The organism is Allobacillus saliphilus, from assembly GCF_018138385.1.
In the GTDB taxonomy this organism is placed as follows: Bacteria; Bacillota; Bacilli; order Bacillales; family Alkalibacillaceae; genus Allobacillus; species Allobacillus saliphilus.
The window spans coordinates 1-47,099 of the sequence record NZ_JAGSIE010000030.1 but is presented as its reverse complement, the minus strand read 5'-3'; the positions used below and the strand labels follow the sequence as shown (position 1 = coordinate 47,099).

General features: G+C 37.5%; 43 protein-coding genes, 1 tRNA gene and 1 pseudogene. 9 read left to right on the top strand and 36 right to left on the bottom strand.

Annotated features, from left to right (window positions below):
* Nucleotides 1–602: 602 nt before the first annotated feature.
* Both KC820_RS10255 and KC820_RS10250 read left to right on the top strand, forming a co-directional pair.
* A complete protein-coding gene (locus KC820_RS10255; RefSeq protein WP_212370758.1) occupies nucleotides 603–1,649 on the top strand; it encodes a DUF1835 domain-containing protein in 1,047 nt (348 codons plus the stop codon).
* A gap of 390 nt (nucleotides 1,650–2,039) precedes the next feature.
* The gene (locus tag KC820_RS10250) at nucleotides 2,040–2,180 is read left to right on the top strand and encodes a hypothetical protein (protein ID WP_212370763.1); all 141 of its coding nucleotides are present in this window, start codon (nucleotides 2,040–2,042) and stop codon (nucleotides 2,178–2,180) included.
* A 362-nt stretch (nucleotides 2,181–2,542) separates the two neighbouring features.
* Here KC820_RS10250 and KC820_RS13545 read toward each other — a convergent pair whose 3' ends face one another.
* Together KC820_RS13545 and KC820_RS10240 are read right to left on the bottom strand one after the other, a co-directional pair.
* Nucleotides 2,543–4,372, bottom strand: a complete 1,830-nt coding sequence (locus KC820_RS13545; protein WP_212370756.1) for a GmrSD restriction endonuclease domain-containing protein — start codon at nucleotides 4,370–4,372, stop codon at nucleotides 2,543–2,545.
* Nucleotides 4,365–5,666, bottom strand: a complete 1,302-nt coding sequence (locus KC820_RS10240; RefSeq protein WP_212370754.1) for a DUF262 domain-containing protein — start codon at nucleotides 5,664–5,666, stop codon at nucleotides 4,365–4,367. Before KC820_RS10240 ends, KC820_RS13545 begins: the two co-directional genes overlap by 8 nt.
* Nucleotides 5,667–5,857: 191 nt before the next feature.
* On the opposite strand from KC820_RS10240, the gene KC820_RS13405 reads away from it, so the two are divergent.
* Nucleotides 5,858–6,583, top strand: coding sequence for a DUF2268 domain-containing putative Zn-dependent protease (locus KC820_RS13405; RefSeq protein ID WP_212370753.1), 726 nt, complete (start codon nucleotides 5,858–5,860; stop codon nucleotides 6,581–6,583).
* The gene (locus KC820_RS13400; RefSeq protein WP_212370751.1) at nucleotides 6,580–6,831 is read left to right on the top strand and encodes a DUF2268 domain-containing putative Zn-dependent protease; all 252 of its coding nucleotides are present in this window, start codon (nucleotides 6,580–6,582) and stop codon (nucleotides 6,829–6,831) included. Before KC820_RS13405 ends, KC820_RS13400 begins: the two co-directional genes overlap by 4 nt.
* A 1,119-nt stretch (nucleotides 6,832–7,950) precedes the next feature.
* On the opposite strand, the gene rlmH is transcribed toward KC820_RS13400, so the two are convergent.
* From rlmH to KC820_RS10185, 9 genes are all read right to left on the bottom strand, one after another.
* The gene (rlmH, locus tag KC820_RS10225) at nucleotides 7,951–8,430 is read right to left on the bottom strand and encodes a 23S rRNA (pseudouridine(1915)-N(3))-methyltransferase RlmH (RefSeq protein ID WP_212370749.1); all 480 of its coding nucleotides are present in this window, start codon (nucleotides 8,428–8,430) and stop codon (nucleotides 7,951–7,953) included.
* A gap of 495 nt (nucleotides 8,431–8,925) precedes the next feature.
* Nucleotides 8,926–10,146: a S1C family serine protease gene (locus tag KC820_RS10220; RefSeq protein ID WP_212370748.1), complete on the bottom strand. Its 1,221-nt coding sequence runs from the start codon at nucleotides 10,144–10,146 to the stop codon at nucleotides 8,926–8,928.
* Nucleotides 10,133–10,957, bottom strand: a complete 825-nt coding sequence (locus KC820_RS10215) for an MBL fold metallo-hydrolase (RefSeq protein WP_212370746.1) — start codon at nucleotides 10,955–10,957, stop codon at nucleotides 10,133–10,135. The genes KC820_RS10220 and KC820_RS10215 overlap by 14 nt, the downstream gene beginning before the upstream one ends.
* Nucleotides 10,954–11,832: a two-component system regulatory protein YycI gene (locus KC820_RS10210; protein WP_212370744.1), complete on the bottom strand. Its 879-nt coding sequence runs from the start codon at nucleotides 11,830–11,832 to the stop codon at nucleotides 10,954–10,956. The genes KC820_RS10215 and KC820_RS10210 overlap by 4 nt, the downstream gene beginning before the upstream one ends.
* On the bottom strand, nucleotides 11,832–13,160 hold the full coding sequence (locus KC820_RS10205; RefSeq protein WP_212370741.1) for a YycH family regulatory protein: 1,329 nt from the start codon (nucleotides 13,158–13,160) through the stop codon (nucleotides 11,832–11,834). The genes KC820_RS10210 and KC820_RS10205 overlap by 1 nt, the downstream gene beginning before the upstream one ends.
* Entirely contained in the window at nucleotides 13,157–15,001 is a 1,845-nt protein-coding gene (gene walK / locus KC820_RS10200) for a cell wall metabolism sensor histidine kinase WalK (protein ID WP_212370733.1), read from the bottom strand. The genes KC820_RS10205 and walK overlap by 4 nt, the downstream gene beginning before the upstream one ends.
* Nucleotides 15,002–15,006: 5 nt before the next feature.
* Nucleotides 15,007–15,711: a response regulator YycF gene (gene yycF, locus KC820_RS10195; protein WP_144089081.1), complete on the bottom strand. Its 705-nt coding sequence runs from the start codon at nucleotides 15,709–15,711 to the stop codon at nucleotides 15,007–15,009.
* 358 nt (nucleotides 15,712–16,069) lie between these two features.
* On the bottom strand, nucleotides 16,070–17,593 hold the full coding sequence (locus KC820_RS10190) for a peptidoglycan DD-metalloendopeptidase family protein (protein WP_212370731.1): 1,524 nt from the start codon (nucleotides 17,591–17,593) through the stop codon (nucleotides 16,070–16,072).
* A 703-nt stretch (nucleotides 17,594–18,296) separates the two neighbouring features.
* Nucleotides 18,297–18,369 (bottom strand) — tRNA-Phe (locus KC820_RS10185).
* Between the two features lie 256 nt (nucleotides 18,370–18,625).
* Between KC820_RS10185 and KC820_RS13270 the strand changes: the two genes are divergently transcribed.
* On the top strand, nucleotides 18,626–18,901 hold the full coding sequence (locus KC820_RS13270) for a hypothetical protein (RefSeq protein WP_236782621.1): 276 nt from the start codon (nucleotides 18,626–18,628) through the stop codon (nucleotides 18,899–18,901).
* Nucleotides 18,902–18,919: 18 nt separating this feature from the next.
* Nucleotides 18,920–19,468, top strand: a pseudogene (locus KC820_RS13265) (alpha/beta hydrolase); the annotation flags it as partial.
* A gap of 141 nt (nucleotides 19,469–19,609) precedes the next feature.
* Here the strand turns inward: KC820_RS13265 and KC820_RS10175 are convergent.
* From KC820_RS10175 to KC820_RS10110, 14 genes are all read right to left on the bottom strand, one after another.
* Nucleotides 19,610–20,893 (bottom strand): adenylosuccinate synthase, encoded by a 1,284-nt coding sequence (locus KC820_RS10175; protein WP_212370729.1) that lies wholly within the window; start codon nucleotides 20,891–20,893, stop codon nucleotides 19,610–19,612.
* A 340-nt stretch (nucleotides 20,894–21,233) separates the two neighbouring features.
* Nucleotides 21,234–21,926: an ABC transporter permease gene (locus tag KC820_RS10170; protein WP_212370721.1), complete on the bottom strand. Its 693-nt coding sequence runs from the start codon at nucleotides 21,924–21,926 to the stop codon at nucleotides 21,234–21,236.
* Nucleotides 21,926–22,774 (bottom strand): ABC transporter ATP-binding protein, encoded by an 849-nt coding sequence (locus KC820_RS10165; protein WP_144089085.1) that lies wholly within the window; start codon nucleotides 22,772–22,774, stop codon nucleotides 21,926–21,928. The genes KC820_RS10170 and KC820_RS10165 overlap by 1 nt, the downstream gene beginning before the upstream one ends.
* Nucleotides 22,775–22,937: 163 nt before the next feature.
* Nucleotides 22,938–23,900 carry a LytTR family transcriptional regulator DNA-binding domain-containing protein gene (locus tag KC820_RS13540; protein ID WP_212370719.1) on the bottom strand — a complete coding sequence of 321 codons (963 nt, stop codon included), beginning with the start codon at nucleotides 23,898–23,900 and terminating at the stop codon, nucleotides 22,938–22,940.
* 106 nt (nucleotides 23,901–24,006) lie between these two features.
* Nucleotides 24,007–25,368 carry a replicative DNA helicase gene (dnaB, locus tag KC820_RS10155; RefSeq protein WP_212370717.1) on the bottom strand — a complete coding sequence of 454 codons (1,362 nt, stop codon included), beginning with the start codon at nucleotides 25,366–25,368 and terminating at the stop codon, nucleotides 24,007–24,009.
* 29 nt (nucleotides 25,369–25,397) lie between these two features.
* Complete coding sequence (rplI, locus tag KC820_RS10150; RefSeq protein ID WP_212370715.1) at nucleotides 25,398–25,844, bottom strand: 50S ribosomal protein L9; 447 nt, start codon at nucleotides 25,842–25,844, stop codon at nucleotides 25,398–25,400.
* Nucleotides 25,841–27,814 carry a DHH family phosphoesterase gene (locus KC820_RS10145; protein WP_212370713.1) on the bottom strand — a complete coding sequence of 658 codons (1,974 nt, stop codon included), beginning with the start codon at nucleotides 27,812–27,814 and terminating at the stop codon, nucleotides 25,841–25,843. Before KC820_RS10145 ends, rplI begins: the two co-directional genes overlap by 4 nt.
* A 37-nt stretch (nucleotides 27,815–27,851) precedes the next feature.
* Complete coding sequence (locus tag KC820_RS10140) at nucleotides 27,852–28,799, bottom strand: YybS family protein (protein WP_212370711.1); 948 nt, start codon at nucleotides 28,797–28,799, stop codon at nucleotides 27,852–27,854.
* Nucleotides 28,800–29,088: 289 nt separating this feature from the next.
* On the bottom strand, nucleotides 29,089–29,316 hold the full coding sequence (rpsR, locus tag KC820_RS10135) for a 30S ribosomal protein S18 (RefSeq protein WP_236782619.1): 228 nt from the start codon (nucleotides 29,314–29,316) through the stop codon (nucleotides 29,089–29,091).
* Nucleotides 29,317–29,331: 15 nt separating this feature from the next.
* Nucleotides 29,332–29,814 (bottom strand): single-stranded DNA-binding protein, encoded by a 483-nt coding sequence (gene ssb, locus KC820_RS10130; protein WP_144089092.1) that lies wholly within the window; start codon nucleotides 29,812–29,814, stop codon nucleotides 29,332–29,334.
* A gap of 12 nt (nucleotides 29,815–29,826) precedes the next feature.
* Entirely contained in the window at nucleotides 29,827–30,117 is a 291-nt protein-coding gene (rpsF, locus tag KC820_RS10125; protein ID WP_212370709.1) for a 30S ribosomal protein S6, read from the bottom strand.
* Between the two features lie 136 nt (nucleotides 30,118–30,253).
* Nucleotides 30,254–31,354 carry a redox-regulated ATPase YchF gene (gene ychF, locus KC820_RS10120; protein ID WP_212370707.1) on the bottom strand — a complete coding sequence of 367 codons (1,101 nt, stop codon included), beginning with the start codon at nucleotides 31,352–31,354 and terminating at the stop codon, nucleotides 30,254–30,256.
* A gap of 198 nt (nucleotides 31,355–31,552) precedes the next feature.
* Nucleotides 31,553–31,750, bottom strand: coding sequence for a DUF951 domain-containing protein (locus tag KC820_RS10115; protein ID WP_144089095.1), 198 nt, complete (start codon nucleotides 31,748–31,750; stop codon nucleotides 31,553–31,555).
* Between the two features lie 100 nt (nucleotides 31,751–31,850).
* Complete coding sequence (locus KC820_RS10110; RefSeq protein WP_212370698.1) at nucleotides 31,851–32,876, bottom strand: YkvI family membrane protein; 1,026 nt, start codon at nucleotides 32,874–32,876, stop codon at nucleotides 31,851–31,853.
* A 72-nt stretch (nucleotides 32,877–32,948) separates the two neighbouring features.
* Between KC820_RS10110 and yyaC the strand changes: the two genes are divergently transcribed.
* Nucleotides 32,949–33,512, top strand: coding sequence for a spore protease YyaC (gene yyaC, locus KC820_RS10105; RefSeq protein ID WP_212370696.1), 564 nt, complete (start codon nucleotides 32,949–32,951; stop codon nucleotides 33,510–33,512).
* 101 nt (nucleotides 33,513–33,613) lie between these two features.
* Here the strand turns inward: yyaC and KC820_RS10100 are convergent, their stop codons facing one another.
* The 11 genes from KC820_RS10100 to rpmH all read right to left on the bottom strand — a co-directional run bounded on the left by KC820_RS10100 (nucleotide 33,614) and on the right by rpmH (nucleotide 43,618).
* A complete protein-coding gene (locus KC820_RS10100) occupies nucleotides 33,614–34,333 on the bottom strand; it encodes a DUF554 domain-containing protein (protein ID WP_212370762.1) in 720 nt (239 codons plus the stop codon).
* A 133-nt stretch (nucleotides 34,334–34,466) separates the two neighbouring features.
* Nucleotides 34,467–35,309: a ParB/RepB/Spo0J family partition protein gene (locus KC820_RS10095; protein ID WP_212370694.1), complete on the bottom strand. Its 843-nt coding sequence runs from the start codon at nucleotides 35,307–35,309 to the stop codon at nucleotides 34,467–34,469.
* On the bottom strand, nucleotides 35,290–36,063 hold the full coding sequence (locus tag KC820_RS10090; protein ID WP_212370692.1) for a ParA family protein: 774 nt from the start codon (nucleotides 36,061–36,063) through the stop codon (nucleotides 35,290–35,292). The genes KC820_RS10095 and KC820_RS10090 overlap by 20 nt, the downstream gene beginning before the upstream one ends.
* A 190-nt stretch (nucleotides 36,064–36,253) precedes the next feature.
* On the bottom strand, nucleotides 36,254–37,117 hold the full coding sequence (noc, locus tag KC820_RS10085) for a nucleoid occlusion protein (protein WP_212370690.1): 864 nt from the start codon (nucleotides 37,115–37,117) through the stop codon (nucleotides 36,254–36,256).
* A gap of 213 nt (nucleotides 37,118–37,330) precedes the next feature.
* Nucleotides 37,331–38,047 carry a 16S rRNA (guanine(527)-N(7))-methyltransferase RsmG gene (gene rsmG, locus KC820_RS10080; RefSeq protein ID WP_212370688.1) on the bottom strand — a complete coding sequence of 239 codons (717 nt, stop codon included), beginning with the start codon at nucleotides 38,045–38,047 and terminating at the stop codon, nucleotides 37,331–37,333.
* A gap of 11 nt (nucleotides 38,048–38,058) precedes the next feature.
* A complete protein-coding gene (gene mnmG / locus KC820_RS10075) occupies nucleotides 38,059–39,945 on the bottom strand; it encodes a tRNA uridine-5-carboxymethylaminomethyl(34) synthesis enzyme MnmG (RefSeq protein WP_212370686.1) in 1,887 nt (628 codons plus the stop codon).
* Between the two features lie 19 nt (nucleotides 39,946–39,964).
* Nucleotides 39,965–41,341 (bottom strand): tRNA uridine-5-carboxymethylaminomethyl(34) synthesis GTPase MnmE, encoded by a 1,377-nt coding sequence (mnmE, locus tag KC820_RS10070; protein WP_212370684.1) that lies wholly within the window; start codon nucleotides 41,339–41,341, stop codon nucleotides 39,965–39,967.
* Between the two features lie 197 nt (nucleotides 41,342–41,538).
* Nucleotides 41,539–42,156, bottom strand: coding sequence for an RNA-binding cell elongation regulator Jag/EloR (jag, locus tag KC820_RS10065; RefSeq protein ID WP_212370682.1), 618 nt, complete (start codon nucleotides 42,154–42,156; stop codon nucleotides 41,539–41,541).
* Nucleotides 42,153–42,926 (bottom strand): YidC family membrane integrase SpoIIIJ, encoded by a 774-nt coding sequence (spoIIIJ, locus tag KC820_RS10060; RefSeq protein WP_212370680.1) that lies wholly within the window; start codon nucleotides 42,924–42,926, stop codon nucleotides 42,153–42,155. Before spoIIIJ ends, jag begins: the two co-directional genes overlap by 4 nt.
* Nucleotides 42,927–43,014: 88 nt before the next feature.
* The gene (gene rnpA, locus KC820_RS10055) at nucleotides 43,015–43,356 is read right to left on the bottom strand and encodes a ribonuclease P protein component (RefSeq protein WP_212370760.1); all 342 of its coding nucleotides are present in this window, start codon (nucleotides 43,354–43,356) and stop codon (nucleotides 43,015–43,017) included.
* Between the two features lie 127 nt (nucleotides 43,357–43,483).
* Nucleotides 43,484–43,618: a 50S ribosomal protein L34 gene (rpmH, locus tag KC820_RS10050; RefSeq protein ID WP_144163239.1), complete on the bottom strand. Its 135-nt coding sequence runs from the start codon at nucleotides 43,616–43,618 to the stop codon at nucleotides 43,484–43,486.
* Nucleotides 43,619–44,323: 705 nt separating this feature from the next.
* Between rpmH and dnaA the strand changes: the two genes are divergently transcribed.
* On the top strand, nucleotides 44,324–45,673 hold the full coding sequence (gene dnaA / locus KC820_RS10045) for a chromosomal replication initiator protein DnaA (protein WP_212370678.1): 1,350 nt from the start codon (nucleotides 44,324–44,326) through the stop codon (nucleotides 45,671–45,673).
* 179 nt (nucleotides 45,674–45,852) lie between these two features.
* Entirely contained in the window at nucleotides 45,853–46,995 is a 1,143-nt protein-coding gene (dnaN, locus tag KC820_RS10040; RefSeq protein ID WP_212370676.1) for a DNA polymerase III subunit beta, read from the top strand.
* Nucleotides 46,996–47,099: the final 104 nt, after the last annotated feature.

Below are 47,099 nucleotides of genomic sequence, written 5' to 3'. Positions count from 1 at the left end.
GACTTTGGGGAGGTACTTCCTTTTTTGTGTTTTGAAACCCTTGCCCTGTAAGGGCTAAGATTTATGAAATTTATTCTCAAGAAGATAGATTTTAAATCTTTCAATTGATTGTGAAATTGTGACTGGAGCGGTGTTCATAATAATAATCCTCCCTGCTATGTTATACGACGAAATTAGTATTTGCTTAATTGGTGTTATGCGACAAGAAAACCAATGAATGTTATGTAGTATTGTCGTATAAACCATATTATGTGACAATCCTGTTGTTGCTCGTATTATAGCGCGTAAATTAGGATAAGGCAGCCATAGGTTAGTATAATTTTTTTAACCACAATGATTTTTCAATTTCCCACATCAGACTTATATAATTCCCATTTAATATGAAGGAACCTAATGAATATGCTTTTTTCTGGCATTTAAATGATGTAAGTTTTGGCAACGTCTTTATTAAATATTTTGAATTATTACTCTATGTGAAACTGTATTATTGCTAATATTTATACATAATTGTCAAGCAGTGCTTATTGTATTAACGGAGCAGTTCTGTTTAATAAGATATGCTGTATCTTTATGGTAATATTATCTGTAAAGGGAGCAATAAATTGATTGATGAACTAAAAAGAATCCTTAAAAATTCTCCTGATGATGAAGTGAAATCACTTTTATTTCAAATTCTTTTGCGAATCAATATGCTTGAAGAAACAGAAGAATATACTGAGGGGCAATTTGTGACAGACTTGAAAAAAACATACAATGATTTTCTGAATTATAAAAGAAACCAAACCGATTTAAAAAATAATAAAGACTATAAGGTTGTACATATTCTCTTTGGTGATTCAGCATCTGGTAGTTTAAAAAGAGCATTAAAAGAAATGGAATTGCAAGACGAAGAAAAGGTTATCTCATTTTCGGATATGTTCTCTATTGGTCCAGTTTGGCAATTGCACGATGAGGTAGGGCTTAACCAAAGGTATAAATGGATCAAAAATCATCTAATCTTTGATGACGATTATTTAGATGAATACCAACATAATTTCAACATTACAACCTCATTGATTAACTCTATTCCTAAAAATACAACAATTATAATCTGGGTTGGGGAAAACTCTCACGAACAGACTGCTTTAAGATATGTTCTGTATTTATTAAAAGATAAAAATTATGAGATTTTCTTACTGAATACAACTAAGCAATTTAAAAATCAATTCAATATTCCAGACACTGACTGTTACCCGTTACACACTGGAGAAATTATATCTGAAAAGTTAAGGATAATTTATGAAAAATGTAGAAATATCCCTCCGGTAAATCAAGAGCAACGAAAAAAATTTGAAGAGGAATGGAGAGAGTTAACTTCTACACAAGAGGTTCTAAGAGTATGGGAAAATAAAAAAGTAAAGAGTGTAGATGAATCTTATTATGATGACTATATAATCAATAAGGCTAAAAAACTACATAAAGAGCGAAAGAATAATGAATTTATGAAATCAGCACGCCTTATTGGTGAAGTTATTGGATATTTAGACCAATATATTGGTGACGTGTATTTTGAGTATAGGGTAAGACATTTAATCATGAATGGAGTTTTTGAAATAGAAGGTGTTCCAAAAGCAATGAGATTTTATAGTGTGAGACTCAAAAATGAATAACGCTATTGCACTAACGTGTGCGTTAACACAACAAGGAATAAAACTAAAGAGCCTAAAATATGCATGAATTTATACAATTCCTGTATATTTAGGCTCTTTTTCCATTCATAAAACTTACTGCCTCAAACAATATTGTTTGATTGCCGAATACATATCCTCTATCTTCTTATCCAATAAATATGAGAATTCCACCGAAGAACAAATAGTTAACCTTATATCGATATCCTTGAAATAATTGTTTATGGCATACTAAAAATGTAGTCTTTGGCAGTTAATTTATGTAGGGGCTGCGAAGCTGCTATATAAATTAAAAAAACCACTTGCCAACCTCTCCAAATAACTTTAAACTCCTCGTTGGACCAACAACGTTCGACAGGAGGATATTAGGAGATGTTAGCAGTGGCACAAATTGATTATATCAGACTTGAGGTAAACCAAAAAGGAGAAACATATGCCAGTGTGGGCAAAAGAATGGGTATTGACCCACGCACGGTTAATAAATATACGAATCAAGTAAAGAGTCTTTATTAAACCAATAAATTGAGGTGGCAAGTGGCATACATTTTTAAATGTCATTTCATACATTTTTTACTTGCCAAATACACAAGTTCGTACTAATTTTCGAGTTTTTAAGCGCTGAAGTTAATCGATCGATATCGGAATTCCAAGAACAAAAATAATAGGTGCAACATAAACGATAAAAACAAGGAATGTAAAAATGAGAAGATCGGAAAGAAACGCGATAAGACTTGTTTCCATGTTGTCATAATTAAATAAAACAAAGATGAAACCAACGTTTATTGAGGTTATTAATGCTACAAGCATTTTCTTTCTAAAGACTTCCATTTTCATTCCGCCCTATATAATAAATTATACTTATTGAGTATGATAAATCAGTTTTCTACTAATTTTGGGGCTGGTTTTTTTAAATCTTGTTCTAAAATTTCATACATCTTCATACCGTGTTCTTTTATAACTTCTTCATTCCAATATTTGTTATTAGCAATAGAAGCCATAATACGAAGTTTCTGTGAGCTTTTGATAGTATTTTTTTTAGTTAATTTTGCTTTAGGATCAAGGTTTGAAAACTTTGAGTTAGCAGGGCTAGTAATTAAACAAAGATTACCAAAATGATTTAAATCAGTAACATCCATTTTCCTATATCCTTCATTTCCATCAGGATTTTGAGGGTAAAAGTGTTCAATAGAATTTCTAAATGTAAATTCATAATCCTCCATTTGCTTAATTTCATGTTCATAACCATCTCGCCACAGAACATAGTCTAAGTATGTGAATACTATCCTTTCGATATTAAATCCATCACGCATTTTATATCCGCTTTCTCTAACTTTTTGGCGAGCATAATCTTCTAATAACTCAAGATATTTTTTCGAAATACTCTTTTTATCTATATTCTCCATTAAAAATCGTAATGAATCGGTTATCCAGTGCATCATTTTTGGCGATGTATACGTTATTCTAAGTGCTGATTGTATCATGCGGATCTTTTTATGAATGTCATCTTCATTCTTTCCAGATGCATGGTTAGAAAAAGTCCGAACATAATCAACTTTATTATTGTTGTCTGTTTGATAATATTTTAATTTACTTAATGACCACGTACCTTCTTCGCTGTGTCTTCCATAATATTCTCTCTTTATAATAAATTGATCAAATAAATATCTAGCTTGTAATAATTGAATAATAAACTTTTCTGGGTTTATTTCATCACTCATAATATCTAACAATCTTTTATCATCTAATGCACCATCATCAGTAGCATCAGTTCCCTTGTATAGCCTCATAACATGCAGTAGAAAATTCGGAAAGGTTATAATCGATTCAAAACGTTGGTCCTCTTCATCTTCATTCTCTTTATCTTCAATTTTTTCATCTTTACTGTACTCCTCAATTGCATCTATCACAGAAAATGTAGTAAAAATCATACCTTTCTTTTCAACCCTTTCTGGATAGAGACTCTGGAAAATCTGATCAAAATTACTACATTTTAATTCCTCATATTTTGTACCAAACAACTTTTTCCTATTTTCAACAGCAAAAGACATCTGAACATACTTTTCCATACGAGAACAAGCATCCCAAATCTTAGAGAATACACTTCTTCTTTCAAGTGCCTTTTCTCCAGTGATGTTTGACATTAGTCTTGCTTTAACTATTTCGTGAGCCTCTAATTGTTCACCACGAGTATTCATAACCTCGAAGTAATGATTTAAATCTGTATCCTTAGGTACAATAATTCTTAGTAACTTAGTTTTTTCAAGCTTGTTTATTATTCCGCTGTCTTGGGTGACTTCATTTTTGAAGTAATTTAGGGCTTCTAAAAATTCTTTGGTATAAAATTCTTCATCTAAGTCTTTAAGTCCATTAGAGATCTTTTCTAACGTTCGATTTGATTTTTTTCTTGCTTCAAACATTAAGCTCTTATAAGGAGGATTGCGCTTTAATGAAGCTAACAATATAAATAAAGTTGTTAGACGTTGTTGACCGTCGATGACCTCGTATACTGCATCATCTCGTTCATACACAACAAGACTCCCTAAAAAATACTCTTGATCAGCGTCGCGAATGTCCTCGAGTAATTGCTCCCTCTCAATATTACTCCAAGCATAATTTCGTTGGTAAATTGGAATGATATACCGAACATTCTCATGAAATAATTCATTTACGGAGAGCTCTACTAACTTTCTAGACTTATCAGCCACCTTCTATCACCCCAATTGCTTGTCTTAAATCATCAAAGCTATTTTTCTTATATTTACTCGCAATATCATCTTTTTTAATATCATCGAGTACAGTCATTTCTAAATCCTTTGGACTTCTTGCATCTCTTATAGCAGTAAATAAGTTTAGTCTATAGTTTAAAGATTCATTTTTTCCTAAAGCATATTTGTTTATTGACTTTTCATATACAGCTTGATTAATACAGCGTAATTGGTAACAATACTTGAAAAATAGTTGCTCAATATTAGGATTCCTTTGGTTTATTCCAAATCGATCGTAATAATAAAGTAGTAAACACTGAAATAATTCTCTAATATATTTCGTTCCAACCTGTTCATTTCCATGATTAGGAGAGATGGATTTAGGCAGCATTTCTATAGCTATCTTTTCTACTTCTTTCTTTAAAGCCGTATAGTGAAGTGTAATTTCAAAAAACCTTCTTCCAGCTAAAAGTGGTTGATCGATCTGAAATGGGATCAGAGCTTCTATTCCTAATAACTCTTGGTGGTTTTCTTTATTAAATTGTTCAATAAACAAGTAGGCGGCTTTGTGGTATTGAATAAAGTTAAATTGTTGATCTAGAGTCACACCTTTAAACACTTCTATACCGTCTCTATTAAAGAAATGTGCACTTCCTTGGTTTGACCATGTTTTAATTTTGTATAAGTAACCTTTGAATAAGTTCGCTAACTCATTTGTGCTCTGGGCTTCCCATTTTTCTATCAGCTTCAACTTCATTTCCTCGTTATCTGCTGGCATTTCCCGCAAATGGTAGGCTTTCAATAGGTCATGTGCTTCCAGAGCTTTACCGCGGGCATTTTGTGAATCAAAAAATTGAAATGCTTCCATTTCATTATCAATCTCAATGATAATTATATGGCACTTTTCTTTCATATAATCGTATAACCTGCTTTTATCATTTGAAGATAAATTACTACATAATCGTTTAATTTCATTATAATTTTTGCTAATATTACTTTTATTTTTAGGTATAGATAGTTTAGGAGAATCTTGCAGTACATCATTTATTAAATGTAATGAAATTGTTCGCTGTTGACCATCTACAATATCTCTTCTGTCATTATCGTGTTTATGTATAACGATCGTACCAATACGATATTCTGATAAATTTTTCCGATATGCCTCTAGTATGTCATTGAACAATTGGTTGATACTTCGCACAGTCCACTTATAAGGTCTTTGATAATCAGGAATTGAAAAATTTAACTCGAGTAATTCTTCGACACTAATTATTTTTTTATTACTAATAGACATTGCGATCCCCATCTTTTATATTTTTATTAAGTATAGTATACCAAATTTATCCTATTTAACATTTAATACTTTCATTTAGAACGGAGAAAATTGATTAAGACTATTAAGTTTACATAGTTTACAAGTTTCAAGATAAATTTTGAATAAACTAGGAGGCGTTAAATATTAGGTATGCAGTAAAAAGTCTATTATTGATACTAATATTATTCACTGGTTGTAGTGAGACGGAAACTCATGGACCAAACAATTCAAAAAAAATAAGTGAATCCTTAAATAAAAATACAACAGAAAATGAATATTCAATTAACTATTCTGGTCCAATCAGTTTTGAAGTTAATGAACAAGAATTCCAAATCATTCCGGTTTTAAATCCAATACTTGAATATATTCAAGAAGTTGAAAAATCGGATGAAGATTATAAAGGCTTATTCCGATCTATGGTTGTGGAGCCTTTTCGTGAAGAAGCTTTTGGTAAAGATGGTGGGCTTTGGTTGAGAGACCGATATAGTTTTGAGGCACCAAGAAATAGTGAACAACTGCAGGAATCTATTAAAACTTTAGATCAGGACTTTGAGCATCTTTCCTTATTAATAAAAGAAACAATAGAGAAGTCAGCAAATTTACTTCCTGGTGGTAATACAAAGATTTATATATTCCCATTTAATCCGGATCAATTTAATTCAATACGTCAGATGAGCGGAGTTACAGCATTTGGAACCTCCAATCAAATCATTGTCATGCATATTGCACCACATCATTATGATGAAGATATGCTTAAGTACGCTACGGCACACGAGTATCATCATATAGTCCACTTCGAAAAAAATGAGAATAGGGATTTATTTGATTATGTTTTATCAGAAGGGAAAGCAGATTCATTTGCAAACATAATGATCCCCCATTTTGAGGCACCATGACAAAACCATTGTCTTTGGATGAAGCAGCAAGCATATGGGAGTGGACGAAAGAGAGAAGAGATACTTTTAATGAAACTGACTTGGCTGAATTGCGTAATGGAAATCGTGACATTCCTTCATGGTCAGACTACAGAATAGGATTTCATATTATGCAAGAATTTTTAAAGAATAACCCTAATGTCTCCATTGAAGAATGGACTTTTATGGACTCTGATGAAATTATTAAGAAGAGTAGATTTGTTGATTAAACGTTTTAACATTTGGAAGTGTTAACTATGCAAAGTAATGCAAGTTTCTTTTAAGAATAAGTAAAATCTTCTGATACCTACTCATCAACTTACACGGTTCACCGCAACGTTGATTTGAGTGAATTCATGGAGAGAAGATTTCAACCGGAATAAGTTCATCGTAATTAAAAAAAGGGACCAGCGACCGTCCATATGATTGGACAGTACCTGGTCTCTCTTTATAGTCACTTCTCTAGTTATCTAATTACCAACCGGCTTTGTCTTTTTATATCGTTAAGTGTTTTTCTCGATCGTGAAATATAAAAAAATCTGGACACGTGTTATCCTTACACATTGGTACTTTTCAATTTTATAAGGCAGTCTATGAGCCAAAAACATGTACTAGGATAAATACTTACAAAGACTAAATTGGCTATATCAGAGGTACTTAATAATATGGGTGAAGTACCTGATATAAACATAATTAGCGTGATCATACTTAATCCAGAAATAACGTACAACGGAAATTGAATCAACATCCTAATTTTTGAGTTTTTAAGCGTTGAAGTTAATCGATCAATACCCATAGATATCGGGATTCCAAGAACAATAATAATAGGTGCAACATAAACGATAGAAACAAGGAATGTAAAAATGAGAAGATCGGAAAGAAATGGGATAAGACTTGTTTCCATGTTTTCATAATTAAATAAAACAAAAATGAAACCAACGTTTATTGAGGTTATTAAAGCTACAAGCATTTTCTTTCTAAAGACTGTCATTTTTATTCCGCCCTAATTATAATCAATCGCACTTATTTAGTATGATATATTAAATGCTTGCTGACTCGTAGTATAGACAAGGTAAAAGACTTGCCAGCCCAATCATAACTCTACTGTTATTGGTGTCTAATCAAATCGCAGTGGAGGTTGAAAGGAATGCTAGCAATGTCTGAAGTTAATTGTATCAAACTTTTAAAATCAAAACTCTAAATCTACAATTCAATTGCACATTACCCTTGGTGTTGGTATTAAGTGGAGTACAGTCAATCCACGATATTTGAACTACTTACTCAGGAACGATAGTACCTTTCTCATAAACATATCATTTACTTGTAGCATTCTATTGATCTGTTTAACCTCACTTGTGGTACGGTTCCCCCCGATTAATCCGAAATCCCCGATAAATCTGCTCTAACAAAATCAACCGCATTAACTGATGTGGAAACGTCATCTTTGAGAATGAGATGGCATAATCACTTCGCTTCTGGACCGCTTCACTAATCCCCAATGATCCGCCGATTACGAAAGCAACTTTGCTCTTCCCGTATGTCGCAAGCTCGTCCATTTTCTTTGCGAGTTGTTCAGACGATAGCATCTTCCCTTCAATTTCTAATGTAATGACATATGTATCTGGTGAGATTGCTTGTAGAATCCGCTCTCCCTCTTTATCTTTCACTTGTTTTTCTCCGGCTTCACTTAGATTTTCGGGTGCTTTTTCATCCGCAACTTCAATAATATCTACTTTGGCATAGCTACTCAGCCGCTTCAGGTATTCCTGAATTCCTTGCTTTAAATATTTTTCTTTTAACTTTCCAACAGAAACAATCGTTATTTTCATTTGACCACCTAATTCATTATTTTTAACATGTGTATAACTTAAGATAGAGAATTCTATATTCTTTTATTATTTTACAACTTGTTGATAATCCGAACAATCACCTATTTTATCGGTGATTCAAGCTTGCGGTTTATTCACATGTAGATTTGGGTATATGGCGACAGTTCAGTTATTCACACTTATTCACATGGTTTTGTGGATACTCGTGCATCGAGTTGTGGTTATCTGTATAAGTCTGTGGAATAGTCGAGTTATCCACAGGTTTATCAACATATTAACATATGTTCGTACGTTATTTAGTTAGTTTCGTAAAATTTCACTCAATATATGCACATCGGTTATTTTTTTATGCACACTTTGTGGATAAGTAGATTGATTTTGTGCATAAGCGTTAAAGCTGAACATTGAGTGCTTTTTCACCGTTCGTTGTTTGTCTTTCTATAAAAAGAAGTCCCTGCAAGGATGTATTCCTCAACAGGGACTTCTGCTATTTCATTAAAACTCTTGTGCGGTTAGTGTTGCTTTTGTCGTTTGTTTTTCTCCATCGCGGTAGAATGTGATTTCGATTTGTTCGCCTGCTTCTGTCTCATTGTATAGATATTTTCGTAAGTCTAATGAGTTATTGATCGGTTCACCATCGAATTCGACGATGACGTCATATTGCTCGAGCCCTGCTTGTGCTGCTGGTGTTCCATTTTCCACTTGTGCGACGACGACACCTGCTTCAACATCTTTCGGTAAGTTCAATGTGTTCTGCCAGTGATATGTCGCAATATCGCTTAAGGAATATGGTGAAATTCCGAGGAAAGCACGTGTGACTGCCCCGTCTTCTTCGAGCTGTTCGATAATTGGTGTTGCGTGATCAATTGGAATCGCGAATCCTAATCCTTCCACATTCGGGTTGGAAATTTTCATGGAGTTGATTCCGATTAATTGGCCTTCTAAGTTGACGAGCGCACCACCTGAATTTCCTGGGTTAATGGCTGCGTCGGTTTGAATGGCTTCTGCTTGCCAGTCGACGACACCATTTTGGTCAAAATCAACCGGGATGAGTCGTTCTTTCCCACTAATGATTCCTTGGGTGACGGAGCCTGCGAATTGCAGACCGAGCGGATTCCCGATGGCAATAACGGGCTCTCCAACCTGCAAGCTTTCAGAGCTACCAAATTCGATGGCATTAGGCACTTTATCTGCTGGAACTCGTAATACGGCCAAGTCTGTATACATGTCGCTTCCTAGCAGTTCCGCTTCAATTTGTTCCTCATTGTTTAAGACGATTTCTACATTACTGGCTCCTTGGATGACGTGGTGGTTCGTCACGACATAGGCATAGTCACCTTCTTTTTTGTAGATGACACCAGATCCTGTACCGCCTTGTGTCCGTTGATTGCCGAATATGTTTTGATTTTGAATATTGACGACACCGACGACTGTGTTTTGTACATTGCTAACGACTTCGGTTACTTGTGATGTTACATCGACGTTGACCGTTTTGCCGCTACTGTTTTCGTTCGTACTGTTACTGCCTTCTGAATTTTGTTCTTCTGTCGTGTTTTCGGAGTCATCACCAGAGCTAGCCGCGTCATTCCCACCTGAGCCGAATTCCGCGATTAATAGCCAGGCAATCAATACACCGATAATAATTCCAATTGCGGCAGGCATCACTACACTTTTTTTGCGCCGCTTATTGTCTACATGCGAGTTATAATACCCCATCTGTCTTCACCTCTTCTACGATATAATCGATTGGTGTTGGCTTGGTCGGACTGGTATCTTTTAATAGTAAGTCGTCGCCAATCCGATGACCATGACTTGTAAGTACTTCTTCTACACTTATCCGGGCCAAATCAACCATATTGTTATCTTGGCTCAAATGTCCTAAATAAATCCGCTTTGTACGATTTCCGATGACATCACACATGGCAATCGCTGCGTCTTCGTTCGACACGTGACCAAGATCGCTCAGTATCCGGCGCTTAACGTTCCACGGATACCTTCCCATTTGTAACATTCCCACATCGTGGTTCGCTTCAAACAAGAAAGCATCTGAATTTTCGATTGTTTTTTTCATATGCTCGGATACATAGCCTGTGTCCGTAATCATCGCCACTTTGTTGTCTTGATGGCGAAAGACGAAGAACATCGGATCTGCGGCATCATGAGACACACCGTAACTTTCAATATCAAGGTCACCGATTTGCCGGACGGAATGAATTGGAAAGTCGAACTTTTGATCAAGTGTAATTTTTCCGATGGCGTTTTCCATCGCTTTCCACGTTTTTTCATTCGCGTAAATCGGCAAGTCGTATTTTCGCGCAGCAATACCGAGCCCTTTAATGTGGTCACTATGTTCATGGGTGACAAGAATTCCATCTAATTCTGTTGGGTCAACACCGACTTCTTCTAAGCTACTCGTCAATTTTTTTCCGCTTAAACCAGCGTCGACTAATAACTTCGTCTGATCGGTTCCTATATAAAAAGCATTTCCCGTACTCCCGGACGCCAGGACACTAAAATGTAAACTCATTCTTCCTCATCACTCCGTATGTGTGTTTCTAGTTGTTGTTCCAAAGTTGTTTCGATCTCTTCCATATACACTTCTTCATCTGTTGAAATCGTTTGTCCTTCCATCGCATTCACAAAGGCATAGCGCTCTCCGTCATTAATTTCAATCATCCATGTCGGTGTAAAGACTTGTTCTTCTTGTTCTTCGCCTTTAAGGGCTAAAAGGGAATGGTATGCGAGCTTCATGTCTGAGATATGATCTTCTGGACGTAACACTTCATTTGAGTTAAAAACAGATTCAATAGCATTCATTGGGTCGACGACGGTCTGAGGATCGCCCTGCACTCTCACTTCATTCAACAAGGTTTGATAGTAAGAGACTGCTTCTTGTTTTTCATTCAGCTTAACGTATAAGACGCCTGCTTTATTGAATAAAACGGTTCGATCATTTTGCTTTTGGAAAAATAATAACACATTTTTATCTTCATCATACTTCCAAAGCTCATACACATCGTCGTAAATGACATACTCGGCTAATGTTTCCATTACTGTTGTTGATTCATCATCCAAACCAACTGGAACTGGATCGATGAATTCACTAACGATTGTTTGATTATTGATAATCGCAATGTTTTGATTCGCTAACGACCCTTCAAGTGTTTCTTTGTCATCCTCTGACAATAGGTAGCGCTCAGCAGATATATAGGATGCTTCCATTCCGCTTTCAGGCAATTCACCAATCGTAATATCTTCTGCAGCTAATCCGTCTTCAAAGGTTGTCTGTGACAGTGTTTCCAAATTCGTTTCATCAATTTTTTCAAGCAACTGTTGAGCTAAGAAGAAATTTAGAATCAAGAAGGCGATGATGAACAACGTTTTGACAGAACCCCATTTCATTATTCATCACCCCTTGTTTGTAACATGTTTTCAAAGTAACTCATCGGTTGCCAATCACCTTTATATTTAATAAACCAACTCGGTTTTAAGTACATCGCATTGGATGTGTCACTGATGGTGTTTACTTCATATCCGATGCGCATGTCCGAGATAGCATTTAAAGAAAATGTATCTGAATACTGCTTCAAAAATTGATAAACAGATAAGCCAGAACGGACGGATTCCATTTCTTCACTTTGAAAATTTGTGCTTGTAAAGAATAATGGTCGCTCAAACTGATAAATACGATTATCACGCCATGTTTGTCGAATCATCGTATGGCCTTCCGTATCAAATATTGGCAAACCGTCATAATACATCCGAAAAGCAATTTCATTACGATGTTCATTCAAAGAGTCCAAGTAGAATGTATCTGTCCACCCATCATAATCGTTCGTAAATGCGATACTACGATTCATCAGGTCATAATTTGTCATCCTTGGTGCATCTGTCGAAAACGGATTGACGAATTCCATCGCTTTTTCGTTTTGTAGTACACGTTTAATGGTCAGCGCCCGCGAACCATCCGTATAATAACTTTCTTCATTGGAGTTCCCATTTGGCAGTTGTCTTCGCACCATTGTCGGGTTGCTAAATAAATTATTGATCAACGGCTGTATATCATAAATTTCTTCCGTCAATATCGTATAGCCTGGCAGATTGATGCGTTCGACAGGAAGATAGAGAGTCGTCTCTTCATTCATGTCATACGAGCCTAATGCAATATTGTTTTCATTATGAATGAGCTCATCGATTTCATTATAAACGGATGTCGAATGGATCTCTGCATTTAAATAACCATCATATTCATCCGAAGCGAATGTCACTCGGACAATTTCTTTATTGTTTTGGGAAAGTTGGAAGTAAACTTGATTAAACGTTTGATTCCAGAGATTTTCCATATCATTGATGTTCATTAACTGGACGATATAAGCCAGCGGAATTTCTTCCGGGAATATGACTTCCATATTTCTTGACCAGATTGATACGTCCTCACTCACAAAAGGTTCGACTTCCGCAAATGGCCATTCTTTAATTTTTTCATATAATTGCTCCATGCCTCGATAATCCGGTAGCTGGCTATGCTCATGGAAGTTATGAAAAAGAATTTTTTTTGGATAGACAACATCCGCTATTTGTCTTTTATCGCCTTTTAACCGCGTTTCATCTAAGTACGTTGGTTCACCGAGCTCCTCGTATGCCGGCTGATAGTTCCATAAAGCCAATGTCAGCAGTAAGCTCGATGCGACCAGAATGAATAAAATGACTGATTTAATATTTTCGATCATGATTGCCGCCCCCGTTTCTTTCTCATTAACGGCAAACTAAAATGAATGGTCGTTCCCTTTCCTTCGACACTTGAGGCCCAAATTTGTCCATCATGTGCTTCCAGTAGTTCTCGAGAAATGGCTAGACCAAGTCCTGTGCCCCCTAATTTTCTCGTTCTTGCTTTATCGACTCGATAGAAACGCTCAAATATTTGTTCCAAGTTATCTTGTGGAATTCCCATACCTTGGTCAGAAATTTTCGTGATGACTTGGTTTTTCTCTTGAAGAACTTCGACTTTAATCGTTCCACCCTCTGGTGAGTATTTAATGGCATTGGAAATAATATTATCGATGACTTGTGTTAATTTATCGGTATCAATCCATACCTCAAGCCGTTTGTTTGGCAGTACGCGTTTGAGTTCCAATTCTTCTCTTAAGTTTAATTCGAATCGGTCGACGATCGCATTAATAAACTCAATGAATTCCACACGTTTTTTGTGAACGTGGTAATCTTTGTTATCCATTTTCGATAATTGCAGTAAGTCATTGACGAGACGAATCATCCGCTCAGTCTCATTTTGTGTGACATTCAGAAACTTAGGCGCAATTTCTTCATTTTTCAATGTCGACTCATCGCTTAACGCTTCAAGATAGCTGCGCATTGTCGTTAGTGGTGTACGAAGCTCATGAGAGACGTTTGCGACAAATTCACGTCGCTCCCGTTCAATCTTCTCTTGTTCGGTTACGTCACTTAAGACGGTTAAGAAACCATTCATTTCACCATTTTCATCTTCAATGACTGAGAAGTTTGCTTTTAATAATAAATCTTGGTCCCCTTCAGAAAAATCAATGATTAGACTGTTCTCGTCTTTGATTTCAAAGAGGTCAGAATAATGTTGGTCCATTCCTAACACCATCAATAGAGGCTTGCCGTGTAATTCGTTATAGTCTTTTCGCATTAATTTCATCGCGGGTTCGTTCAATAACGTAACGTCGCCTTTTTTGTCCGTTGCAATGACTCCGTCTGTCATGTTTCGCAGAACAGAAGAAAGCTTCTTGCGTTCGCCTTCCGTTGCTGCGTATGAAAGCCTTAACTTATCATTCAAGTCATTGAATGTAACAGCAAGCTGACCGATCTCATCCGTTCCATATACATTAACTTTTTGTGAGAAGTTTCCGGTAGCCATCACTTGTGCCTGTCGTTTCATCTCAGAGATTGGTCTTGTAATTGTCTGTGCGACTAAAATTCCAAGTAAAGCAGAAACGGTAATAGCTAGTATGGTTCCATTGGCGAAGATTCGGTTAATATCTTCCATTTGATCATAAACGCCTTCAATTGAAGCTTGAAGGTATAATGCACCGACGATCTCTGAATCCGTATTCGAATAGATCGGCTTTGATATGACCAACGTTCGGTGACCCGTTTCCTTATTAAACAGAATGTTCTCTTCTCGGTTCCCTGCAGATAACGCACGTAAAATCCGTAGCTCTGTCGTCCGCTTCCCGACATTCGATCGGTCGAACTGAGCTGTCGTTCCAAGTACACGGCTATTATTATCCACGACTCTTACTTCTGTAAAATCATCAGAATCAAAGGAATCAAAGTCATAGATAATTGCACCAATATCGCTGGAGAGCGATGTATCATTTTCCGACCTTTCCTCCGCAAAGGCTTGTTCGAGGTTAAAGGTCAGTAGCTGTACCCGATCATTCACGGATTCCGTAAAGTTTTCTAGTAGCTGTGTTTCCAATTGACGGGCAAAGTAAGCTCCGATAATTTGAATCGCAATTAAAATTAACAAAATATAAATTAAAATAAATTTTAGTCGGATTGATTTGAAGACTCCTAAAAACTTACTCATCCAATCTACTCCTGCTCAGGATTTCTCAAGTAATAACCTACTCCTCTCCTTGTCACAATCCAGTTAGGGTTACTTGGATTTTCTTCAATTTTCTCCCGTAGACGACGTACGGTTACATCGACCGTTCGGACATCTCCAAAGTAATCATAGCCCCATACGGTTTCCAACAAGTGTTCACGCGTCATTACTTGTTCGATATGTTTTGCTAAATAGAGAAGTAGTTCAAATTCACGATGTGTCAAATCGACGGGCTCTCCGTTTCTCGTAACCGAGTAGTTTTCCCGGTTGATTTCAAGGCCGCCAATTTTAATATTGGATAAGCCAGAGCTTGTCCCATTATCTTCGCTTGTCGAACGTCGCAAGTTCGCTTTCACTCGTGCGATTAATTCGCGGTTACTAAATGGCTTTGTGACGTAATCATCCGCTCCGAGCTCTAAGCCTAATACTTTGTCGATCTCGGAATCTTTTGCTGTCAACATAATAATCGGCATCTGATAATCTTTTCGAATCTCACGGCACACTTCCATCCCGTCTTTCTCTGGAAGCATAATGTCAAGAAGCACCAAGTCTGGCTCCTCCGTTCGAACGAGATCGATTGCTTCATTTCCGTCGTAAGCGACGAATACATCATAACCTTCTTTATCTAAGTTGAATTCTAGTATATCTGCAATTGGTTTTTCATCATCTACTACTAAAATTTTTGTCTTCATTGCTTTTACACCATCCTCTTTCATTTCTTTCTTTGTTTTAATTCTGAGGTGTATTTCTTTTTTCATTTACTGTCTAATTGTTTTAATAACTTATACTTGTTTACATTTTAACGCACATTGAAGGAAAAGTCTTTTTATAGAAGTGTTCTTCATAGAATTGACAGAATCCTCTTTATAATTGGCTGGTGAGTTATTATTGGATGTTCTATCCATAAGAATAAGGTGCTATCATTACATCTTCCCTCAATCAGATGACTTAACCGTAAATGCCCAATAGATATGAAAAAAGTAGTTCAATTAGCGTACAAAATGGTCCTTTGTACTTCTAAACTGAACTACTTTATCAGTTGAATTTTTATTAGCGTCCTACGTAATTAAGCGGATTGACGAGTGCACCATTGCGGTATACTTCAAAATGCAAATGTACACCTGTTGATCTGCCTGTCGTTCCCATTTGGCCGATGGACTGGCCTTTTTTAACGGTTTGTCCAGGACTAACGCTCATACTGCTAAGATGAGAATAAGTTGTCTTGAATCCGTTGTTATGGTTAATGACGACGCGGTTTCCGTAAGCACCATCCCAGCTCGCTTGTACAACTGTTCCGTTGTCTGCGGACTTAATCGTGCGGTTACCTACACCTGCAATGTCAATTCCTTTATGATAAGAACCCCAACGTGGACCCATTTTACTTGTGATCCGTCCACCAACTGCTGGCCAACCAAGCTGACCAGAACCACGGTTGGAAATTTGCTTCGTTCCTTTTAAGATAATTTTATCTTTTGGTTCTTTAACGACTTCTTCAATTACTTTTTCTTCGTTAATGACTTTGCCGTTTTTCGTCGTCACTTTAAATGTGAGGACTTTCTTTCCTTTTTCACCTTGTTGTTTAACTTTCTCATTTCCTTTGTAGATCTCATTCGAGTTTTTCGTGACTGTCTCATAATCGATTGATTCTTCTTCTGTTTTCTCTACTGTATAGACAACATCGATAAAATTCTTCTCTTGTGTTACTTTGATCGTCTCACCTGCTTGAATGATTTCGACATCATCTAAACCAGGATTCAAGTCGATTAACTCATCCGTTGAAAGGTTGTTCGTCTTAGCTATCGTCTCGATGTCACTTTCATTTTCAACTGGTTTTTCTTTTGCGATGGAGATTCCACGCTTAATCAATTTCGTTAATTGCTCAACCTCTAACAACTTCGTCGGGTTGACACGATCCTTTGTAACTACGACGTTTTCTGTAAAGCTGACATCAATTTCAGCAGAATCTTGCTTTACTGTAACGGTTTTCGGAAGAACGATTGTTTTTTCCTCTTCGTTCGATTGTTCGATTTCTTCCTTAGTCATATCTTCTAACATCGGCTTCGGTAAAATCAATTTGTTTTCTTTTTGTTTGATAAAAGTAAACGAATTCGATTGTAAATCTTTAGGTAATGATTCATTAATTACACCGTTCAAAGCTTTATTCGCCATTTCGATGTCTTTGACATAACCGATGGACTGGTCGTTGACTAACAACTCAACCGCTTCCGTTGCGAACGTTAAGTTTTCATCCAAGTTAGTCATCACTTTTTCAGATTCGACATCTGAATTAAATACAAGCTCACGAACATAATTAATCTCTTCACCCGTTACAAGCTCAATGTCATTATGACGCGCTTGCGCTGCATTTTTTTGTTCTTCTATATATTCATCGATTTCATCTGGATCCTCGACAGAACCAATATGATTTTCTCCGTAATAAACATGATAGATTTCATCCAAGCCTAGGCTTTCGGCATTCGTATTCGATGCTGCAAAAGCAACACCCGTAGTCGTACCGGCAACAGCTACTGTCATACCAACAGCAAGCTTACTCGTCTTCTTTATATGTATCATTTGGTTAGATATGTATCCTACAAGATCTCGTAAATTCCCGAATATATTCCTCAAAATCTACATCCTCCATATATTAGAACCTTTTATTTTATCTATCTCTCTCTAGTTAGTTAGCAATCTATTTCTCACGATAACAAATCTACCATAAGTCCTACTTGGAAATAAACCCTTTTAATCGTTTTGTAACGAACTTGTATCATTCCTACAAAAATATGGTAATTAAGTCATGAGCAATATTACGTCTATACCGTTAACTATTAAATGTCTGAGTTTCATTGAATCTCTCATTAATAAAATCGTTTGGAGATTAACTTTAGTGATAAAATGAATTCTTTTCAAACGAATGAACTGTAATAAAGTTCGTTTGGGTGTTGAGATGAATTCTCGATGACTGTTTGAGCAAGTTGCGTGTGCGTTTTCGTATTGAGACAGGTGCTCGACGACAATTCGAGCGGGTTGAATGATCATTTCGGTATCGAGAGGCGACCTCGATGACAATTTGAGCGGATTGAATGATCATTTCGGTATCGAGACGCACTCTCGATGACAATTCTAATGGATTGAATAATCATTTCGGTATCGAGACGCACTCTCGATGACAATTCGAGTGTGTTACGAACCCATTCGGGAGTCGACACCTGACAAAGTTAGACATCAACAAATAAAAAAAGTGACTTCAATTTGTAGAAGTCACTTTTTGGGATGGCTTGGGACGGAATCGAACCGCCGACACAAGGATTTTCAGTCCTTTGCTCTACCGACTGAGCTACCAAGCCGTTATTCGTATTTAATGAATCGGACAGCGTTTATCTTAGCATATAACTTTATAAATTGGAAGTGTTTTTTCTATTAGACGAAAACTTTAGAATTAACATAATTTTCTTGACCATCTACATACAATTAAAGTACGTTTAATGGAGCCGGATTATTCGGTTTAGGATTAATCCTATTCCTGATCAATCTTTTTGTTCATGTTCGAGAGGCAGATGCAGTCAATAAAATATAACCGATATACTTACGGGAGATCAAGCAATGTGGAAACAAACACTAATTGAAACAGACCGCGGAAACTTCGAAATATTTGAAGCTGGTAACGGTGAACCGTTATGTGTCACGCATCTATATAGCGAATTTAATGAGCGTGGCTATTATTTTGCCGATATGTTTAAAGATTATTTTAAAGTTTATCTAGTGAATCTAAAGGAAACAGGAAATTCTTCCAGAGTTTCTGATGAAGATGAGTTAAGTATGGATGAAACAACTAATGATTTAGAGGCAATCCGAACTGCTCTAGAGCTTGAACAATAGAATTTTGCCGGTCACTCTACTGGAGGTATGTTAGGTTTAGTCTATGCTTATAAACATCCGAATTCTCTAAAACGATTAATTGTAGGTGGAGCTTCGGCTACAAATGATTATATGGAACATAAAGACAGCATCTACAGTCATAATAACCCTTCTAACAAAAAGCTTAAAGAAATATTTTCAATTCTAAAATCTAACAAGGCAACCAAACAGGAGCGAATGCAAGCAGGTAGAGAATGGACAGAAATGTCATTATATTATCCAAGTAAATTTGAAGAATACTTTTCTAAGCCTAGTAGTGGAAGAGTGGTTCAAAAACGACTTGATTATTATTCCTATCAAGAGTTACCCAATTTTGATATTAGAAATGATATTTCAAAAATAAAGTCACCTACAATAGTTTTCTGTGGTAGGTATGACGCACAGTGCCCTTTCGTCTATTCAAAGGAAATCCATTTGCTTATTCCAAACTCAAAATTATTTATTTTTGAGGAAAGTAACCATTCCCCTTTCTTAGAAGAAAAAAATAAGTTTAATGAAATGATTAAGGATTTCGTAAAATTAGCCTGATTTTCTATACAAATACGTAGACTTTAGGTAAAAACACCCCTGAAAGTTAGATCTCTAACATTCAGGGGTGGTATGATTCATAATGTTTTTATATTGCTACTTAACATGCCATATCACATATTCCTTCGCAACGCTCTAATATTATATAATCGTCTCTCTAATAATCGTCTGTTCCCGATCTGGACCGACAGAAAAAATAGCTACTTTCGTTTTCGTCAATTGCTCAATTCGCTCAAGGTAAGCTTGTGCGTTTTGTGGAAGTTCTTCGAAAGAAGCCACGTTCGTAATATCTTCCTTCCAACCTGGTAGCTCTTCATAAACCGGTTGGCATTTTTCAAGCTGACGTAAGTTTGCTGGGTAATAGTTGATTCTTTCTCCTTCATAATCGTAACCAACACAAATCTTCAATGTGTCGATACCTGTTAGGACGTCTAGACAGTTCAATGAAATCGCAGTCATACCACTTGTTCTACGTGAATGATTAACAACAACAGCATCAAACCAGCCGACTCTACGTGGACGTCCTGTTGTCGTGCCGTACTCGCGACCGACTTCACGAATTTGATGAGCGATATCTCCGCTCAATTCCGTTGGAAATGGACCGTCTCCTACGCGTGTCGTATAAGCTTTTGAAACGCCGATGACGTTTTCAATCATGTTTGGACCAATACCGCTACCTGTTGCAACACCTGCAGCTGAAGTGCTAGAAGAAGTGACATACGGATACGTACCATGATCGATGTCTAACATGACACCCTGAGCACCTTCAAATAATATTTTATTCCCCTTCTCCACTTCTTCTTCTAAAATAATTGAAGTGTCTGTTACATAAGGGGCAAGTGTTTCGCCGTATGCTTTGTATTCTTCATAGATTGCATCAATGTCTAATGGCTCTCCGCCAAAATGTTTCATCCAATGATTTTTTTCTTCAACAATATCTTCTAATTTTTCTTTTAACGTTTCAGGATCGATCAATTCAGCCATACGGATTCCGATACGGTTAACTTTATCCGCATAAGCAGGACCGATTCCTTTCTTCGTCGTTCCGATTTGTTTATCGGACCCTTTGCTCTCTTCTTGCAAGCGATCAAGTTCCATATGATATGGCAATATGACATGCGCTCGGTTACTAATTTTTAAATGTGAAAGGTCGGCACCGTGGCTTTTAACATAATCCATTTCTTTAAAGAGTGATTTCGGATTAATCACCATGCCGTTTCCTAGAATACAAATCTTATCATCATTAAAAATCCCTGAAGGAATTAAGTGTAGTTTATATGTTTGGCCTTCAAATTGAATTGTATGACCAGCATTGTCGCCTCCTTGGAATCGAGCAACCACATCAGATTGCTGCGCAAGAAAGTCCGTAATTTTTCCTTTTCCTTCGTCTCCCCATTGAGTACCTACTACAACAGTCGTTGCCATATAGACAACCTCCTAAAGTTAAGATATTAAACAACCATTGATTATTCTAGCAGTATTTATCAATTAAAACAATGATAATACGAATATTATTATGTATTACTGTTTAAATGTACGCTTTTTGACACTTTTCCGTAATTTGTTAAGCTTATCCTTATATAATGCAATATTTCCTGGGAAATAACGAAATTTGTCGAAGGAAATAATCATCATTCACGATTAATAGTGAGTAGAATTATTTTAACCAATAACAACAGTATTATGACTAATTGAAAAAGCCCCTAAGGAAGAACGCTTTTCAGGCACGATTCTTCTCTAGGGACTTTCATATTATTTGATGAAATTAATTATCTGTACTTACCTTTTTCAAGCAGATGAATGTAAATATAGCAGCAGCTATTACCCATATCGTAACAATACCGATCGCTGTCCATGAATTGGTTTCATGCATATCAATCAATTGCATGATCGGAAAGTAATCGGCAATCTTGATGAAGATACTATCCTCTCCCAGATTCAGAAATTCGATCATCGGTGTGAAACCAAATAAAAACATAACCGGCATAATATATGCTGAAGTGTTGGCAACTGATTTCGTAAACAATCCTATGCCGATTCCCAATAGCAGGAAGAAAAGAAACAAAAGAATTAGTCCAACAATCGGTTGAAAAGCTAAAAATTCGTCATTGCCTAAAATAGCTAAAGATATAACTAACGAGATGAAGGTGAATAGCCCGACGACTAAACTCTTTCCAATGAGAATATCAGCGAGAGAAGCAGGTGACTGGATGAGTCCACGTAATGTTTTCTTTTCATTTTCTTCAGCCATCATCGTCATCATCCCACTCGTCGTTACGGCAGAATAGGTTGCCCCGACAATGAGATATAGTAAAAAGACAGGTAGCTCCCCTTCACCCATTCGACTATACATAATGGCAAGAAAAATCGGAATGACCGGCATCATCAATAACATCATATTCTTTCTAAATTCCTTAAGATCTTTTTCAAAAATAGCACCAATCCGTTGTGTATTCATTAGACGAGCTCCTTTCCGGTAAGCTGTAAAAATACATCTCCAAGTGTCGGTTTATCTGATTGTATGGATTTGACCTTCCCAGCAGCAATTAAATCTCTAATTTGATCCGCATTTTTGGAATCATTTTCTAAGACTAACTTTTCATTCATCGTTGTTTCGATATGAAAATCATGGGTTGAATATTTAAATCGAAGCTCATCTGGATTGCCTAACTCTTGTATTTTACCGTTATCCAAGAAAGCTACGCGGTCACATAATTTCGTTGCTTCTTCCATATCATGAGTCGTTAGAAAAATTGTCGTACCCGCTTCGTTTAATTTTTGTAGGCCCCGATGAATATGTATGACATTCCCAGGATCCAATGCGGATGTCGGTTCATCTAAAAATACAAGCTCCGGTTGATGAACTAACGCTTTCGCAAGCAATATTCGCTGCTTCATTCCTTTTGATAGTTTAGATACGACTTTGTTGCGATCATTCTTTAAGTTCACTTCTTCTAAAATGACATCAATCCGCTCTAATGGTGCATCATATAATTTACAAAATAATTTCAAGTTATCATAGACGGTTAAACGCTCATAAAGTGAACTGTTATCTGATAAAATTCCAATTTTTGATTTAAACTGAGTAGAGTCAAACGACGATGCATCTGTATCTAGTACATGGACATCACCAGTTGTTTGTTTGAGCTCACCCGTTAAAATTTTAATTGTTGTTGTTTTGCCTGAACCACTCGGACCCAACAGACCGAATATTTCTCCTTTTTTTACGTTAAAACTAACGTCTTCAATGGCAACTTGTTGGCCAAATGTCTTTCTTAGGCCAGAAACTTGTATTGCGTTTTCCAATTTAACCCCTCCTTTGGCGATCTACTCATATCATATATGGCATCCGGTATGAATGCAGTAGTTCTAAGGTGAAATGTACTTACCGATACGTAAATCGTACCTTTCACTTATTAAAATGACTGCTGAAAAGAGGTTCATATCTTATACATTTGTTAAACGGTACTTATTTGAGGTTGAATGTATCCTGAATATGCTGGATTTTTGTGCGTGACAATGGAATGGTAGACTTCGGTTTATTATTGATGCGAAGTGAGTATGTATTTTTTGACCACGTAATGATTTCTCTCACTTTCTGCAAGTTGACGATGTACGACCGATGACACCGATAAAATCCATACGGTTCGATTTTTTTCTCGATTTCAGTTAACGTCGAATCCAATGCAAAAGATTCATAGTTTACAACAATCTGTGCCTTCCCATCCTGGCTTTCAATATAATCGATTTCCGTCGGGTCGAATAAGATAATTTTATCTTCTACTTTAGCCGGGACTTTATATAATTTAGATGTCGTTAATGAAGTTGTTGAGATTTGTTCAGCTTCGGATGTACGTTCACTCAATTCCTCTTGAGCAACTTCAATTTCTTGGAGACCATTTTCTTTTAGTTTATACGTTAGATCACTAAGAAGTAGTGCATGTTCGAGGTTGGAAACTAGGATGAGCACTGGTGTTTTGTTCTCTTTCAGTTTTTGCAGCATATTCATGAACGTATTCGTTGTATGTAAATCTACACCATGGATTGGCTCATGAAAGACCACAGGATAATGATCCATCATAAAATATTTTGCATAATAAACGCGAGCGAGTTCAGATGGTGTACATTTACTCAACGGTTTGTCAGCACATGTTTGTAAGCCAAACATCACAAGAATCTCGGCAAAAGGAAATGAACACCCAAACCACTTATGGAAAAATTTAGCATTATCGGCTACGGTTAAACGGTCGTAAAGGCCCTCTTTTCGATCGAAAACGCTCATCTTCCCCTCACGCAGAATCGCTTCAATTAACTCTGCTTGCAAATCCGTGTCGCTGTATATTGCTGTCGCGGTTGATTCATTTAGATTGAGAGAAACCGATGGAAGTTTTTCATCTTTCGCAGCTTCATAGTTTAATGTGTAATCTGACACCTTACAACCTCCCTTTTGTTCGGATTATTCTATTTATTGACCATATTATAATACTATCAAAAAAACCGCCGTATAACCGGCGGTTCATCAATATTCGTTCATAAAGTTATGCGGGCGGTATTTCCGCTTCAGAATACCTGCGATCGAGATCGACGAATTTATTATATTCTTTGACGAATGCGAGCTCCACGGTTCCGACAGGACCATTTCTTTGCTTCGCGATAATGATTTCGATAATATTTTCTTTTTCTGATTCTTGATCATAATAATCGTCTCTGTATAAGAAACCAACGATATCCGCATCTTGCTCAATACTTCCCGATTCACGAATGTCAGACATAATCGGGCGCTTATCTTGTCGCTGTTCAACTCCACGAGAAAGCTGAGACAGAGCGATGACAGGCACTTCCAATTCCCGGGCCAATGCTTTAAGTTGACGGGAGATTTCGGAAACTTCTTGTTGCCTGCTTTCCCGACTATTCGCACTTCCTTGGATCAACTGCAAGTAGTCAATGAGAACCATTCCAAGACCACTCTCTTGTTTCAGACGACGACATTTGGAGCGAATCTCGTTTACTTTAATACCTGGTGTGTCATCAATATAAATTCCTGCGTTGGACAAGCTACCCATCGCCATCGTTAGCTTTCTCCAGTCTTCTTCTTGAAGCTTACCCGTACGTAAGCGTTGGGCATCGATATTCCCCTCCGCACAAAGCATACGCATGACAAGCTGGTCAGCTCCCATCTCCAAACTGAAGATCGCAACGTTTTCATCCGAGTTCACTGCAACGTTTTGCGCAATATTCAATGCGAAGGCCGTCTTACCTACAGAAGGACGTGCAGCGACAATGATCAGATCGTTCTTCTGAAAACCCGATGTAATATAATCTAAATCGCGAAATCCAGTAGCGATGCCGGTCACTTCTTCATCCATATTATGCAGCTGTTCGATGTTATCATAAACTCCGACTAATACGTCTTGGATGTTTTGAAAACGTCCGGATGATTTATTTTGGGAAATATCGAGAATCGTTTTCTCCGCGTGATCAAGCAAATCGGTTACTTCATCACCTTCATCGTACGTTTTGGTGACGATATCGGTTGCTGCATGAATAATTTTCCGTAATGTTGATTTCTCTTCAACAATCCGAGCATAGTATTCAATATTGGCAGCTGTCGGAACAGAATTAGCGATATCCGTTAAATACGATACACCGCCGACTTCATCCAACATTTTTAAATCGTTTAGCTCTGTTGTGATGGTTACCAGATCGATGGGTTCTCCTTTATCGGTCAGACGAATCATCATCGAAAAAATACGTTGATGACTAACACGGTAGAAGTCCTCTGGCTCTAATATTTCAGTTGCCGTCACAATTGTATCTGGAACAAGAAAAATCGCACCTAGTACGGCTTGTTCCGCTTCAATATTATGAGGCAATGTTCGATCTTGTGTAATGTCTGACACTTCGTTCCCCCCTTTCCACCTGGATCATATTACTGTTCAACGACATGCACTCGAAGTGTTGCTGTCACATCTTGGTGCAGTTTCACCGGTACATTCGTATAACCAAGCGAACGAATTGGATCGTCCAATTCAATCTTCCGTTTATCTACTTTGATTTGATGTGTCTTTTTCAATTCTTCAGCAATTTGCTTACTCGTAATCGATCCGAATAAGCGGCCAGCGTCACCAGATTTAGCTGATAGTTCAACAGTAAGGTTTTCAACCGTTTCTTTAAGTTTCTTTGCATCTTCTAATTCTTGTTGTGCTTGCTCTTTCTGTTTCTCTTTTTTCGCCTCAAGCTGTTTCAGATTCCCTGGTGTCGCTTCAACAGCTAGGTTGTTTTTCAATAAATAGTTATTCGCATATCCGATTGCTACGTCTTTTACTTCACCTTTTTTTCCTTTACCTTTAACGTCTTTTGTAAAAATTACTTTCATTCGTTCTCATCCTCCCCTAAGTATTCATCGATGATCCCTTGTAATTGCTCAACCACTTGGTCAATTGTTGTATCTTCCAATTGAGTAGCCGCGTTCGTCAAGTGACCACCACCATTCATACTCTCCATAATGACTTGCACATTCACTTCACCAAGTGACCGGGCGCTGACTCCGACTTTTCCATCAGAGCGCTCAGACACGACAAAAGCTGCACGTACATCTGTCATCGTCAGCAAGGTGTCTGCTGCTTGAGCAATAATTACTGCACTATATGGTTCGCCTTCTTCAGCACGAGAAATGGCGATTCCTTGCTTATAAATCTCAGCATTTTTAATCAATTCACTCCGTTTGATATACACATCAATATCTTCTTTCAACAGCTCTTGAACAAATACAGTGTCTGCCCCTTTTGAACGTAAATAGGATGCTGCATCGAACGTTCTTGAACCTGTACGCAGAGCAAACGATTTCGTATCGACGATTATTCCAGAAAGTAATGATGAAGCTTCTAGAACATTGAATTTCAACGGACCGTCTTGGTATTGAAGTAACTCTGTCACCAATTCAGCCGTAGAAGACGCATATGGTTCCATATAAACCAATGTTGGGTCTTCGATAAACTCTTGTGCACGGCGGTGATGATCGATAACTACGACATGATCTGTCCGGTTAAGCAGTTTCTCTTCCATAACCATGGATGGTTTATGCGTATCCACGACAATGACGAGCGTATCTTTCGTTAGCATTTCCAAAGAATCCTCTGGTGTAACGAACCAACGAGAGAGTTCTTCGTCTTTGTTAATTCTGTCTATCAATCGATTGACACCTGTATTGTTACCGTCTGGGTCAAACACGACATAACCGTTTTTATTATTTTGTTGTGCTAATTTTAAAATCCCAATACATGAGCCTATGGAGTCCATGTCTGGCATTTGGTGGCCCATAACGAGTACTTGGTCACTGGCCTTCACTAATTCACGCAATGCGTGGGAAATAACTCGCGCACGAACACGTGTACGCTTTTCCATCGGGTTCGTTTTTCCCCCGAAGAATTTTACTTTTCCAGACTCATCTTTCACCGCAACTTGGTCACCACCACGCCCGAGAGCTAAGTCTAAACTCGATTGAGCGAGCGTACCGAGCTCAGGTAAGCTGTTTGCATTCTTTCCGACTCCGATACTTAAAGTCAAGCTTACATTTTGATCGGAAATCAATTCACGTACCTCATCCAAAACTTCAAATTTCGTCTTTTCAAGTTGTGATAAAATTTCTTGGTTCATGACAGCAAGGAAACGATCGGAAGACGTCCGTTTTAAAAAGATGCCATGGTCTTTTGACCAATTATTCAACAAGGATGTCACTTGTGAATTCAGCTGACTTTTCGACGTGTCATCCATTGCTTGTGTCAATTCATCATAGTTATCCAAGTAAATAATCGCCAGGACAGACTCTTCATCCTGATGTTTCTTCTCAATTTCAATTTGTTCTGTGCGGTCGAACAAATAAATCAAACGGTGATCTCTTTTATGGATTAAATGGAATTTCCGATCATGGATGGCTACCCACTCTTCATCCGTCTCACTGTTTGCCATAGATAAAAGTGTTTCGGAAACATGAGATAGTGATTGCCCAATAATCGATTGATCCTTATCAATGAAGTCATTTAAATATGGATTCGCCCATTCAATTTCCCGATCTTCGCTATACAATATAATTCCCACTGGCATTTCCAGTAAAGCTTCTTCGCCGACCTTTTTCACTCGATAAGATAATGTCGAGACATATTGCTCCGTTCGCCTTCTTAACCGGTCTTCTGCACGCAAAGATAGAATGATAATAATGATGAGAACCGCTGTTAACGCAATTCCAATAAACCACTCATAAAAAATGGTCACAATGGCTAACGCCGTAGCTACGACGTATAAAAACCAAATATATTTATTGATAATCAGTTTCTTTATATCTTTCATAATAACGTCATCTCCTAATGGACTGACATCAGTTTTATTATTGGTCCCCTTGATTCGATAAACGACTACGTAATTGGAAACCTAAGTCAATTATACCTAAAATCCGTAAAGGATACAGGAGTAAAAAAGGAAATAACACTAAACCAGCAACAATAGCAAAAGGAATGAACTTTGGCCATTTTTTATGATGGACGTAAAAAACAATAAACGAAATTCCTTGAACGACTAATAACAGACCAATCATGGCGTATAAATTCACACCGGCTAAATAGAGCGTGTCACTCGGATCGGTGTTCATCCAGGTCAAAACAATGGCAACTAAGTAATACCAAATCAATGATGTTGGAAAGGTTAAATAGCGGAACTTCGGAAATCGGTACGATGTATCTTCTTTCCGATTGATCCAACGATAACTCACCCATTGTGCAAGTAAAGCCATTACGATTGAGATAATCATCATAAAAGTTGGAATGAGACTCACAAGACTTTTTGCTTGTTCCCTTGCCAGTTCCAACGTTTCTTCATCAAAGTTGATTTGCATTGTCTGAATGAATTCCTCAGAGGTTGAGAAAGAATCTTCAATCCCTTGGTTAATAGCATCCATCCAATTAACTTGGAACACAAACTGTGTTACTAAAAACAACAATCCAAAACCTACTGCAAAGCCAGCTGCTCCTGCCGCCCATGTTTCATATGGGCTGCTTTCTGCTCTTATGGAAGCTCCAATGGCAATACCTCCGATCGCCACCAAAAGAACAAGTGGAACGGAAATATAGGTTAGCAGGAATGCACTAATGATACCTACAATCACGAATAGGATCGCTCCTGCCTTCCAACCATATTTTCTCGTCATTAAGACGAACGGTACTGGCAATAAGAATACGGTAATAAAATTTATGATAGGGAAGAAAATCGTGATTAGCATAAGTAATAAAAATACAAGGCCATTAATGGCCCCATCTTTGACTATATTTGATTGATTCATAAACGATCTTACACCTCTTTTATTAACGCTTGGCGATATTCGTGATCACCAAGAATGACAAACACCTACTCTCATTATTTTAGCAGGGAATCTATATCATTGAAAGACTTCATACTTGGTAACTAAATGAATTGGATTATTCGCATTCTTCGTAAGTATATAATAGCTTATGTATGTATTTATGCATGTTATCTGAATAAGTACTTGCGATGGACCAAAAACAGTTTTTTTCGTTTCCATAAAGTGAAAAAAGCGACTTACCCTTTTCGATAGATAAGTCGCTTCTTTATTATTCACCAGAAACGAATGGTAGTAATGCCATTTGTCTAGCGCGCTTAATTGCTTTAGTCAATTTACGTTGATATTTTGCAGATGTTCCCGTTACACGACGAGGTAAAATTTTACCACGCTCAGAAACGAAACGTCTTAGCAAGTCAACATCTTTATAGTCGATGTGTGTAATTCCGTTTGCTTTGAAATAACACACTTTTCTACGCTTACGTCCACGACGTGCCATGCAAATCCCTCCTCATTAAAATGGTAAATCGTCATCCGAAAGATCGACTGGTTCGCCGTCTCCTTCAAATGGATTATTACTTTTCGGAGCAGACTGTTCTTGAGTCTGTCTCTGGAAATTTTGATTGTTATTCGATGAGTTTGCCATGGTTGAACCTTGCCCACTTTGGCCAGAATTTCCTTTTGTTTCAAGGAATTGAATACTCTCAGCCATAACTTCTGTTATATATACACGTTTCCCGTCTTGTCCTTCAAAATTTCTCGTTTGAATTCGACCATCGACACCAATCATACTACCTTTTTTCATGTAGTTCGCTAGGTTTTCAGCTTGTCTACGCCAAGCGACACAGTTTACAAAGTCCGCTTCACGCTCTCCTTGCTGATTCGAAAATGGTCTATTTACGGCAATATTGAAGTTTGCTACCGCTACACCGTTTGGGGTATAACGCAAGTCTGGGTCCCGTGTTAGTCTTCCTACTAATACGACTCGATTCAACACATACAACACTCCTTATTGGTCATCTTCACGAATAGCCATATGACGAATAATGTTGTCTGAGAACTTCGCTAAACGATCAAATTCGTTAATAGCTTCTGGTTCAGCTTGGAAATTCAACAAGACATAGTAACCTTCACGGTAGTCGTTGATTTCATAAGCTAAACGTTTCATACCCATTTCGTCAACGTTTTCAAGCTCCGCGCCATTGTCAGTAAGCACTTTGCTGAAGTATTCGACTACTTCTTTACGTGCTTCCTCTTCTAGATCTGGGCGGATGATGTACATGATTTCATATTTATTCATCCGTCTGCACCTCCTTTTGGACTTAGCGGCTCTATTGCATCATGAATAGAGCAAGGAGTAATTTGATTAGATTAATTACTCACATCAACGTATTATACCAAACAAATCTCATCGAAACAACCAAAAATCATTGGATTTACACATTAAAACGGAAATGGATGACGTCACCATCTTGGACGATATATTCTTTACCTTCCAGACGTACTTGACCTCGTTCTTTTGCAACAGCCATGGACCCAGCATCAGCCAAATCTTCGTAAGAAACAATCTCAGCACGGATAAAACCTCTTTGGAAATCCGTATGGATAATTCCAGCCGCTTCTGGAGCTGTCATCCCCGTACGGAATGTCCACGCACGAACTTCTTGCTCTCCCGCTGTAAAGTATGTTGCTAAACCTAACATATTATAAGAAGCTTTGATTAATTGATCTAATCCTGATTCCTCAATACCTAGTTCTTGTAAAAACTCTGTTTTTTCTTCGCCTTCTAGCTCAGCGATCTCTGCTTCGACTTTAGCACAAATGACAATCACTTCTGCATCTTCAGCCGCTGCAAACTCCTTTACACGTTGGACATGCTCATTTCCTTCAATATCCAACAGCTCGTCTTCCCCAACGTTTGCTACATATAGCGTCGGTTTCACTGTCAGTAAATGAAGTTGTTTTACATACTTTTGTTGTTCTTTCGTAAATTCAACCGCTCTAGCTGGTGTTTCATTTTCAAATGCTTCTCGCAATTTCTTTAGTACTTCAAATTCGTACATTGATTCTTTATCTTTTTGCTTTGCCATCTTTTCCACTTTGTCGTAGCGCTTCATGACTGTTTCCAAGTCAGCAAGGATCAATTCCAAATTGATCGTCTCGATGTCTTCAATCGGATCGACTTTTCCAGATACGTGCGTGACATTATCGTCGTCAAAGCAACGAACGACCTGACAAATAGCATCCACTTGCCGAATATGGGACAAAAACTGGTTACCTAGCCCTTCTCCTTTACTCGCACCTTTAACAATTCCTGCAATATCTGTAAATTCAAAGGCTGTTGGTATTGTTTTTTTCGGTTTTACCAACTCAGTCAATTTATTCAAACGATCGTCTGGAACCTCCACAATTCCTACGTTCGGATCGATGGTTGCAAATGGATAGTTTGCTGATAAAGCTCCTGCTTGTGTAATGGCATTAAATAATGTCGATTTACCGACGTTCGGCAAGCCGACAATTCCTGCTGTTAAAGACATGTAACGTCCACTCCTTCAATTGATCTACTACCGAATCCTACGTTCAAGATTAGTCATAACAATTATAGTGATTCAAAGGTAAAAACACAAGTAACAGAAAATAAAAAAACAAGAGCAATCAAGCCCTTGTTTGGCATATATTCCGTTCAAAAAAGACATTTCATTTAAGATAATTTAATTTTGTTTCACGTGAAACAATTATTCCTCTGCTTTGACGAGTACTTTTTTCAATTTCTTTTCAAACTGTTTTCTTGGAATCATAACACTATGACCGCATCCCTGACACTTAATGCGGATATCCATACCCATACGGACAATTTTCCATTCATTCGTCCCGCATGGATGTTGTTTTTTCATTTCGACGACATCATTTAACCCAAATTCCTTATCTGCCATCTGAGTATCTTCCTTTCTATGTCCATTGCCAAATGTTTACGTTGTGACCATTGTGGGAAACTGATAAGCACTCAACGTGCACAATCTACTGTTTATTTTATCAAATTTTATAGGTTGTTGCTCGTTTAACAATCGGAAATAATAAAATAGCACCTAATACGTATAAGTTCAGTACACCGTAAAGAGGATATAAATAACTAACTAGATTGGAAAAAGAGAAAAATGAAAATGGTAGTGCAATTAATAAGACACATAGACCGATCTTACCTGTTGAGTGTTGTTTAAATAATTCCTGAAGTCGCGCTATGATTCCGAACAAGCTCGTCAAAGCAGTTGTATAAATCGCAAACCATAATAACACAGCCATGAGGAGAAACATTTCAAACGGATAACCATTCAAAATGGCGAACAACGGAATTTCATAAAAATAAAGTTGTTCGGCGACTGAGATCAGACTCATATTATAAACCATTGATATCGTCCCTAATATTAATCCACTACCGATACTCGCAACGTATATCTCTTTTTTAGTTTTGATTTCCTTTCCTACTGCACTTAATACAGCAATTAATGGCAACACATTGAGTGACGTAAATGGAATAGCTTGTACCCAATTTGATTGGTCACTAATGCCGTATAAGAAGGAAACGCGTTCTTGAAAAACAAAAATCATTAATACGAGAAACAACCCGATAATTAATAACGGTAATAAAAATCGATTAATGGATAGTACACCGTCCATTCCCCTTGGAATAATAACTAGCAATAAAGTAACCATTAATAAAATACCAACGACATTAGACCATTCAAAAATTGTTACTGTAGCCCCACTGCCGGCAATCATGACAAAGAGTGTTGTGAACAAATAAACCATCACTAAATAATCATACACTTTTGCAGACTTAACACCTAAGAATTGTTCCAACACCGGCTTATAATGTTCAGACTTTTTGAGATAGCTAACTTCTAAGATCACCTGACAGCTAACGATGAACATAATGGTAAACAATACAATAGCCAAACTACTCCCTAGTCCGAAAAATTCCCAAATCTCTCTGCCTGATGCATAGCCTGCACCTACCATCGTTGCAATTATTAGTCCAATCCATTTGAATCCATTAATCATAGTCGGCCTCCAAGGTATAAATGAATCGTAAAATCCGTATACTAATAGAAATATGTACAAGGAGTAAAAACTATGTCTAAATCAATGATATTGAAAAAATCTACTTACCATATGAATGATTCATTCGTTAGTCTAAAATTATCGAGGTTTTTATCGAATCATTTACCGACGGATCAACCAATCATTCTACTATGTATAGGAACAGATCGTTCGACGGGTGATAGCCTCGGCCCTCTCGTTGGTACGTTTTTAAAAGAATCACTCATTAAAAATATTCATGTATTCGGAACATTGGATGAACCCGTACATGCAAAGAATCTTCCAGAAACGATACAAAAAGTAGAGGATACTTTCGAAAACCCTTATATCATTGCTGTCGATGCTGCGTTAGGCTCTATTAGAAAGGTCAAGACGATGGATATCGGACTTGGGTCCCTCCAACCAGGAGCAGCGATGAAAAAGAAAATCTCTTCGATCGGGGACCTTTATATTAAAGGCTATGTAAATGTCGGTGGATTCTTGGAATACACTGTATTGCAATGTACGCGTCTGAGTGATGTGATGAGCATGGCTCAGATCATTACGAAGGCCATACAGTATGCAGATTCGAGACTATCTGTGAATTGTGCAGATTAAGCTCTACAGGTCGGATGATGGTTTTGACCTATAAAACTAGATATAAATAAAAAAGAGTTGTCCGTAGTCTTTGAAAGACCGCGACAACTCTTTTTAACTAACTAAGAAAACCATTGTAGAACCTGTAAATAGATAAACAATACCACCCCGACAATTACCAAGCTCGGAAGTAAATTAGCAACTCGAATACGTGTAACATTTAATAAGTTCAACCCAATAGCGACAATTAATAATCCACCCGTCGCTGTCATATCTTCAATGAATAGATTAAAAAATGACTTTGGGAAAAACTGATCGATTTGAGTGGCAAATAATGCAATAACACCTTCGTAAAGGACTACTGGTACGATAGAGAATATTACTCCAAAGCCTAATGTAGTCGTTAATACAAGTGCTGTAAAACCATCGAGAATTGACTTCGTATAAAGAATCTCGTGGTTTCCATGAATCCCACTATCCAGGGGCCCAATAACCGCCAAAGCTCCTACACAAAAGATTAATGATGCTGTCACGAATCCCTCAGCAATATTGGACTCTTTGCCTTCTTTTTTAAAACGCACTTCCAGATGGGCTCCAATTCTATTCAGTTTTTCATCAAGATCAATTCCTTCTCCAATCAATGCACCAAATAACAAACTGAGGAGAATGACGATTGTCCTGTCTGATTCTAAACCCATCGAAAATCCTAAAACAATTACCGTCAGACCGATGCCTGCCATAATCGTTTCTTTAATTCTTTCATTGATCTTATTAAAAAACAGACCAAACAATGTTCCTAGAGCGATTCCAAATCCATTAACGATAACCCCTGCTAGCTCTATTTCAACCACCTACTCCCTTTTGTTTCACGTGAAACAATAGAAAAAGAAATGTCCTATTCGGATGAAATGAACATTGACCATATCATCCGGTTAGACATTTCTTTCATATTGATTCTTTTATCAATGGTTCGTTTTATTTTCCTTGGCTCATTAAATCAAGTATTCTTTCAAGATCTTCTTTGCTGAAATACTCGATTTCAATTTTACCTTTTCTTTTACCTTGTTGAATAGTAACGGAAGTACCGAATAGATCTCTAAGTTCGGTTTCCTTCGATGCAATGAATATATCTTTTTTAGCTGTTTTCTTTTTTGTCTTTTGATTATTTTCATTTAAGCGAGTAATTAATTGCTCTACTTGCCTTACATTCAGGCCTTCTTTTCGAATTTTATCAGCAATCATCAAAATTTCTTCTTCTTTTTTTAATGCTAATAACGCTCTTCCATGGCCCATAGTGAGTTCTTTACTGTTAATCATTGCCCTTACTTTTGTCGGCAAAGAAAGCAAGCGAATCATATTGGCAATATGTGGACGACTTTTACCAAGACGCTTCGCTAATTCATCGTGCGTCAAAGATAGCTCATTAATCAACCGATCATAAGCTTCGGCTTCTTCCATCGGATTAAGATCTTCCCTCTGCAAGTTCTCAAGAAGCGCCAATTCCATCATCTCTTGGTCGTCTAAATCACGGATGACGGCTGGTATGGTCTCAAGACCGGCCTCTTTAGATGCTCGAAATCTACGCTCTCCTACAACGATTTCGTATCCTTTTATTGATTGACGAACGATGATGGGCTGCAAGACTCCAAATTGAAGGATCGAGTCCTTCAATTCTTCAATGGCATCTGCTTCGAAAACCTTACGTGGTTGATAAGGGTTTGCCCGAATTTCATTAATCGCTACTTCTCGTACCGTTTCTTCATCGAAATTGACATCTTGAAATAAAGCATTCACACCTTTACCCAACCCTCTGGCCATTTTCCATCACTTCCTTCGCTAAATCACTATATACTTCAGCACCTTTTGAACGGGGGTCATATTTAATAATCGGCTCCCCATGACTCGGTGCTTCGCCTAAGCGAACGTTTCTAGGAATAATTGATTGAAATACTTTATCTTGGAAATACTTTTTAACTTCTTCAATAACTTGAATACCAAGATTCGTTCTTGCATCTAGCATTGTAAGTAATACACCTTCGATTGCTAGATTGTGATTCAATCTTTTTTGAACAAGTCGAATCGTATTCAACAATTGACTTAAACCTTCCAGTGCATAATATTCGCACTGGACTGGTATAAGAACGCTGTCTGATGCTGTTAAAGCATTTAACGTTAATAAACCAAGAGATGGTGGACAATCGATAATAACGTAATCATAGTTGTCACGTGTGTCTTCTAACGCTCTTCGCAATCTTAATTCTCTAGAGATGGTAGGAACCAATTCTATTTCAGAACCAGCTAATTGAATTGTCGCTGGTATCGCATCAAGATTAGGAATATTCGAAGGCATGAGTGCATGATTGATATTTTCTTCTTCAATTAATACGTCGTAAATACATGTATTCGTTTCACCTTTATTAATTCCGATTCCACTTGTGGCATTTCCTTGTGGATCGATATCAATTAAAAGGACTTTATTTCCCATATCAGCTAAACAAGCACTCAAATTCACTGCTGTTGTTGTTTTGCCAACGCCACCTTTCTGGTTTGCAATGGCAATTACTTTACCCATCTATGTCACCTGCCTACATCTTTCTCAATTTACTTTACCAATTTGATAGCTATAAATTATATTTTATCATGAACGAACAGGTTATGTTAGTTAAATATGTAGTTTCATAGAACCATTTTAAAAAAAGAAAAGAAAAAAAAGCCTATTCATGATGCGAATGATAGGCTTTAAAGGTGTTTCAGTAATATATTTATTTGTTTTTCGGGATTTTAATCGTAATTTTATAGTGATCGTCTTCTTCAGTTTCTTCTGATTCTACGTTTAATCCTGATTCAGAGACCATGCTCAATGATTGGCGAATTGTATTTAAAGCTATTCGAAGGTCTCTACTGACGCCTTTCATCTTCGGTTTTCGCTTTGTTTTTTCTTCGGGTGATTCTTCTGGATGGAGAAGCGCATCGATTTGTTCTTCCGTTTGTTTAACATTGAGGTGATTTTCGATAATGATGCCTAATAATTCTTCTTGAAGTGTTTCATCCTTCAATGAAATTAACGCTCTTGCATGTCTTTCTGTAATCTCTTTATTCAATATAGCTTGTTGAACAACGCTAGGAAGCTTTAACAGTCGCAGCTTATTTGCAATCGTTGACTGACTTTTACCTAAACGTTGTGCTAACGCTTCTTGTGTCAATCCGTGTTGGGACAGCAGCTGTTCATAGGCAATCGCTTCTTCAATAACTGTTAGCTCTTCTCGTTGAAGGTTCTCGATTAATGCAACGGATGCTGTTTCTGTATCCGTCATATTTTTGACGATTGCTGGAATCGTTTCCCACTCGAGCGATTGAACTGCTCGCCATCTTCTTTCACCGGCAATTAATTCATATCGATCTTCCTCTTCAATTTTCCGGATAACGATTGGTTGAATCATTCCATGTGTATGAATCGTTTGTGCGAGTTCATTAATTTTTTCTTCATCAAAAATCGAACGAGGCTGATATTGATTCGGGCTTATTTTATCCACTTCAATTTGCACAACTTCATTACTTACTTCTGACGAGACATCCTTGTCGGAATTGGAAGCATTTTTACCGAACAACTTACTTATTGTACCCATTCTTATGGCACCTTCCTTATCAAGAATACGAACTCTGTTATGTAAATAAAACTCGTCAAACGACGAGCTTTTGACAACATCATAAAAAATTGTGTAACGATCTTGTAGTTAGTTTCAGTTATAAACCGTTCAATGTTTCACGTGAAACAGCGGAAACTTTCTCTACTGCTATCTTACCACATCTTGCTTAGATGGAGAAGGTTTAATTATGACTCATTCGATTGGTTCCTTATTTGGAAGTCCAGCTTTCCGTGGATATTTTCTTGGCGTCTTACGGTTTTTATGAATAACAGCGATGTTTCTCTCGCTATTTTCAATTGGCAATAGAAACTCGTGAATATCACGCCATTCGCCTCCAAGGACTTGCACAGCCGCTTCACTGGTCTTCTTCTCTTCATGGAAGTTAGCGCCTTTCATCATGATTAAGTCGCCTCCAACCTTCACTAACGGGAGGCATAATTCACTTAAGACAGAACTTCTCGCAACTGCACGGGATACGACGACATCGAAGCTCTCTCTGAACTTCTTGTTTTTACCGAAGTTCTCAGCACGATCGTGATAGAATGCAATTTCCGTAAGGTTTAACTTGTCCGCTAAGTGATTTAAGAAAGAGACGCGTTTTTTGAGTGAATCAACGATGGTCATTTGTAAATGGGGGTATACAATCTTTAAAGGAATCGAAGGAAACCCAGCTCCTGCACCCACATCACAAACAGTTAATGGTTGTGAAAAATCATAATGGAAAGAAGCAGTCAATGAATCAAAGAAGTGCTTTAAATAAACTTCTTCTTGGTCCGTAATTGCCGTCAAATTCATTTTTTCATTCCATTCGACCAATAGCTCATAATACAACTTGAACTGAGCGAGCTGATGCTCACTCAGTTCTATGCCATGTTCAATTAAGTTTGCTTGAAATAACGTTTCATCCATTGCTTAACCCTCTATTCATTGGATACTTTTGAACGAACGCCTTGTTCAATATAGACGAGCAAAATTGATATATCAGATGGATTAACTCCTGAAATCCGTGATGCTTGCCCAACTGACAATGGTCGGACTTGTTTTAATTTCTCTTTAGCTTCTGAAGCTATACCGGAAATTTGATCATAGTCAATGTGCTCAGGGATATATTTGTTGTCCATCTTTCTCATTTTTTCAACTTGTTGATTGGATTTCTTAATATACCCTTCATATTTCACATGAATTTCAACTTGTTCTTCTACCTCAGGTGGTAGTTCTGTTTCACGTGAAACAAATGGCTTTAAATGTTCATATTTCATTTCAGGGCGACGCAATAGATCTGTTGCTCGAACTGCTTCTTTTAGCGGGGTACCATTTTGTTCTTCAATCACTTTTTGAATGTCATCATCTGGTTTAATGATTATTTTTTCAAGACGTTTAATTTCATCTTGAATTTGTTGTTTTTTATGAGTGAAACGTTCATAGCGTTCATCAGAAATTAATCCATATTCATATGCAACGTCGATTAAACGTAGATCAGCGTTATCATGACGCAATAATAGACGATATTCTGCTCTTGAAGTCAACAAACGGTATGGTTCATCGGTACCTTTTGTTACTAAATCATCAATTAGCACACCGATATATGCTTGAGAGCGATCTAATATTAACGACTCTTTATTCAAAGCCTTCCCAGCAGCGTTAATTCCTGCCATTACACCTTGAGCTGCTGCTTCTTCATACCCGGATGTCCCGTTAATTTGGCCAGCTGTAAATAATCCATTAATCGTTTTCAGTTCTAATGTTGGCCATAATTGAGTTGGAACGACAGCATCGTATTCGATCGCATATCCAGCACGCATCATTTCTGCTTTTTCTAGGCCTGGAATTGTTTCTAGCAATTTCTTTTGAATGTCTTCAGGAAGTGAAGTTGATAATCCTTGAACATACACTTCTTCCGTATTTCGCCCTTCAGGTTCCAAAAAGATTTGGTGGCGTGGTTTGTCAGAGAAACGAACGATTTTGTCTTCTACAGAAGGACAATAACGTGGCCCTGTTCCTCTTTCAGCTCCTGAATACATTGCTGATTTGGATAAGTTATCCATGATGATTTCATGGGTCACTTCCCCTGTATACGTTAACCAACACGGAATCTGGTCAGTGATGAATTCTGTCGTTTCGTAGGAGAAGGCACGTGGCTCTTCATCTCCTGGCTGGATTTCTGTTTGCGAGTAATCAATCGTATGGCTATTTACTCGTGGTGGTGTACCTGTTTTAAAACGAACGAGTTCTATACCAAGTTCTTCCAATTGTTTTGATAGTTTAATCGTCGGACGTTGGTTATTCGGACCACTTTCATATTCAATATCTCCGATTAATACTTTGCCTCGCATAAATGTTCCTGTCGTAACGATGACCTGATCTGCGTAGTAACAAGCTTTCGTTTCTGTAACGACACCTTTTACTTGATCGTTTTCAATCAATAAGCGGTCAACCATACCTTGTCTTAACGTTAAATTCTCTTGATTTTCAATAACGTGCTTCATTTCTTGTTGGTAAAGAACTTTATCTGCTTGTGCACGTAAAGCGCGAACAGCAGGTCCTTTGCTTGTATTTAATAAACGCATTTGAATATGCGTTTTATCAATCACTTTTGCCATCGCACCACCAAGCGCGTCAATTTCCCGTACGACGACACCTTTAGCGGGACCACCGAGTGATGGGTTACACGGCATAAATGCGATTAAGTCGAGGTTGAGCGTCAGCATCAACGTTTTCGCGCCTCTTCTTGCTGAAGCTAAACCTGCTTCGACACCCGCATGGCCGGCACCGATGACAATGACGTCATAATGTCCTGCATCATACATACATAAAGACCTCCTTTTTTTATTTTCCTAAACAGAATTGGGAGAATAACTGATCGATGAGTGATTCATGAACGTTATCACCAATGATTTCGCCGAGTAGCTCCCACGTTCGTGTAATATCTATTTGAACTAAATCAAGCGGTATACCGTCTTCCACCGCTTGAAGTGCTTCGTCTAATGCTTGTTCTGATTGCTCAAGCAACTGGATGTGACGTACATTAGATACATACGTCAAGTCACCAGAATCTAATTCCCCTTCGAAAAAGGTTTCTGCAATTGCCGTTTCAAGTTGATCGATTCCTTTTTCCTCCACCAAAGAGGTTGAAATAATCGGCACGTCTCCTGCGACTGCTCTCACTTCATCTAAATCGATCCGTTGTTCCAGATCCGTCTTATTGATAACAGCAATAATATCATGTTCTTTTGCTGCTTCAAAAAGTGCTGCATCTTCTTTTGTAAATGGTTCGTTCCCATTTAAGACGAGAAGAATTAAATCAGCATCTTGAAGAGCTTTTCGAGAGCGCTCAACACCGATTCGTTCCACTATATCTTCGGTTTCCCGAATTCCTGCTGTATCGATTAGGCGGAGTGGAACACCACGCACATTCACATATTCCTCAACGACATCACGGGTCGTTCCAGGAATATCGGTAACAATTGCTTTATTTTCTTGAGCCAATATATTTAATAAAGACGACTTACCGACGTTTGGTTTACCGATAATCGCCGTCGCAATACCTTCTCGTAAGATTTTCCCTTGCTTGGCCGTCATCAACAACCGCTGAATCTCTTCTTTCACGGCTGTTGCCCGCTCAACAAGCATCTGATGTGTCATTTCTTCCACATCATCATATTCCGGATAGTCAATATTCACTTCGACGTGAGCAACCGTTTCGATCAACTGCTGTCGCAAAGAACGAATTAAGTTAGATAATCGACCATCCATTTGGTTCAATGCTTGTGACATCGCTTTATCTGTTTTGGAACGGATTAAATCCATGACAGCTTCTGCTTGGGATAAATCAATCCGACCATTCAAGAAGGCACGTTTCGTGAACTCTCCAGGTTCGGCCAATCGTGCGCCTTCTCTTAAAATTAACTGAAGCACACGGTTAACGGATATCATACCACCATGACAGTTAATTTCGATTATATCTTCACGAGTAAAGGTTCGAGGAGCTTTCATTACTGAAACCATCACTTCTTCTACCTTCTCATCTGTTTTTGGGTCGATCAAACTCCCATAATGAATCGTATGAGAATCTACTTCCGTCAAATCTTTCGTTGAAAAAATTCGATTGGCGATGGCAAATGATTCGTCTCCACTAATTCGGACAATCGCAATGGCACCTTCGCCAATCGGTGTTGAAATCGCTGTAATTGTATCTTGCTCCATGAACCTCACTCCTTTCTATGAGCAAATTCTCAACTAAAAACAATAACATAAATAGGGATAAAAAGAAAGATATACAGCTTGCCTCTTATTGGTAGGATGCATGTAATTGGCGGGTTTCAGTCACTTCAAAAAAATACCGACATAAAGCGATTAAGCCTTACATCGGTCATTTAACTATATTTTATTTCTTGCCTGTCTCATTCAGGCTTGATGACAACGTATCGATTTGGATCTCTTCCATCTGAGTAAGTAGAAACTTTGCTGTGGTCTTGCAATGCTGTATGAATGATTTTTCGTTCAAAAGAAGGCATTGGCTCCAATCGAACTTCTTTATTTAACTTCAATGCTTTATTTGCAAGCTTATTCGCTAAATTTTCAAGTGTCTCTTTTCTTCGAGCACGATAATCTTCTGCATCAACGACGACGGTTACATATTCATCTTTGTTTTTATTAACAACGAGATGAGTTAAATATTGCAACGCATTAATCGTTTGTCCACGCTTACCGATTATCAACCCTATTTTTTCGCCAACGAGGTCAAATACGACTCCGTTTTGATCTTCTTTCACTTGAACATCAATAGAAACATTCATATCCTTGGCGATATCGACTAAAAATTGTTTACCCTCTTCCACGGCGCTTTTCATCTCAGTTACTTTTACATAAGCACGCTTAGAGCCAAAGACACCGAGTAGTCCTTTTTTTCCTTCATCGATTATATCGACTCTCACTTGACTTTCATCTAAATCAAGTTGACTAAGGGCATTCTCTTTTGCTTCTTCAATCGTACGACCACTAGCAGTTATTTCTCTCACTTTTTAGATCCTCCATTGTCTTTTTCATATTGTTTCATCATCGGACGACGAATTAACAATGTTTGAGCAATCATAAAGAGGTTACCTACTACCCAGTATAGTGCTAAAGCAGCTGGGAAGAACAATGCGAACGCACCAATCATCACTGGCATCAAGTATAACATGACTTGCATTTGTGGGTTAGCTGCAGCTGGTGAGCCTGCCATCATTAATTTTTGCTGAATAAATGTTGTTGTAAATGTAATGGCTGCCATGATAACACTTGGTTCACCGAGTGAAAACCATAAGAACGTATAATTTTCAATTGCCTCTGTACGTACAATCGCATGATAGAAGGCAATTAAAATCGGCATCTGAACAATAATTGGTAGACACCCTGCGAGTGGGTTAACCCCATGACGCTGGAATAAAGCCATCGTTTCTTGCTGTAATTTCTGTTGTGTTTGCTGATCTTTTGAAGAGTATTTCTCTCTTAATGCTTGTAACTCTGGCTGGATCATTTGCATCGCTTGAGAAGATTTCAACTGTTTGATATTTAATGGCAAAATTAATGTACGCAATAAAAGCGTTACAATAATAATTGCCAAACCAAAGCCATGATTAAAAATATCCTCAGCTATGTAAGTAATCAAGAAAGATAATGGATAAACAAAAAACGAGTTCCAAAACCCTTCGCTGTTTTCGGTAATTGGTTCATTAATCTGTGTACAACCACTTAGGAATAAAGCAATTGCGACTAATGTCACAACTACGAACAATCGTTTATACACCTGTTTTCCTCCTAACATTGCTAACACGGAAATTCTTTATTTATTCTACCATCATATATAAGAGGTTTACCATAAAAAAGTGAAATATTTATTGACAATATAAGCCTGTTCGTTTTAAAAGATGCTTTAAGCTGTTCTTGAACTCTTCAACATTCATCGATGTCGCCGGTTTTCTGGCAATGATTATAATATCAACATCCGGTTGAATATGTGGCTCCAACTGTCGTAAACTTTCGCGTATATATCGCTTAATTTGGTTACGCATAACAGCATTCCCTAGTTTTTTCCCTACAGAAATCCCTACACGGAAATGTTGCTGATCCTTTTTCATCACATAGTAAATGACAAGCTGTTTGTTGGCGAACGATTCACCTTGTTTAAAAATTTGTTGAAACTCCTCATTTTTTTTGACACGATATTTTTTCTTCAAAAGGATCATCCAATCTCTCTCGATGTTCGAATAAACGGTTCCGTTCATCTCGTTGCTTCAAATCCAATTATATTTATATACATATTATCTGCTAGAAAAAAGACCACTGAGTGGATCTTCCAGTGGTCTAAGCAGAAAGTACTTTTCTTCCTTTTTTACGACGGCGTGCTAGAACCTTACGTCCGTTTTTCGTTTTCATTCTAGCTCGGAATCCGTGCACCTTGCTATGCTTTCTCTTTTTTGGTTGATATGTTCTTTTCATTTATCTACACCTCCTAAAAGGAAATCAAACCTATACCATTTAAAAACAGTCCAAATTAGTATATAAAATTTGTCCCCTATATGTCAATAGTAAAACAGATGATCCTTATTAATATTCGACCATCTATTTTATCCACATTTCGTTCTTCAAAGAGATTCACTCTTTATTTTAATCGGATATCCATCGATAAGCAATGAATAAGGATATTTTTTTATTCGATCAGTAGCCATATTTTTAAAAGTATCGATTTTTTCAACCAACTAAATTCCATTAACAATTTTAACCCTCATTTTTTTATCCACAATTGCTGTTTATCCCTCTCTCAAAAAGTTATCCACATGTGCGTTGAATATCATACTAAGTCTATTTTTTATTCACACCCTGATTCGACAAATTACCCACAAATTCTACAGTTGTGGACAATGTTTTTGCACAGTAACTAGGACTATGTGGATAAGTTGAAATTACATTGAAATAACAAGGTAAGTTTGATATGATTATATTGTTTAAATTGTGAATAAGTGAATGTGAATAAGTGAGTTTTCCACAGTGTGTGAATAATATGTGGATAGTTAACCACAGCTTGTTAGAAAAGATATCTACAAGGCTGTGGATTTTGTCGATAGATGTCATTTTCCCACGTTGTTAAATGAATAATTCATCCACAGGCAAATGAACCACCGATTGATGAAAGGATGCTTAATTTTGGATAATTTACAGGCATTATGGAAGGAAACATTAACTGAAATTGAAAATAAAGTGAGTAAACCTAGTTTTGATACGTGGCTTAAATCGACTGAGGCAAAATCTGTTGAGGGCGATAAACTCGTCATCGCTGCTCCTAATGAATTTGCAAGAGATTGGCTAGAAAGCAGTTATGCTGGCTTGATCTCCGAATCGTTTAAACAAGTATCAGGCTCTCATTTAGAACCTAAATTCGTTATTCCAAATCGAAACAGTATGGATGATTATAGTAAACAACCAATGAAAAAATTCCCGAAAAACCAAACAAGAGAAATGAATGATCGAACAATGTTGAATTCCAAATATACCTTTGAAACCTTTGTGATCGGGTCAGGCAACCGATTCGCCCATGCGGCTTCTCTTGCCGTTGCAGAGGCGCCGGCGAAGGCTTACAACCCTTTGTTCATATATGGTGGTGTTGGATTAGGTAAAACACACTTAATGCATGCGATTGGTCACTATGTAAGAGAACATAACCCGGATGCAAAGGTCGTCTATCTTTCCAGCGAAAAATTCACGAATGAATTCATCAATTCCATTCGGGACAACAAAACAATTGATTTTCGAAACAAATATCGAAGTGTAGATATATTATTAATTGATGATATTCAGTTCTTGGCAGGAAAAGAACAAACGCAAGAAGAATTTTTCCATACGTTTAATGCGTTACATGAGGAAAATAAACAAATTATCATTTCCAGCGATCGACCTCCAAAAGAGATACCGACATTAGAAGATCGACTTCGCTCACGTTTTGAATGGGGACTAATTACAGATATTACTCCACCTGATTTAGAGACAAGGATTGCAATTTTACGAAAGAAAGCCAAGGCAGATGGATTAGAGATTCCGAACGAAGTAATGCTTTACATAGCTAACCAAATCGATACAAACATCAGAGAATTGGAAGGTGCGTTAATACGTGTCGTCGCTTATTCTTCTCTTGTAAATGAAGATATCGATGCTTCGTTGGCTGCGAATGCACTGAAAGACATTATTCCAAGTTCCCGTCCAAGAAAAATTACGATCAAGGGAATTCAGCAGATCATCGGTAGCCGATTCAATGTACCGATTGAAGATTTCGCTGCTAAAAAACGAACAAAATCAGTAGCTTTCCCACGTCAGATTGCTATGTATTTATCCAGGGAGATGACTGATTTCTCATTGCCGAAAATAGGTGAAGAGTTTGGGGGACGAGATCATACGACCGTCATTCATGCCCATGAAAAAATAGCGAAAATGTTAGCCGATGATATTCAATTACAAAAAGAGATTGATGAATTAACAGAAATCATAAAGTCTGAAGCATAAATTGACTTGTGAACAGTGTGAATATCTCTGCACAGTTGTTTACACTTTATGCACATGTGGATAACTGGCACTTTCAACGTATTCGCTGACTTATCCACAAATCCACAGGCCCTATTACTATGATTACTGTTTTATTCTTAAAACAAATAAATATGACAAATCATTCTCAGGAGGTTCCTATGAAATTAATCATTGAACGCAACCAACTTATGAACAGTATCCAACACGTAATGAAAGCCATCTCTTCCAGACCTACAATTGCAATTTTGTCGGGTATTAAATTAGAGGCTCAACAAGACTATGTAAAATTAACCGGTAGTGATTCAGATATTACAATTGAATCTACTATTCCCCGTGAAGAGGACGGAATGATTAACATTCATGATGTCCAACCTGGTACTGTTATTTTGCAAGCGAAGTTCGTATCAGAAATTGTTCGTAAATTACCAGGTGACCAAGTGGAAATCGAATCCGATGATGAATTGAACGTTACGATCCGTTCTGGCGCAGCAGAATTTAAATTAAATGGACAAGATGCAGAAGAATATCCACAACCTGCATTATTGACGACAGACAACCAGTTTGAGATTCAAGCGGATGTATTTAAAAACTTGATTCGCCAAACGAACTTTGCAGTATCTACTCAAGAAACACGTCCGATTCTTACAGGTGTTCATTTCATCTTAGAAAACAGTGTGTTTGAATTAGTTGCTACAGACAGTCATCGTTTAGCTTCACGTAAAATTAATCTGAACGGTGATGCCGAAAATATTTCATTCAGAAACATTGTTGTTCCTGGAAAGAGTCTTTCTGAACTGAATAAGATTTTGGATGATCATCAAGAAAAAGTGTATGTCAGTGTTTCAGACAATCAAATTCTATTCAAGACAGCGAATGTTAACTTCCTCTCTCGTCTTTTGGATGGAAATTATCCAGAAACGTCTCGTTTGATTCCGGAACAAAGCAAAACGACGGTTTCTATAAAATCACGTGAATTGATGCAAACAATTGACCGTGCGAGCTTATTGGCACAAGATAATCGAAACAATATCGTGAAATTGGCGACAATGCCAAATCAGCTGCAAATTACTAGTCATTCACCAGAAATCGGAACAGCTGAAGAGAAAGTTGAGACGATGAGTATTGAAGGTGAAGATTTAAAAATATCTTTTAATGCGAAGTATATGATCGATGCACTCCGAGCAATTGACTCTGAGGAGATTGAGATTGCCTTTACAGGAGCGATGCGACCATTTATCCTTCGTCCACAGAATGAAGAGGAATCCATCTTACAATTGATCACACCAGTTAGAACGTATTAATGCAAATTGAACTACTCCCACCTAAACGCTAGCGCGTTTTGAGGAGGGAGATTCCTGGGTCATCCACTCTATTGAGCGGAAATAATCAGGCTATCCCCGTAGTC

Coding starts and splice junctions, on each gene's coding strand:
- KC820_RS10240 (WP_212370754.1), bottom strand. CDS start 5,666: ATGTCTATTAGTAATAAAAAAATAATTAGTGTCGAAGAATTACTCGAG.
- KC820_RS10145 (WP_212370713.1), bottom strand. CDS start 27,814: ATGAAAGATATAAAGAAACTGATTATCAATAAATATATTTGGTTTTTA.
- KC820_RS10210 (WP_212370744.1), bottom strand. CDS start 11,832: ATGAAATGGGGTTCTGTCAAAACGTTGTTCATCATCGCCTTCTTGATT.
- dnaN (WP_212370676.1), top strand. CDS start 45,853: ATGAAATTAATCATTGAACGCAACCAACTTATGAACAGTATCCAACAC.
- rlmH (WP_212370749.1), bottom strand. CDS start 8,430: ATGAAAATAACGATTGTTTCTGTTGGAAAGTTAAAAGAAAAATATTTA.
- walK (WP_212370733.1), bottom strand. CDS start 15,001: ATGAGTAAGTTTTTAGGAGTCTTCAAATCAATCCGACTAAAATTTATT.
- rpsR (WP_236782619.1), bottom strand. CDS start 29,316: ATGGCACGTCGTGGACGTAAGCGTAGAAAAGTGTGTTATTTCAAAGCA.
- rsmG (WP_212370688.1), bottom strand. CDS start 38,047: ATGGATGAAACGTTATTTCAAGCAAACTTAATTGAACATGGCATAGAA.
- KC820_RS10190 (WP_212370731.1), bottom strand. CDS start 17,593: ATGATACATATAAAGAAGACGAGTAAGCTTGCTGTTGGTATGACAGTA.
- KC820_RS13270 (WP_236782621.1), top strand. CDS start 18,626: ATGTGGAAACAAACACTAATTGAAACAGACCGCGGAAACTTCGAAATA.
- KC820_RS10140 (WP_212370711.1), bottom strand. CDS start 28,799: ATGAATCAATCAAATATAGTCAAAGATGGGGCCATTAATGGCCTTGTA.
- yyaC (WP_212370696.1), top strand. CDS start 32,949: ATGTCTAAATCAATGATATTGAAAAAATCTACTTACCATATGAATGAT.
- KC820_RS10110 (WP_212370698.1), bottom strand. CDS start 32,876: ATGATTAATGGATTCAAATGGATTGGACTAATAATTGCAACGATGGTA.
- KC820_RS10175 (WP_212370729.1), bottom strand. CDS start 20,893: ATGGCAACGACTGTTGTAGTAGGTACTCAATGGGGAGACGAAGGAAAA.
- noc (WP_212370690.1), bottom strand. CDS start 37,117: ATGGGTACAATAAGTAAGTTGTTCGGTAAAAATGCTTCCAATTCCGAC.
- KC820_RS10115 (WP_144089095.1), bottom strand. CDS start 31,750: ATGGCAGATAAGGAATTTGGGTTAAATGATGTCGTCGAAATGAAAAAA.
- rplI (WP_212370715.1), bottom strand. CDS start 25,844: ATGAAAGTAATTTTTACAAAAGACGTTAAAGGTAAAGGAAAAAAAGGT.
- mnmE (WP_212370684.1), bottom strand. CDS start 41,341: ATGGAGCAAGATACAATTACAGCGATTTCAACACCGATTGGCGAAGGT.
- KC820_RS10250 (WP_212370763.1), top strand. CDS start 2,040: ATGTTAGCAGTGGCACAAATTGATTATATCAGACTTGAGGTAAACCAA.
- KC820_RS10220 (WP_212370748.1), bottom strand. CDS start 10,146: ATGGGGTATTATAACTCGCATGTAGACAATAAGCGGCGCAAAAAAAGT.
- KC820_RS10170 (WP_212370721.1), bottom strand. CDS start 21,926: ATGAATACACAACGGATTGGTGCTATTTTTGAAAAAGATCTTAAGGAA.
- yycF (WP_144089081.1), bottom strand. CDS start 15,711: ATGAAGACAAAAATTTTAGTAGTAGATGATGAAAAACCAATTGCAGAT.
- KC820_RS10205 (WP_212370741.1), bottom strand. CDS start 13,160: ATGATCGAAAATATTAAATCAGTCATTTTATTCATTCTGGTCGCATCG.
- rpsF (WP_212370709.1), bottom strand. CDS start 30,117: ATGAATAAATATGAAATCATGTACATCATCCGCCCAGATCTAGAAGAG.
- KC820_RS13400 (WP_212370751.1), top strand. CDS start 6,580: ATGACAAAACCATTGTCTTTGGATGAAGCAGCAAGCATATGGGAGTGG.
- KC820_RS10090 (WP_212370692.1), bottom strand. CDS start 36,063: ATGGGTAAAGTAATTGCCATTGCAAACCAGAAAGGTGGCGTTGGCAAA.
- KC820_RS10215 (WP_212370746.1), bottom strand. CDS start 10,957: ATGAGTTTACATTTTAGTGTCCTGGCGTCCGGGAGTACGGGAAATGCT.
- mnmG (WP_212370686.1), bottom strand. CDS start 39,945: ATGTATGATGCAGGACATTATGACGTCATTGTCATCGGTGCCGGCCAT.
- KC820_RS10095 (WP_212370694.1), bottom strand. CDS start 35,309: ATGGCCAGAGGGTTGGGTAAAGGTGTGAATGCTTTATTTCAAGATGTC.
- ychF (WP_212370707.1), bottom strand. CDS start 31,354: ATGTCTTTAACAGCAGGAATTGTCGGCTTGCCGAACGTCGGTAAATCG.
- rpmH (WP_144163239.1), bottom strand. CDS start 43,618: ATGAAAAGAACATATCAACCAAAAAAGAGAAAGCATAGCAAGGTGCAC.